The 55,636-nt window shown below is 72.6% G+C and carries 54 protein-coding genes (1 of these 54 cut by a window edge); 28 read left to right on the forward strand and 26 right to left on the reverse strand.

Features of this window, described 5'->3' with window-relative positions; all coding sequences use genetic code 11:
- The coding region (locus tag AB0F10_RS10550; protein WP_360622268.1) for a hypothetical protein at window positions 1-318 on the reverse strand (318 nt) is incomplete at its 3' end.
- Window positions 319-572: 254 nt separating this feature from the next.
- On the opposite strand from AB0F10_RS10550, the gene AB0F10_RS10555 reads away from it, so the two are divergent.
- The 5 genes from AB0F10_RS10555 to AB0F10_RS10575 all read left to right on the forward strand — a co-directional run bounded on the left by AB0F10_RS10555 (window position 573) and on the right by AB0F10_RS10575 (window position 4,267).
- Window positions 573-1,529 (forward strand): hydrogenase expression protein HypE, encoded by a 957-nt coding sequence (locus tag AB0F10_RS10555; protein ID WP_360622270.1) that lies wholly within the window; start codon window positions 573-575, stop codon window positions 1,527-1,529.
- A 29-nt stretch (window positions 1,530-1,558) separates the two neighbouring features.
- The gene (locus AB0F10_RS10560; protein ID WP_360622272.1) at window positions 1,559-2,068 is read left to right on the forward strand and encodes a hypothetical protein; all 510 of its coding nucleotides are present in this window, start codon (window positions 1,559-1,561) and stop codon (window positions 2,066-2,068) included.
- 246 nt (window positions 2,069-2,314) lie between these two features.
- Entirely contained in the window at window positions 2,315-2,929 is a 615-nt protein-coding gene (locus AB0F10_RS10565) for a hypothetical protein (protein ID WP_360622274.1), read from the forward strand.
- 43 nt (window positions 2,930-2,972) lie between these two features.
- On the forward strand, window positions 2,973-3,629 hold the full coding sequence (locus AB0F10_RS10570) for a DUF5947 family protein (RefSeq protein WP_360622276.1): 657 nt from the start codon (window positions 2,973-2,975) through the stop codon (window positions 3,627-3,629).
- Complete coding sequence (locus tag AB0F10_RS10575) at window positions 3,626-4,267, forward strand: DUF6084 family protein (RefSeq protein WP_360622278.1); 642 nt, start codon at window positions 3,626-3,628, stop codon at window positions 4,265-4,267. Before AB0F10_RS10570 ends, AB0F10_RS10575 begins: the two co-directional genes overlap by 4 nt.
- 66 nt (window positions 4,268-4,333) lie before the next feature.
- On the opposite strand, the gene AB0F10_RS10580 is transcribed toward AB0F10_RS10575, so the two are convergent.
- Together AB0F10_RS10580 and AB0F10_RS10585 are read right to left on the reverse strand one after the other, a co-directional pair.
- The gene (locus AB0F10_RS10580; RefSeq protein ID WP_360622280.1) at window positions 4,334-5,923 is read right to left on the reverse strand and encodes a methyl-accepting chemotaxis protein; all 1,590 of its coding nucleotides are present in this window, start codon (window positions 5,921-5,923) and stop codon (window positions 4,334-4,336) included.
- An 85-nt stretch (window positions 5,924-6,008) separates the two neighbouring features.
- Window positions 6,009-7,844: a glycoside hydrolase family 3 N-terminal domain-containing protein gene (locus AB0F10_RS10585; RefSeq protein ID WP_360622282.1), complete on the reverse strand. Its 1,836-nt coding sequence runs from the start codon at window positions 7,842-7,844 to the stop codon at window positions 6,009-6,011.
- Window positions 7,845-8,049: 205 nt separating this feature from the next.
- Between AB0F10_RS10585 and AB0F10_RS10590 the strand changes: the two genes are divergently transcribed.
- Complete coding sequence (locus AB0F10_RS10590) at window positions 8,050-9,207, forward strand: RNA ligase RtcB family protein (protein ID WP_360622284.1); 1,158 nt, start codon at window positions 8,050-8,052, stop codon at window positions 9,205-9,207.
- Window positions 9,208-9,371: 164 nt separating this feature from the next.
- On the opposite strand, the gene AB0F10_RS10595 is transcribed toward AB0F10_RS10590, so the two are convergent.
- The 3 genes from AB0F10_RS10595 to AB0F10_RS10605 all read right to left on the reverse strand — a co-directional run bounded on the left by AB0F10_RS10595 (window position 9,372) and on the right by AB0F10_RS10605 (window position 13,365).
- Window positions 9,372-10,334 (reverse strand): cellulose binding domain-containing protein, encoded by a 963-nt coding sequence (locus AB0F10_RS10595; RefSeq protein WP_360622287.1) that lies wholly within the window; start codon window positions 10,332-10,334, stop codon window positions 9,372-9,374.
- 38 nt (window positions 10,335-10,372) lie between these two features.
- Window positions 10,373-11,587 carry a cellulose binding domain-containing protein gene (locus AB0F10_RS10600; RefSeq protein ID WP_360622289.1) on the reverse strand — a complete coding sequence of 405 codons (1,215 nt, stop codon included), beginning with the start codon at window positions 11,585-11,587 and terminating at the stop codon, window positions 10,373-10,375.
- Between the two features lie 161 nt (window positions 11,588-11,748).
- Window positions 11,749-13,365 carry a CocE/NonD family hydrolase gene (locus AB0F10_RS10605; protein WP_360622291.1) on the reverse strand — a complete coding sequence of 539 codons (1,617 nt, stop codon included), beginning with the start codon at window positions 13,363-13,365 and terminating at the stop codon, window positions 11,749-11,751.
- A gap of 163 nt (window positions 13,366-13,528) precedes the next feature.
- Here AB0F10_RS10605 and AB0F10_RS10610 point away from each other — a divergent pair, with 163 nt between their 5' ends.
- Window positions 13,529-14,089, forward strand: coding sequence for a helix-turn-helix domain-containing protein (locus AB0F10_RS10610; RefSeq protein WP_360622293.1), 561 nt, complete (start codon window positions 13,529-13,531; stop codon window positions 14,087-14,089).
- 119 nt (window positions 14,090-14,208) lie between these two features.
- Window positions 14,209-15,777, forward strand: coding sequence for a pentapeptide repeat-containing protein (locus AB0F10_RS10615; protein WP_360622295.1), 1,569 nt, complete (start codon window positions 14,209-14,211; stop codon window positions 15,775-15,777).
- An 18-nt stretch (window positions 15,778-15,795) separates the two neighbouring features.
- On the opposite strand, the gene AB0F10_RS10620 is transcribed toward AB0F10_RS10615, so the two are convergent.
- Window positions 15,796-16,080, reverse strand: a complete 285-nt coding sequence (locus AB0F10_RS10620) for an antibiotic biosynthesis monooxygenase family protein (RefSeq protein ID WP_360622297.1) — start codon at window positions 16,078-16,080, stop codon at window positions 15,796-15,798.
- A 676-nt stretch (window positions 16,081-16,756) separates the two neighbouring features.
- Entirely contained in the window at window positions 16,757-17,215 is a 459-nt protein-coding gene (locus AB0F10_RS10625) for a GNAT family N-acetyltransferase (RefSeq protein WP_360622299.1), read from the reverse strand.
- Between AB0F10_RS10625 and AB0F10_RS10630 the strand changes: the two genes are divergently transcribed.
- Entirely contained in the window at window positions 17,166-18,038 is an 873-nt protein-coding gene (locus AB0F10_RS10630) for a sensor histidine kinase (protein WP_360622390.1), read from the forward strand. The two genes, AB0F10_RS10625 and AB0F10_RS10630, sit on opposite strands and share 50 nt — an antisense overlap.
- Window positions 18,039-18,110: 72 nt before the next feature.
- Here AB0F10_RS10630 and AB0F10_RS10635 read toward each other — a convergent pair whose 3' ends face one another.
- Together AB0F10_RS10635 and AB0F10_RS10640 are read right to left on the reverse strand one after the other, a co-directional pair.
- Window positions 18,111-19,349, reverse strand: coding sequence for a GAF domain-containing SpoIIE family protein phosphatase (locus AB0F10_RS10635; protein ID WP_360622301.1), 1,239 nt, complete (start codon window positions 19,347-19,349; stop codon window positions 18,111-18,113).
- A gap of 48 nt (window positions 19,350-19,397) precedes the next feature.
- Window positions 19,398-20,366, reverse strand: coding sequence for an NAD(P)/FAD-dependent oxidoreductase (locus tag AB0F10_RS10640; protein WP_360622392.1), 969 nt, complete (start codon window positions 20,364-20,366; stop codon window positions 19,398-19,400).
- Window positions 20,367-20,569: 203 nt separating this feature from the next.
- On the opposite strand from AB0F10_RS10640, the gene AB0F10_RS10645 reads away from it, so the two are divergent.
- The gene (locus tag AB0F10_RS10645; RefSeq protein ID WP_360622303.1) at window positions 20,570-21,166 is read left to right on the forward strand and encodes a hypothetical protein; all 597 of its coding nucleotides are present in this window, start codon (window positions 20,570-20,572) and stop codon (window positions 21,164-21,166) included.
- 87 nt (window positions 21,167-21,253) lie between these two features.
- Here AB0F10_RS10645 and AB0F10_RS10650 read toward each other — a convergent pair whose 3' ends face one another.
- The gene (locus tag AB0F10_RS10650) at window positions 21,254-22,048 is read right to left on the reverse strand and encodes a metallophosphoesterase (RefSeq protein ID WP_360622305.1); all 795 of its coding nucleotides are present in this window, start codon (window positions 22,046-22,048) and stop codon (window positions 21,254-21,256) included.
- 111 nt (window positions 22,049-22,159) lie between these two features.
- Between AB0F10_RS10650 and AB0F10_RS10655 the strand changes: the two genes are divergently transcribed.
- A complete protein-coding gene (locus tag AB0F10_RS10655) occupies window positions 22,160-22,816 on the forward strand; it encodes an adenylate kinase (RefSeq protein WP_360622307.1) in 657 nt (218 codons plus the stop codon).
- Window positions 22,817-22,822: 6 nt separating this feature from the next.
- On the opposite strand, the gene AB0F10_RS10660 is transcribed toward AB0F10_RS10655, so the two are convergent.
- The 3 genes from AB0F10_RS10660 to AB0F10_RS10670 are packed head-to-tail and all read right to left on the reverse strand — an operon-like array spanning window position 22,823 to window position 24,933.
- Window positions 22,823-23,497, reverse strand: coding sequence for a GntR family transcriptional regulator (locus AB0F10_RS10660; protein ID WP_360622309.1), 675 nt, complete (start codon window positions 23,495-23,497; stop codon window positions 22,823-22,825).
- A gap of 51 nt (window positions 23,498-23,548) precedes the next feature.
- Window positions 23,549-23,938, reverse strand: coding sequence for a hypothetical protein (locus tag AB0F10_RS10665; protein WP_360622310.1), 390 nt, complete (start codon window positions 23,936-23,938; stop codon window positions 23,549-23,551).
- Entirely contained in the window at window positions 23,938-24,933 is a 996-nt protein-coding gene (locus tag AB0F10_RS10670; protein ID WP_360622312.1) for an ABC transporter substrate-binding protein, read from the reverse strand. Before AB0F10_RS10670 ends, AB0F10_RS10665 begins: the two co-directional genes overlap by 1 nt.
- A gap of 140 nt (window positions 24,934-25,073) precedes the next feature.
- Between AB0F10_RS10670 and AB0F10_RS10675 the strand changes: the two genes are divergently transcribed.
- The 7 genes from AB0F10_RS10675 (at window position 25,074) to AB0F10_RS10705 (ending at window position 32,654) form a co-directional block, all read left to right on the forward strand.
- Window positions 25,074-25,787 carry a 4-carboxy-4-hydroxy-2-oxoadipate aldolase/oxaloacetate decarboxylase gene (locus AB0F10_RS10675; protein WP_360622314.1) on the forward strand — a complete coding sequence of 238 codons (714 nt, stop codon included), beginning with the start codon at window positions 25,074-25,076 and terminating at the stop codon, window positions 25,785-25,787.
- Window positions 25,784-26,857 carry a PrpF domain-containing protein gene (locus tag AB0F10_RS10680; RefSeq protein ID WP_360622316.1) on the forward strand — a complete coding sequence of 358 codons (1,074 nt, stop codon included), beginning with the start codon at window positions 25,784-25,786 and terminating at the stop codon, window positions 26,855-26,857. The genes AB0F10_RS10675 and AB0F10_RS10680 overlap by 4 nt, the downstream gene beginning before the upstream one ends.
- On the forward strand, window positions 26,854-27,831 hold the full coding sequence (locus AB0F10_RS10685) for a VOC family protein (protein WP_360622318.1): 978 nt from the start codon (window positions 26,854-26,856) through the stop codon (window positions 27,829-27,831). Before AB0F10_RS10680 ends, AB0F10_RS10685 begins: the two co-directional genes overlap by 4 nt.
- Window positions 27,828-28,613, forward strand: a complete 786-nt coding sequence (locus AB0F10_RS10690) for a DUF1932 domain-containing protein (RefSeq protein ID WP_360622320.1) — start codon at window positions 27,828-27,830, stop codon at window positions 28,611-28,613. Before AB0F10_RS10685 ends, AB0F10_RS10690 begins: the two co-directional genes overlap by 4 nt.
- Window positions 28,610-29,632, forward strand: coding sequence for an amidohydrolase family protein (locus AB0F10_RS10695; protein WP_360622322.1), 1,023 nt, complete (start codon window positions 28,610-28,612; stop codon window positions 29,630-29,632). The genes AB0F10_RS10690 and AB0F10_RS10695 overlap by 4 nt, the downstream gene beginning before the upstream one ends.
- 75 nt (window positions 29,633-29,707) lie before the next feature.
- Complete coding sequence (locus AB0F10_RS10700; protein WP_360622324.1) at window positions 29,708-31,450, forward strand: tannase/feruloyl esterase family alpha/beta hydrolase; 1,743 nt, start codon at window positions 29,708-29,710, stop codon at window positions 31,448-31,450.
- 28 nt (window positions 31,451-31,478) lie between these two features.
- On the forward strand, window positions 31,479-32,654 hold the full coding sequence (locus tag AB0F10_RS10705) for a cytochrome P450 (RefSeq protein WP_360622326.1): 1,176 nt from the start codon (window positions 31,479-31,481) through the stop codon (window positions 32,652-32,654).
- A gap of 129 nt (window positions 32,655-32,783) precedes the next feature.
- On the opposite strand, the gene AB0F10_RS10710 is transcribed toward AB0F10_RS10705, so the two are convergent.
- Window positions 32,784-33,368: a TetR/AcrR family transcriptional regulator gene (locus tag AB0F10_RS10710; protein WP_360622329.1), complete on the reverse strand. Its 585-nt coding sequence runs from the start codon at window positions 33,366-33,368 to the stop codon at window positions 32,784-32,786.
- A gap of 59 nt (window positions 33,369-33,427) precedes the next feature.
- Between AB0F10_RS10710 and AB0F10_RS10715 the strand changes: the two genes are divergently transcribed.
- The 3 genes from AB0F10_RS10715 to AB0F10_RS10725 all read left to right on the forward strand — a co-directional run bounded on the left by AB0F10_RS10715 (window position 33,428) and on the right by AB0F10_RS10725 (window position 37,709).
- Window positions 33,428-33,925 (forward strand): isoprenylcysteine carboxylmethyltransferase family protein, encoded by a 498-nt coding sequence (locus AB0F10_RS10715; protein WP_360622331.1) that lies wholly within the window; start codon window positions 33,428-33,430, stop codon window positions 33,923-33,925.
- A 68-nt stretch (window positions 33,926-33,993) separates the two neighbouring features.
- Window positions 33,994-36,396, forward strand: a complete 2,403-nt coding sequence (locus AB0F10_RS10720; RefSeq protein WP_360622333.1) for a PEP/pyruvate-binding domain-containing protein — start codon at window positions 33,994-33,996, stop codon at window positions 36,394-36,396.
- A 446-nt stretch (window positions 36,397-36,842) separates the two neighbouring features.
- Window positions 36,843-37,709 carry a universal stress protein gene (locus AB0F10_RS10725; RefSeq protein WP_360622335.1) on the forward strand — a complete coding sequence of 289 codons (867 nt, stop codon included), beginning with the start codon at window positions 36,843-36,845 and terminating at the stop codon, window positions 37,707-37,709.
- Window positions 37,710-38,130: 421 nt separating this feature from the next.
- Here the strand turns inward: AB0F10_RS10725 and AB0F10_RS10730 are convergent, their stop codons facing one another.
- The 3 genes from AB0F10_RS10730 to AB0F10_RS10740 all read right to left on the reverse strand — a co-directional run bounded on the left by AB0F10_RS10730 (window position 38,131) and on the right by AB0F10_RS10740 (window position 40,468).
- Window positions 38,131-38,478, reverse strand: coding sequence for an Lsr2 family protein (locus tag AB0F10_RS10730; protein ID WP_360622337.1), 348 nt, complete (start codon window positions 38,476-38,478; stop codon window positions 38,131-38,133).
- A 281-nt stretch (window positions 38,479-38,759) separates the two neighbouring features.
- Entirely contained in the window at window positions 38,760-39,776 is a 1,017-nt protein-coding gene (locus AB0F10_RS10735; protein ID WP_360622339.1) for an S-adenosylmethionine:tRNA ribosyltransferase-isomerase, read from the reverse strand.
- Window positions 39,773-40,468, reverse strand: coding sequence for an SDR family oxidoreductase (locus tag AB0F10_RS10740; RefSeq protein WP_360622342.1), 696 nt, complete (start codon window positions 40,466-40,468; stop codon window positions 39,773-39,775). The genes AB0F10_RS10735 and AB0F10_RS10740 overlap by 4 nt, the downstream gene beginning before the upstream one ends.
- A 142-nt stretch (window positions 40,469-40,610) precedes the next feature.
- Here AB0F10_RS10740 and AB0F10_RS10745 point away from each other — a divergent pair, with 142 nt between their 5' ends.
- From AB0F10_RS10745 to AB0F10_RS10760, 4 genes are all read left to right on the forward strand, one after another.
- The gene (locus AB0F10_RS10745) at window positions 40,611-41,735 is read left to right on the forward strand and encodes a GAF domain-containing sensor histidine kinase (protein ID WP_360622344.1); all 1,125 of its coding nucleotides are present in this window, start codon (window positions 40,611-40,613) and stop codon (window positions 41,733-41,735) included.
- On the forward strand, window positions 41,728-42,360 hold the full coding sequence (locus tag AB0F10_RS10750) for a response regulator transcription factor (protein WP_360622346.1): 633 nt from the start codon (window positions 41,728-41,730) through the stop codon (window positions 42,358-42,360). Before AB0F10_RS10745 ends, AB0F10_RS10750 begins: the two co-directional genes overlap by 8 nt.
- A gap of 150 nt (window positions 42,361-42,510) precedes the next feature.
- Complete coding sequence (locus AB0F10_RS10755) at window positions 42,511-43,671, forward strand: hypothetical protein (protein ID WP_360622348.1); 1,161 nt, start codon at window positions 42,511-42,513, stop codon at window positions 43,669-43,671.
- Window positions 43,672-43,735: 64 nt separating this feature from the next.
- Window positions 43,736-44,731 (forward strand): LacI family DNA-binding transcriptional regulator, encoded by a 996-nt coding sequence (locus tag AB0F10_RS10760; RefSeq protein ID WP_360622350.1) that lies wholly within the window; start codon window positions 43,736-43,738, stop codon window positions 44,729-44,731.
- A 4-nt stretch (window positions 44,732-44,735) separates the two neighbouring features.
- Here the strand turns inward: AB0F10_RS10760 and AB0F10_RS10765 are convergent, their stop codons facing one another.
- Genes AB0F10_RS10765 through AB0F10_RS10790 form a run of 6 tightly spaced genes read right to left on the reverse strand, consistent with a single transcriptional unit; the run spans window position 44,736 to window position 50,615 of the window.
- On the reverse strand, window positions 44,736-45,605 hold the full coding sequence (locus AB0F10_RS10765; protein WP_360622352.1) for a sugar phosphate isomerase/epimerase: 870 nt from the start codon (window positions 45,603-45,605) through the stop codon (window positions 44,736-44,738).
- A complete protein-coding gene (locus AB0F10_RS10770; RefSeq protein WP_360622354.1) occupies window positions 45,602-46,618 on the reverse strand; it encodes a Gfo/Idh/MocA family oxidoreductase in 1,017 nt (338 codons plus the stop codon). Before AB0F10_RS10770 ends, AB0F10_RS10765 begins: the two co-directional genes overlap by 4 nt.
- Window positions 46,615-47,442 (reverse strand): sugar phosphate isomerase/epimerase family protein, encoded by an 828-nt coding sequence (locus tag AB0F10_RS10775; protein WP_360622357.1) that lies wholly within the window; start codon window positions 47,440-47,442, stop codon window positions 46,615-46,617. The genes AB0F10_RS10770 and AB0F10_RS10775 overlap by 4 nt, the downstream gene beginning before the upstream one ends.
- A gap of 60 nt (window positions 47,443-47,502) precedes the next feature.
- The gene (locus tag AB0F10_RS10780; protein ID WP_360622359.1) at window positions 47,503-48,366 is read right to left on the reverse strand and encodes a carbohydrate ABC transporter permease; all 864 of its coding nucleotides are present in this window, start codon (window positions 48,364-48,366) and stop codon (window positions 47,503-47,505) included.
- Window positions 48,363-49,280 carry a sugar ABC transporter permease gene (locus tag AB0F10_RS10785; RefSeq protein WP_360622361.1) on the reverse strand — a complete coding sequence of 306 codons (918 nt, stop codon included), beginning with the start codon at window positions 49,278-49,280 and terminating at the stop codon, window positions 48,363-48,365. The genes AB0F10_RS10780 and AB0F10_RS10785 overlap by 4 nt, the downstream gene beginning before the upstream one ends.
- 6 nt (window positions 49,281-49,286) lie before the next feature.
- Entirely contained in the window at window positions 49,287-50,615 is a 1,329-nt protein-coding gene (locus AB0F10_RS10790) for an extracellular solute-binding protein (RefSeq protein ID WP_360622363.1), read from the reverse strand.
- Window positions 50,616-50,760: 145 nt separating this feature from the next.
- On the opposite strand from AB0F10_RS10790, the gene uxaC reads away from it, so the two are divergent.
- Both uxaC and AB0F10_RS10800 read left to right on the forward strand, forming a co-directional pair.
- Window positions 50,761-52,170 carry a glucuronate isomerase gene (uxaC, locus tag AB0F10_RS10795; protein WP_360622365.1) on the forward strand — a complete coding sequence of 470 codons (1,410 nt, stop codon included), beginning with the start codon at window positions 50,761-50,763 and terminating at the stop codon, window positions 52,168-52,170.
- On the forward strand, window positions 52,167-53,510 hold the full coding sequence (locus tag AB0F10_RS10800; protein ID WP_360622367.1) for a mannitol dehydrogenase family protein: 1,344 nt from the start codon (window positions 52,167-52,169) through the stop codon (window positions 53,508-53,510). The genes uxaC and AB0F10_RS10800 overlap by 4 nt, the downstream gene beginning before the upstream one ends.
- Here AB0F10_RS10800 and AB0F10_RS10805 read toward each other — a convergent pair.
- Entirely contained in the window at window positions 53,502-54,188 is a 687-nt protein-coding gene (locus AB0F10_RS10805) for a DivIVA domain-containing protein (RefSeq protein WP_360622369.1), read from the reverse strand. The two genes, AB0F10_RS10800 and AB0F10_RS10805, sit on opposite strands and share 9 nt — an antisense overlap.
- 180 nt (window positions 54,189-54,368) lie before the next feature.
- On the reverse strand, window positions 54,369-55,121 hold the full coding sequence (locus AB0F10_RS10810) for an SGNH/GDSL hydrolase family protein (RefSeq protein WP_360622371.1): 753 nt from the start codon (window positions 55,119-55,121) through the stop codon (window positions 54,369-54,371).
- Window positions 55,122-55,240: 119 nt separating this feature from the next.
- Between AB0F10_RS10810 and AB0F10_RS10815 the strand changes: the two genes are divergently transcribed.
- Window positions 55,241-55,636, forward strand: the start of a protein-coding gene (locus AB0F10_RS10815; RefSeq protein WP_360622373.1) for an MFS transporter. It continues 1,206 nt past the right edge of the window; only the first 396 of its 1,602 coding nucleotides appear in the window; it begins with the start codon at window positions 55,241-55,243; its stop codon lies off the right edge, out of view.

The raw sequence follows: 55,636 nt of genomic DNA on the forward strand, positions 1-55,636 counted from the left end.
GGCCTGGGCGGCGCCGGTGCGGTCGGCGGCCGGCGCCTGGTTCGGGGCGAAGAGCACGTCCACCTCGGCCGCCGTCGGGAAGATCCGCAGCGAGACCTGAATCGTGCCGCTCACGCCCGCCGCGTCCAGCAGCACCTCGGCGACCCGGTCGCACAGGGTGCGGATGTCCTCATCGGCCACCGAGGTCGTGGTCAGCTGCCGGCGTACGAAATCGCGGACGTCCGGAAGCGCGGACGGCCGCGCGGGAAAGTCCTGAGCGACGACCACGATCGGCAGGATCTCGATGTGTTCCACGCCTGGTTCGAGCGACGCCGGCATCGCGCCCCCTTCCGCGGTACCGATTGTCCCGACCGGGACGAGTTTACGGCCGCCGGACCCACCCGTTCGAGTGACAGCGGCGGCCGGCATCTTTTCCCGCGGCTGACGCTGCGCATAGGCTCGTCTCGATCGAGGGTCGCACCGCTGGATCCTGCCCAGGACCGGGTCGCGGACCGAGTCACCGCGCAGCCCGGAGCCGAACGCTGATCGGATGGTGACGGCTTGTGAACGTCCCGTGGGCCGATGGCGATGAAGTGCTGCACATTCTCTGGATGAACGGCGGCCTGAGCTGCGACGGCGAGTCGGTGGCGCTGACGGCCGCCACCCAGCCCAGCATCGAGGACCTGGTGCTCGGCGCTCTGCCGGGCGTGCCGCAGATCGCGCTGCACTGGCCGTACCTCGGGTTCGAGACCGGGCCGGACGGCTCCGCGGACAGCTTCATCGAATGGTTTCACCGGGCCGACCGCGGTGAGCTGGAACCGTTCATCCTGATCGTCGAGGGGTCCGTGCCCGACGAGGGCAACAAGGAGCAGGGCTACTGGAGCGGATTCGGCAACGATCCGCGGACCGGGCAGCCGATCACCAGCACCGAGTGGCTGGACCGGCTGGCGCCGAAGGCGACGGCCGTGATGGCGGTCGGGACCTGCGCGGCCTACGGCGGCATCCACGCGATGGCCGGCAACCCGACGGGCGCCATGGGTGTCCCGGATTATCTCGGCTGGACGTGGAAGTCCAAGACCGGCCTGCCGATCGTCTGCGTGCCGGGTTGCCCGACCCACCCGGACAACCTCTCGGAGACCATTCTGCAGCTGCTTTACCAGATCAGCGGGCAGGCGCCGGCGATCGCGCTCGACGAATCGCTGCGGCCACAGTGGCTGTTCGAGTCGACCGTGCACGCCGGCTGCGACCGGGCCTCCTTCTACGACCAGAGCGACTTCGCCACCGGGTACGGGTCGTCCAGCTGCCTCGTCAAGGTGGGCTGCTGGGGGCAGGTGGTGCGGTGTAACGTCGCAAAGCGAGGGTGGATAAACGGGGTCGGTGGATGCCCCAACGTCGGCGGGATCTGCATCGGGTGCACCATGCCGGGATTCCCCGACAAGTTCATGCCGTTCATGGAGGCGCCGGCGGCCGGTACCACCCCGTCAGGCGCGGGTTACGCGCCGGTCGTGCAGACGCTTCGCGGCTTCACCGTACGGATGGCGGCGACCTGACCCGGCACCGCGATCAGCTGGAGGTCACGATGACCGCACCCGACGCAGCCGAGGCGGCAGCCCAACGGGTCGACCAGCTTCTCGCCGAGCTGCGCGGCGGCCCCGACCGGCGCGCCGCCGGCCTCGCCGAGGAGCTGACCCGCTGCCTGGTGCAGCTCTACGGCGCCGGGCTGACCCGGATCACGGCGCGGCTCGGCGCGGACCAGGTCGAGGAGCTCTGCGCGGACCCGCTGGTGGAGAGCCTGCTGCTGGTGCACGATCTGCATCCGCTGGACGCGGACTCGCGGATCCGGCGTGCGCTGGCGCGGCTGCGCCTGGTCGAGGAGCCTGCGTACCTGGGCATCGACGACGCCGGGGTGGTGCGGCTGCGCCTGTCCGCCGGCGGCGGCTGCCAGTCGTCGCGGCAGGCGGTGGCGGGCCGGATCGAGGCGGCCGTGCGCTCCGCGGCCCCGGAGGTGACCGATGTGGTCATGGAGTCGCCGCCCCGGCTGCCGCCGCTGCTGCAGGTGTCGTTGCGCCCCGGGCTGGCCGTGCCGTGAGCGGCGCGCGCACCGGCGTGCCGGCGCCCGTGGGAGCGCGTCACCCGCCCGTGTCCACGCCCTCGGCGCCACGCCGGACACAAGTGTCCGAAAGGGCCTCTGGGCAGGCGTTTTACCGCCGGTTCCGGGGCGGTGCGCCGCCACATGTGTGCGGACACGCTTGGGGATGGCGGCGATGGATTTCACCGTGCAGGCTTGGTCACCGTGCGTAGGACGCACTGTAGGCGACTACACGAAGGTGGCATCGTGATCTGGCAACGAATCTCTCAGCGCCGGGCGCCGGCGGTATCGCGCGGCGACGGCAGTACGGTCACCCGGCGGATCCCGGGCAGCCGCAAGGAATGCCAGGTGCAGTCGACGCGCACGGCCACGATCGTCGTACGCGAGCCCGAGGCGCAGTGGTGGCGGGTGCAGGCCGATCTCGACGGCTGGGCCTCCGGCGAAGCGACGACGACCGTCGCGGTGCTGGAGGACCGCGACGCCGACGACGAGGCCGTGCTGGCCAGCCTGGCCCGGCTCGCCATGGCCGACGAACTGCTGGTGGTCTTCGGCGCGGCCTGCGGTGCCCACCCGGCGCAACACACCATGATCAGCGGTTTGCGCGGCAGGCTGCCCCGGCACGACGTGGTCGCGATGCACGTCCGGAACCGCGGCGCGGCGAACCACTGGCAGCCGACCCTCGATCTGTTCCTCGACGCCGGGCGGCTCCCCGTGGTCTTCACCGCGACGGCCGTCCTGCAGGAGGTCACCGCCGAGATCTCGAGCTACGTCCGCGCCGACCGGGTGCTGCGGGTGTTCGGCACCGGCGGTGGCGCCGATCTCTACCAGGTGTGGCGCCGACCCGAGCCGAGCGTCAATTGACTGCGCGGCCGGCCGGGCCCCTGAGCGCCGTGCGGGCCTCGTCATGAGCCCCGTCGATCGCACCGGAACGCCGCTGGCCGCGCTGCGGCAGATCGCCCGCAGCGGCCCCGCCCCGGCCGCCGAGGTGCGCTGCGAGATGTGCGCCGCCGGCATTCCCGCGGCGCACTCGCACGTGGTCGACCTGCAGAGCCGGGCGCTGCTGTGCGCCTGCCGCCCGTGCTACCTGTTGTTCACCGACGAGCACGCGAAGCTGCAGTACCGTGCCGTGCCGGAGCGCTACCTGTCGCTGCCGGGCCAGGCGTTCGACGAGCAGGCCTGGGACGAGCTGCAGATCCCGGTCGGGCTGGCGTTCCTGTTCCGCGACTCGGTGCGGGACCGGATGGTGGCCTCCTATCCGGGCCCGGCCGGCGCGACCGAGTCCGACCTGCCGCTGCCGGCCTGGGACCTGATCGTTTCGCGTACGCCGCAACTCGCGATGCTGCGGCCCGACGTCGAGGCCGTGCTGGTGCGCCGCCCCGCGGGCGTCCCGGACGCGCAGTGCTTCCTGGTGCCGGTCGACGCCTGCTACGAGCTTGTCGGGCGGCTCCGCCTGCTGTGGCGCGGCATCGACGGCGGACGGGAGGCACACGAGGCCATCGAGCAGTTCTTCGCCCGGGTACGCGCGTTCAGCCGGCCCGCGCCGCCGGTCGGCGCGCCATGAGCAACTACCGGTTCACCGTCCTCGACGTGTTCGCCGAGCCGTTCGCGATCACGCCGCAGCTGACCGCCCGGCTGCGCGTCGAGGAGACCACCGGCCAGCGCATCCATGCCATCGTGCTGCGCTGCCAGGTGCGCATCGAGCCCCAGCGCCGCCGCTACGGCCCCACCGAGCAGGACGGGCTGCGCGGGCTGTTCGGCGAGCGGGAGCGGTGGGCGGACACCCTGAAACCGTTCCAGTGGATGCACTGCAACGCCACCGTGCCGGGCTTCGCCGACAGCACCGAATTCGACCTGGCGCTGCCCTGCACCTACGACCTCGAGGTGATCGGCACCCGTTACCTGCACGCGCTCGGCTCCGGCGACGTCCCGCTGACGTTCCTCTACTCGGGCACGGTGTTCACCCGCAGCGGCACCGGTTTCGGCGTGGAACAGATCCCGTGGGCGTGCGAGGCGAGGCACGCGATGCCGGTCGCGATCTGGCGGCAGATGATCTCGTCCTACTACCCGAACGCCGGCTGGGTGCGCGTCGGCTCCGACGTGCTGGCCGAACTCGCCGACTACCGGGCCCGGCACGGCCTGGTGAGCTGGGACGAGACCCTGCAGAAGCTCCTGGCCGCGGAGGAGGGGCTGGCGAGCTGAGCCCTCTTCCGCGGCGCCCGACGAGGTGGCCCGGCCAAAGGCCATCGGCGGAACGGCCTGCCTGTCTCAGTAGCGGAAGCGGGAGACCAGGCTCTGCAGCTGCTTCGACATCGCCGCCAGTTCCCCGGCGGAGTGGCGGGTGTCGTCGATCGTCTCGGTGGTGCGCCGGGTGGCGTCCGAGACGCCGGTGATGGTGGCCGCGATGTTCCCGGCGCCGTCGGCCGCGTCCGAGAGCGTGCGGTTCATCTCCTGGGTGGTGGCGGTCTGTTCCTCGACGGCGGAGGCGATCGTCGTCTGGATGGCGTTGATCTGCTCGATGATCGCGGCGATCTCGCCGATCGCGGCCACCGCGCCGGAGGTGTCCGACTGGATCGTCTCGACCCGGCGGGTGATGTCCTCGGTGGCCTTGGCGGTCTCTTGGGCCAGGTCCTTGACCTCGCTCGCGACGACCGCGAAGCCCTTGCCCGCGTCGCCGGCGCGGGCGGCCTCGATGGTCGCGTTGAGCGCCAGGAGGTTGGTCTGCTCGGCGATCGAGGTGATGACCTTGACGACGGTGGCGATCTCGGTGGAGGAGTCGCCGAGCCGGGCGACGGTCGCGTTGGTGGCGGCCGCGACCTCGACCGCCTGGGCGGCGACGACCGTCGCCTCCGAGGTCGAGGTGCTGATCGCGCGGATCGACGCGCCCATCTCCTGGGAGCCGGCCGAGACGATCCGCAGGTTGTTCGAGACGACGTCGGCGGCCGACGCGACCGATCCGGCCTGCTGGGACGCCTCGGAGGCGGCCGTGCCGACCGAGGTGGAGACCGCGGTCAGGTTCTCGGCGGAGCTCTGCAGGGTGGTGGCGTTCTCGGCGAGCTGCACGATGTCCGCGCGGAGCCGGACGATGCCGTGGTCGAGCGAGGTCGCCATCCGGCCGATCTCGTCCTTGACGGTCACCTTGGACGTGCGGGTGAGGTCGCCCTCGGCCAGGCCCTCGGCGACGTGGGAGACGCCGGCGACCGCGCGGCGCACCCGGTTGGCGACCCGGGTGCCGAGATAGACGCTGATGGCCACGCCGATGATCAGCAGGGCGATCACCAGGCGGGTGGCGGAGGTCTTCTGGTCCTGGCCCTTCTGGATGTTCGCGGCGACCTCGGTGGCCACGTACTTCTCGATCTCGGCCTGGTCGGCGAGCAGCACGTTGTGCAGCTCGGTGTACCTGGCCAGGTTGGTGGCGGCCTCCGCGGGCGTGAGGTTCGCCGGGATGCCGGCCAGGAATTCGAGGAACGTGTCCCAGTCGGCCTGCATCTTCGCGACCAGCGGCTCGCCGGCGGTGCCGTCGAGGCTCGCGGTCAGCTGCTGCAGGCCCTCGGCGACGTTCTTCTTCCTGGCCTCCCTGAGCGTGGCGACCTGCTGCGCCATCATCGGGTACGCCTTCATGGCGGTGTTGGCTCCGACGTAGGCCTCCAGGTTGAGCCCGACGCCCGCCGTGGTGCTCATGACCAGCAGGCCGCGCTTCTGCGCGGCGACCGCGGTGTCGCTCATCTCGAAGAGCGCCTGCAACGACACGACGGCGATGATCAGCCCCATGACGGTCGCGGCCAGAACCGCCGAGTTGATCTTTGTCCGCAACGAGCGGTTGTCGAACGCCGCTGCGAAGCCGCCGATACGCGCCACACGATTCTCCTGACTTGACGGGACCCTCGGATGTCTCTTCGGTCACCGCCGTGTGAAGCTGAGCACACCCCCGGACGGCCGGCCGTCAGCGCGGCGCCGCCGGGTAGGTCAGGCCGAATCCGTACGGGAAGAGCGGCGCCTTGCCGTCACCGTCGTTGATGGGCTGCTGGGCGGCGGACCGCATCCACGTCACGGGCAGCTTGCCGGTCGGCGGGTAGTCGCCGAAGAGCACGTCGGCCACCCCTCCGCCCTCGCTGCCCGGCAGCCAGGCGGCGACCAGGGCGTCCCAGCCACCGACCTCGGCGGCGATGTCGAGCGGGCGGCCGGAGACCAGGACCACGATCACCGGCACGCCCGCGGCGGTCAGCCGGGACAGCGTGGCCAGGTCGGTGGCGTCGAGGCTCAGGGAGCCGGGCCGGTCGCCCTCGCCCTCGGCGTACGGTGTCTCGCCGACGACGGCGATGGCCGCGGTGTAGGAGCCGTCGATGCCGGCGCCGTCGCGGTTGTAGGTGACGGTGGCGCCGCCGCCGACCGCGTCGCGGATGCCCCGCAGGATCGACGTGCCGGGGATGGTGTCACCGCTCGCGCCCTGCCACGTCGTCGTCCAGCCGCCGCTCTGGTTGCCCAGGTCGTCGGCGCTGCGGCCGGCCACGAAGATCTTCCCGCCGGACCTGGGCAGCGGCAGGACGCCGCCCGCGTTCTTCAGCAGCACCTGCGACTGGCGTACGGCCTGCCGGGCCAGGGCGCGGTGCGCGGCGCTGCCGATGGTGGCCGCATACGCCCGGTCGGCGTACGGGTGTTCGAAGAGCCCGAGCTCGAACTTCTTGGTGAGGATGCGCCGGTTGGCGTCGTCGATCCGCGACATCGGGACCTCGCCGGCCTGCACCGCGGCCCGCAGCGTGCCGATGAAGGTCTCCCAGTTCTCCGGCACCATGATCATGTCGAGGCCGGCGTTGACGGCGGTGGCCACCTCGGCCTGGGTGAAGCCGGGCCGGCCGTCGAGCTGGTCGATCCCGTTCCAGTCCGAGACGGTGAAGCCGCCGAAGCCGAGCTCGCCCTTGAGCAGGTCGGTGATGAGGTAGCGGGAGCCGTGCAGCTTGGCGCCGTTCCAGCTGCTGAACGAGATCATCACCGAGCCGACGCCGCGCTGCACCGCGGCGGCGAACGGCGGCAGGTGCACGGCCCGCAGGTCGGCCTCGCTGACCCGGGTGTCGCCCTGGTCGGTGCCGCCGGTGGTGCCGCCGTCGCCGACGTAGTGCTTAGCCGTGGCCAGCACCGAGGCGGGGCCGTTCAACGTGGCGCCCTGCAATCCGTCGACGACGGTGGTCATCGCCGCGGCGATCTCCGGCCGCTCGCCGAACGACTCGTAGGTGCGGCCCCAGCGGTCGTTGCGGGCGACGCAGAGGCAGGGCGCGAACGTCCAGTCCTGGCCGGCCCCGGTCACCTCCTCGGCGGTGGCCCGGCCGATCTGCTGGACCAGCGCGGGGTCGCGGGTGGCGCCCAGGCCGATGTTGTGCGGGAAGATCGTCGAGCCGTACACGTTGTTGTCGCCGTGCACGGCGTCGATCCCGTACAGGATCGGGATCCGCAGTGGGGCGGCCAGCGCGCCACCCTGGAGGGTGTCGTACATGTCGGCCCAGGCGGCCGGGGTGTTCGGCGTGGGCGCGGAGCCGCCGCCGGACAGCACGGAGCCGACCCGGTACGAGGTGATCTCGGAGGGGTTGATGGAGGCGCGCTCGGCCTGGGTCATCTGGCCGATCTTGTCGTCCAGGTTCATCCGGCCGAGCAGGTCGCTCACCCGCTGGGCGACCGGCACGGCCGGGTCCAGGTATGGCAGGGCGGCCGGCTTCGGCGAGCAGGCCGTGAGGGCGGCGGCCGCGACGAGCCCGGTCAGCGCGAGGGTGCGGGCGGGAGATCTCATGCTGGTCCTGTCCGATGGCGGCCGGTGACCCATCGTCGCATGGGAGCGCTCCCATGCCAATGTCCGCCGGCGACGCGGCAAATCGGTTGCCGCGGGCGGCGGGCTCCGCGACGATGATGACCATGACGTTCTGACGGACAGCACCCAGGTTCCCCCCCGGCGCGGCACCGCGCCGTGCGTCCGTACCGTCTCAGGAGAGAACGTCTTGTCTCAGCCACACACCCGGGCCACCGTCACCGTGTTCGCCTCACCGGCGAGCTGGATCGAGTCCGACGCCGTCGCGCAGTGCGAACAGGTGGCCGCCTTCGACGGCATGATCCATGTCGCCGCCATGCCGGACCTGCACCCGGGCAAGGGCGCACCCATCGGCGCCGCCATGTCGGCCACCGTTCTGTACCCGTTTCTGGTTGGTTCCGACATCGGCTGCGGGATCGCGGTGTTCCCCATCGACCTCAAGCGCGCCGTACCCGAGAGGCTCGCCACCCGCTTCCCGGACCTCGACCGCGCGCTGGACCCCGAACGGGACGCCGACGACCCGGCCTGGGCCGTCCTGGACGGCGACATCCCGGCCGGCCACCTCGACAGCCTCGGCACGGTCGGCCGGGGCAACCACTTCGTCGAGCTGGCCCGGATCGAGACCGTGTTCGAGCCGGACCACGCGCACCGGCTCGGGCTCGAGGCCGGCGACCTGGTGCTCATCGTGCACAGCGGCTCGCGGGGGCTGGGCGAGCGGATCCTGCGGGAGCACACCGCGGTGCACGGCGCGGGCCCGGCCGCCGATCCCGCCGCCTACCTGGCCGCGCACGACGACGCCGTCCGCTGGGGGTCGATCAACCGGCGGCTGATGGCGGCCCGGGTCGCGCACGCCCTCGGCGCCGAGCCCACCGCGCCGATCGTCGACGAGTGCCACAACCTGGTCGAGCTCCGCGACGGCGCCTACCTGCACCGCAAGGGCGCCGCGCCCGGCGACGGCCGCGACGTGCTCATCGCCGGCACCCGGGGCACCCGGTCCTACCTCGTCGCGGCCCACGCCGGGCCCGCGGCGAACCACTCCGTGGCGCACGGCGCGGGCCGCAAGATGTCCCGCGCCGACGCCCTGCGCCGCGGCCGGGCCAAGCACACGGTCGACGAGTTGCGCCGCACGCCGGTCGGGTCGCTGGTGGTGTGCGGCGACCGCCAGTTGCTCTTCGAGGAGGCGCCGACGGCCTACAAGCGCATCGAGCAGGTGATCGGCGACCTGGTCGACCACGGCCTGGCCACGCCGGTGGCCACCACCGTGCCCCTGGTCACGTACAAGACGGCCGACCTCGGCCCGGCGGCCCGCGACCGCCGGGACCACCGCCGCAAGCGGGGCCGGTCCTAGGGCGCACTCGGCAGACAACCGGGAGCCGCTCAGCGGCCGCGGCCCGGCACCGATCGACCTGGAGTGCGACCGTGGTGAATCTGCTGGGGCTCCGCCGGCCTGATCGACGCCGCGATCATCGGCACCGCGGTCGCCCTGGCCGCCGCCGGCTGAGGCGGAGTCCGTCAGCTCACCACGTGGCCCAGCTCCGCCGCGGCCGAGTACCGGTCGACGGCGTTGATGCTGCGGACCCCGAACGTGTGCGCGCCCGTCGGGGGAGCCGGCACGACGATCGCGGTGTTGCCGACCTGGCCGACCGTCACGCCGTCCAGCGTGACCTCGTACCCGGCGATCGGCGGCGCGACGAACGGCGACGACGCGGCCGGGGCCGTCCACGAGAGCCGCAGCAGGCCGGCGGCCGGCGTGTCCACCCGCAGTCCGCTCGGCGCCGCGGGGACCTCGTCGCCGCGCCAGATCTGCCCGAGCGACCGGTACGAGTACGGCGAGGGGTTGCCCGCCGCGTCCACCGCGCGCACGGCGAAGATGTAGACCCGGGGCGGCAGCGTCCCGCCGGTCGAGTACACGTACCGGGTGTCGGTGACCTTGGCGCGCAGTTGGTCGCTCTCGTAGACCTCGTAGCTGACCGCGCCGTGGTCGTCCGTCGACGGCGCCCAGGTGAGCGCGAGGCCCGCGCTCGTGTCGAAGACGAGCGGCCCGGGGCGGGTTGGCGCGGTGTAGTCCGCCGGCACCCCGGAGCAGTCGAAGCCGTTCAGCGTGCAGCCGGCCGGGGTGCCCTGCCCGTCCGCCACCCAGCCGAAGGTCGCCGACGACCCCGGCGCGAGCCTGCCGTTCCAGGACTCGTTGCGCACGGTGTAGTGATCGCCGGCCCGGGTGAACACGCCGCTGTAGGAGCTGGTGACGCGGGTACCGGCGGCGAGGTCGAACTCAACGCGCCAGCCGTCGAGCGTCGCCGCGGTGTCGTTGCGGACGGTGATGTTGCCGACGTATCCGGCCGGCCACTGCGCGACCCGGGTGAACACGGCGACGGCCGAGGCGGCCGAGACGGAGGAGGCGGCGACGGGTGCCGCGGGGGCGAGGACGGCGGCGCTCAGGGTGACCGCCACGGCGATACGGGCCGAGGGCTTCATATCGACAACCGTATATTGCTGCCGCCTCCGTGTCCGGCTCAGTATCCGTAGCGGGACTTCAGGTGGCGCCACCAGTCGCGCAGCATCCACCTGTCGAACTCGGTGATCTGCGTGGCGCTGCCCGCCTTCATCAGGAAGCCGCCGACGTCCGGGCTCCAGTCGTAGAAGTCGTCCAGGCCGAAGGTGTGGCCGACCTCGTGCAGGAAGATATGGATGTCGTCCTGATTCACCGCGCCGAGGAAGTATTCGCTGCCGACCCGCTGCCCCCAGTCGCCGCCCGCGCCGCCGCCGAAGCCCGCGGTCAGCCACAGTGACTGGTCGTAGTGGTGTGCCGCGCCGCCCGGGCAGTTCGGGTAGCTGCCGGACTGGTTGAAGAAGCGGCCGCACGGCGCGGAGCACTGCGGCGCGTCCTCGCGGATGTCGTTGACGTAGATGTCGACCGAGTCGTCCGTCCACTCGAGCTGGGCGCGCTCGCGGACCGCCCATCCGACGATGTTGACCGCGACGTCGGAGTAGGGCCAGCCGTTGTGCCCGGCCATCACGTCCATCCACTTCTTGAACTGGCGTCTGAGGGCCGCGTGGATGGCGTCGCGCTGCGCGGTGGTCACCCTGGCCGACGAGTCCCACCGTACGCAGTAATTCACGTAACCGCGGTTGGCCATGATCTGGTCCCAGCCGTAGTTGCGGAAGCCGTACAGGTCGGAGTAGGTGCTCTCCTCGTGCTGCCACACCTGGTTGAGCGCGGTGACGAGATTGGCCGGCGGGTTCCAGCCGCCGGCAGGCGGCGCGGTGGTGGGCGCGGTGGTCGGCGGCGTGGTGGCCGTCGGGCCGCCGGTCGGCACGGACGCGCCCGTGCAGGTGGTGCCGTTGAGGGCGAAGGACGCCGGCGGGGTGTGCGTGCCGGAGACGCTCGCCTGGAAGCCGAAGCTCGTCGCCGCCCCGGTCGCCAGCGACCCGTTGTAGGACGCGTTGGCGGCGGTGACCTGGGTGCTCGACTGGCTGACCGTCGCGTTCCAGCCCTGGGTCACGCGCTCGTCGGCCCGGAAGGCGAAGGCGAGCCGCCAGGCCGTCACCGGGTCGCCGAGGTTGGTGACCTGGACGTTCGTGGTGAAGCCGCCGCCCCACTGGCTGGCGACGGTGTAGTCGACCCGGCACCCGGTCGCCGCCGCGGCGGCCACCGTGACCGTCGCGCCGACCGCCGTGCAGGTGGTCAACAGGACCAGCAGCAGGCGCCCGCCCGTACTCCGCCTCATCGAAGCTCCCTCTATCGTGCGCGCAAGCGGCACAAATGCCGTCATGAAGTGCGCAGACTTTGTTTGAGTCGGCGCCATTATAGGCATAGATAGATGGGCATGGATAAAGAGGCGGCGCCGGCCCCAAGGTTCGGGGCCGGCGCCGCTTGTCGCAGGCTCGCCTACCTGAGCGGGACGTCCAGGTACGACCCGGCGGCGATCGTGACGGAGCCGCCGTCCGCGTTCTCGTCGTAGTAGAGCGGGTCGACCGTGTCGACGACCAGCGTGAGGGAGTGCCCGGCCGGCACGTCGTACGCGGTCGCCGACAGGTCGACGTCGAGGGCCCGGCTGCCGCCGCTGGTCGTCAGCCAGCTGGCGGGCGCGTGGGTGATCAGCTTGGCCGTGCCGATCACGTTGAGGTCGTAGAGGTACGCGACGACGGTGCCCTTCGCGGCCGTGCCGGTCAGCTCCAGGTGCAGCTTCGGTATGCCCCGGATGCGCCGCGGAGCGGAGGGCCGCTCCGACGCCCACACCCCGGCGCGGTACCGGTCGACGGTGGGCAGCCAGATCGACGGCTGCTCACCGGTCAGCGCGGCGACGCCGTTGGTGAGCAGGACGATGCCGCCGTCGGCGGTGGTGTTGCGGTCCGTCGGGATGCTCTTGTTCCAGCCGGTCTCGGCCGCGCCGCCGAGCAGGCCGGTGCCGTCCAGCCCGCGGATGTGGCCGAGCGGGTACCGGCTGGTCGTGGCGGCGAGGTCCGGCCAGTCCGGGTAGCTCTCGGCGGCGGCGTTGTAGGGCTTGACCAGCACCGCCGGCTCCCCGTCGATCCCGGTGTCGATCCCGGCCAGGTGCTGGTCGAACCACCGGTAGACGCTGTTCCAGACGTCGTTGTCCAGGCCGAGAACGCCGGTGAGCTCGGCGATCGCGTGGTCGCCGGGGCGCAGCTCGAGGCGCTTCGGGCCGGCCAGCCGGTCGTAGAAGTCCACCAGCTGATTCGGCGGGAAGATCGAGTCGCCCCACCCGTTCGCGATCAGGACGGCGGGCCGGCTGGCGTTGAGCGCGTCGAGGTACGTCTCCGCGGAGCGTACCCGCGACCACGCGATGACCTGGTCTGCGCTGCGGTTGGCGGCGAAGTCGTCGAGCTTGCCGCTGAGCTCCGGGCCCGGCTTGCCCAGCAGGTCGGCGGCGATCTTGAGCAGCCCGGCCGACTGCCGGTGCCGGGTCGAGTCCGCGTAGAGCGAGTAGGCCAGGTCGGTCCAGCCGCTCATCACCGCGACCGTCCGGATCCGCCGGTCGAACGCCGCGCCGAGCAGGCTGAGCCCGCCGCCGTACGAGATGCCCGCCGTGCCGATGCGTGCCGGATCCGCGGGCGTGTTCGCGATCGTCCAGTCGATCACCTTGGACATGTCGGCCATGTCCTTCGGCCCGGCCGTGTCGATCTCACCGCCGGAGAGCCACCACCCGCGCGGGGTGTAGGAGACGACGACGTAGCCCCGCCCGGCGAGGATCCTCGCCTGGGCGACGTACTCGAGGTCGTTGAGGCCCCAGCTGGCGGGGAAGACGATGGCCGGGTACCGCCCGGCGGCGGACGGGGCGACGACGTTGGCCTTGAGGGTCACCCCGCCGGAGCCGGGCAGGTCGACGAACCGGACCGGGGTCGTCGCCACGGCCGAGACCGCGGCCCGTGCCGCGGCGGGCGGCGCAGCGAAGGCGATCGCCGGGTTCGCGATGCCGGCCAGGACTGCGGCGGTGATCAGGGAGAGCAGGTGGATCAGCGGGGCCGATCGGCGTGGGGCCATGCGCACTCCTGGGTACAGGACGGCCGCTGTGTTGGCCTGAGTTGACAACGGCTGTGCAGCGGTTTGTGGCCGGAGCGTAGGAACCGGTACCGAGAGATTGAAGACGGTGACATTCTCGTTACCGGCCGGTAACGTATGGCGGTAGCCCGGAAGGAGCCTGACATTGCTGTACGGAGCCCAGACGGCGCGCCGCCGAGACGCTCAGCGAAACCGGGCTGCCATCATCACGGCAGCGAGCGAGGTGCTGAGCGGCCCCGAGCCCACCGCGCTGATGCCCGAGGTCGCCCGGCGCGCCGGCGTCGGGCAGGCGACCCTGTACCGGCACTTCCCGGACCGGCACGCGCTGACGGTCGCCGTCATCGGCCATCACCTGCAGGAGCTGGAGACCGCCGCCGCGGCCAGCACCGAACGGCCGGCGCTGTTCCGGCCGCTGCTGCGCCACGTGCTGCACTCGCTGATCGCGATGCGCCCGCTGGTGCTGCTCGCGCAGCGCATCGACCCCGGCGCCCGCCGCCGTTACATCCGGCGGGCCATCGCGGCCCTCTCACCCCCGCTGCGAAAGGCCCAGGAGAGCGGGTACGTCCGCCACGACCTGGTGCCCGACGACCTGATCCTGCTGTTCACCATGGTGCGGGGCGCCGCCGAGGCCACCGGCGACGTGGTGACCGGCCTGGTCGCGGGCGACCGCTCGATCGACCTGGTGCTCGACGGCGTCTTCCTCTGACGCCGGGGCGTCCCCTGTACAGGACCTGACTGACGTTCACCGGCCGCGGTGGTAGACCGTGAGCGGGTGGCGCCGACCGGGTTGTCTGGAGGACCGATGGAGAACACTCGGCTGGCGTCGTGCGCTGGCCGGTGAGGCTTCGCACCGGCCGGGCCCGGCCGGTCAGGGGCATCCTGCTCACGCTCGGCGCGGTGGCCCTGGGCGCGGCGTTTCTCCTGCTCGAGATTCGGCTGCTGTGGAAACCGCCGGCGTCGCTGCTTCCGGAATCGCCGGGCGACACCGCGGCGGCCACCGGTCAGTTCCGGTCGGCGGTGATCCAGCTCGGCGTCGCGCTGGGCGCGGTCGTCGCGCTGCTGTACACGGCGCGTGGCTATCGTCTGGCCCGCCGGGGGCAGATGACCGAACGCTTCACCAAGGCGTTGGAGCGACTCGGCTCCCCCGAGCAGTACATCCGAATCGGCGCGATACACGCGCTCGACCACGTCATGCGTGATTCGGTCGAGCATCACTCGGACGTGGTGGAGTTGCTTACCGCGTTCATTCGAGACCGGGCCCCGGCGTATCCACCGGAGCATGTTCCCGGGCTGTGGGAGGCCGCGGAGAGCCGGTGGGTGCATCCGCCGACCGGGACCGGCGCCCGGCCGAATCGGAACCGGTCGCCTGCGCGCGTGACAGGTGACCTGCAGGCCGCCTTGACGTCGCTCGCGAATCGTCCCCGGCGGCCCTACAGCGAGCGCGTGAGGGTCAGGCTCGGCGGTCTCGACCTCAGCGGGGCCGACCTGTCCCACGCGAGTCTGATCAACGCTGACCTTTCCGGTGCCGATCTGTCCCAGGCGAGGCTGCCCGGGGCCGACCTGTCGGGCGCCGTTCTGGCCGGCACCCGGCTGATCTCCGCGGACATGACCCAGGCAATTCTGGTCGGGACCGACTTCTCGGGTGGTGACCTCTCCCGGGCCATCCTGACGGAGGCCCGGCTGACCCGGGCCGACCTCGGCAGGGCCGACCTGCGCGGGGCATCCATGCGGGCGTCGACGTTGTTCGCAGCGGATTTGCGAGGGGCCGACCTGTCGGACGCGACGCTCGACGCCGCCAAGCTGACCGGTGCCGATCTCAGCGGCGCCATCGTGCGAAACGCTTCGGTGCGGGTGACGAACCTCGTGGGCGCGACGATGGACGGCGCCGACTTCGGCGGCACTCTGCTGGACGATGCCATCCTTCAACGCGGCGCGTCCGAGCCCGACGGTCTGCACGCATTCGGGCGCCGCCTCCGGACCGCATTGAACTGGCTCAATCTCACTTCGCTCGCCGGCGTTGGTGTTGCGGGAATCGGCCGTTCCCGGCTCGTCCACGCGGGCGGAATTCTGGTCGCGGGAAACTATCGTCTCGGCTACCCCAGGCAGGCCGTCTTCACCGTCGGCGGAGTCGTCATCACCCGGATGCCGGCCTCCTGGCTGCTCGACGAGGCGCGCTCCGAACTGCTCCAGCACGAGGTACGCCACACCACCCAGTACGCGATCCTCGGGCCGTTCTTCTGGCCCCTGTATCTGTTCGCGGCGCTGTGGTCGTACGTTCTGACCGGCAGCATGAGCTCGAGGAACCTCTTCGAGCGCTGGGCGGGGCTCGCGGCCGGGGGCTACGTCTCCGAAATTCCGCTGCGCCCCTGGCTGGCGCGCCTGCGCAGCCGCTGAACCGGCCTGTCTTGAGCGTCAGGGTTCCTCGACGCCGGAGATCCTGTACTTGTGCACGTCGGCGGACTGCACCGGCGGAAGCTCCGGGGGCGGACCGTCGCCGTTGCGAAACCGGAGCAGATGATCGTCGGACTCCCACCGCTCGTAGACGTTGATCCGTGTCGGGTCGAGCGGATCGGCCGCCTGCGTGAAGTCCAGGCAACCCGGCGCCAGGCGGGCCAGGCGGGCCGCCTCCACAACCCCGGCCAGGTACGGGTCGCGATCCGAGGGCTTCACGTGAAGCGCTCCGGCAACGATGATCAAAATAGCCCCCTTTTAGGACGTCTCCGCTGAAGCCAGCGATCTGACGATGCCACATCACCGCCCATACCGCTCCCTGCCGGGCAGGGTCCTGGGTGTACCGGTCTGCCGCCGCTCCGCCCGCACACGCTGGACTCGCCGGCCGGTCGCCGCTGCCGCGGGCGGACGTTCCGCTTCCGATCGGAGAGCGATTTCGACCTGCCCCAGGGCCGGCGGTGTCCGAGCTGTCGTCCTGGCCACGTTGACAAGGATCAGTCCTCCGGATCGCTGTCGTAGATGTCGAAAGCCAGTGGTATTCCGAGATCTGCGAGGCGGGAGAGGATTCGCGGCCCGAGCCAACCGTGTTGGCTGTCGATTTCGCGGTGTCTTCGAGCGGGCTCGCCAACTCCCACGTCGTATGCCCACGCCGAGCGGAAGCGGGATCCCGCCGGGAGACCGGCCCGCCGCGCTCGGACACGGCTGTCGGCTGCCGGCCGAGCAGCCGGCTGATCTCTTCGCCGGCAAGGGTTTCGCTCCGCACGATGAGCGTCACGCGGCTGCGGGGGGCCATGGACACCATGATCTCAAACGCGCGCCCACTCACGCCGGCCTCCGCGTCCGGCCGCCGATCGTGCCGGCAAACACGCCGGCTCGCCCGGCCGTCACTCCGGCGGGCGCACGACTTCCCCGAGCCGGGACTTCACTGTCGTTGTCGGCTCAGCGGCTTCCGCAGAATGTAGTTGAAGCCGAACTCGGTCTCGCTGGTGCGCACATCGGCGTATCCGAGCCGCAGGTAGAACTCGTGCGCCGTGATGCTGGCGCCGGTTTCCATGTGGTCGTAGCCCTCGTCCGCGGCGAGGCCCTCGATGTGGTGCATCAGCTGCCGTCCCACCCCACGGCCGATCATCGTCGGCTCGACGAACATGGTGAACACCTTGTTGCCGTCGCGGGACACCGTGCCGACAACGGCCTGTTCCTCCGCGGCGACGAACATCTGCCGCTCCCGGGCGAGCTGCTCGATTCGCCGGTCGGAGAAGTGCGCGCACATCCGCGCAATGATTTCCGCTGGATAGTCGCGACTGTTGACCTCGCGCAGGCATCGCACGATGATGCCGCTCACGGCCGGGCCGTCACGGGGCTGGAAGGTGCGAATCTCCACCGTTCCTCAATTCGGTCGGGTCTGCTGGGTGCAGCGGAAGTGCCCAGGGGCGCCCCGGCATCCACATGGCCCAGGGTTACGAGTCCCGTCGAGAAAAGCTAGTTATTGGCGAGCAGATTTTCTTCGGCGCGTTCGGGTGGTTGGCGCCGCGCCGTTCGCGGCGGCTCATCCCGGACGTCGTGTGTGGATCATCGGCGGGCCGATCTGGCCCGGACGCAGCGAGTGCGAGTATCCGGCCTGTGCCGCGCACGAGGCGCTGATCAATGCCGTCTTCGCCGATCGGGATGCCGCCATTCTGTGCCCCTATGACGTCGCGGGGCTCGACGGGACGGCGGTTCGCGATGCCTGGCGAACCCATCCGGTCATGGTCGACGACGGCGCCCGGCGGTCCAGCGAGGACTACATCGACCCGCTGGTGACCGCGGCCGGCTTCAACCTGCCGTTGCCGCCCGGCGCCGCGTCCATGGAGTACGACAGCGAATTGCGCCTTGCGGCGGTACGCCGGTTCCTGCGCGGGCACGCCCGCGGAGTCCTCGACGCCGACCGCGCCGACGATCTGGTGCTGGCGGCCGACGAGCTGACCGCCAACACGATCGAGCACTCCGCCGGCGGCGGCCGGATCACCATCTGGACCGAGCCGGGCCGGCTCGCCTGCCAGATCGACGACGGCGGACACCTGCGCGATCCGCTCGCGGGGCGCATCGTGCCGCTGCCGCGGACCGCGGGCGGCCGGGGTCTCATCCTGGCCAACCAGCTTTGCGATCTCGTGCGGATCCACACCACCAGCGACGGGACCAGCATCCGCCTGCATATGGCGTGCTGACCCGGCTCGCGCGGTGAGTGCGTGGCCGCTGACCGGGGGTGGTCAGTGAGGTTGCCGGACAGGGCTAGGCGGTCAGAGTGCCGCGTTGCCGTCCGTGGGTGCCGCCAGGCGGCGGACGGCCAGCAGGGCGATGTCGTCGGTGGGTTGTTCGGTGCCGATGTGCGCCATGATGGTGGTGCAGACCGTTTCGGCGTCGTCCGGGCGGGCCGCGGCGGCCAGGCGCTCGATGCCCACGTCGATTATCTCTCCGCGGTGTTCGACCAGGCCGTCGGTGTAGCAGACCAGGACCGCGCCGGGCGGAAAGTCGATGACCGTGGTGGTGCGGGCCATCGACGGCCGGCCGATGCCCAGGGGCGGGCCGACGGGGATCTCCGGCAGGACCGCCGGGCATCCGGGTGCGACCAGGATCGGCGGCAGGTGCCCGGCCAGCGACAGGTGAATGGTGGACCGGTCCGGGGAGATCATGCCGTAGAGCGCGGTGGTCAGGTTTCCGGTCTCGAAGTGGTGGACCTTGCGGTCCAGCAGCGTCAGCGCGGCGGCCGGGTCGTCGCAGACCAGGGCGTAGGCGCGCAGCGCGCTGCGGACGCGGCCCATCACCACGGCGGAGCCCAGGCCGTGGCCGGACACGTCGCCGATGACCACGCCGAGCCAGCCCGAGGGCAGCGCGAAGACGTCGTACCAGTCTCCGCCGATGCCGAAATCGTGTCCGGGCACGTAGCGGGCCGCCAGGTCGACGCCGGGTATGCCGGGCAGCTTCGTCGGCAGCAGGCTGCGCTGCAGGGCCAGGGCGGCCGCCTGGTCGAGCTTGATGGAGCGGATCTGCCCGGCGATGCTGGCCCGGTCGGCGACGAGCCGCAGCAGGTGGATGTCGTCGGGGGTGAACACGCGATGGGTGAGGCTGCCGATGTGCAGGACGCCGACCACGTCGTCGCCGGCGAGCATGGGCACGCCCAGCAGTGACCGGATGCCCTTGTCCACCAGTATCGGGTTGACGACGTCGTCGGGGGTGAGGTCGGAGATGGCGAGTGGCTGTCTGGTCTGGGCGATCCGGCCGGCGAAGCCGCGGCCGATCGATACCCGGAAGCCCTGCCGGACCTCCTCCTCGAGGCCCTTCGCCGCGGTCGCGACGAGTTGCCGGGCGTGCACATCGACCAGGAGAATGGCGGCGGTGTCGACGTCGAGCAGGTCCCGGACGCGGTCGAGCAGCTCGTCGAGCAGGTCCGCGACGGCCAGTCTTGACAGGGCCGTGTCGGTGATGGCCTCGAGCCGGCGCAGCCGCTCGTCGTCTCTGATTCCCTCGACCTCCGGCACGTCAGCAGCCTAATACCTAAGTGGTTTGCGCCAGCGCGACCGGGCCGGTCAGGAGCCCTCGGAGGAGTGGCCGGGGAACAGGTGCGCCGCCGGGTCGACGGCGACGGCGGCGTTGTTGACGGCGGTGGCCGCCTCGCCGAAGCCGGTCGCGATCAGCCGCACCTTGCCGGGGTATTCGGCGATGTCGCCGGCGGCGAAGACCCGCGGGAGGTTGGTGGCCATGGTGCTGCCGACCACGATGTGACGGCGGTCGAGTTCCAGGCCCCAGCCCGCCAGGGGGCCGAGGTCGGCGGTGAAGCCGAGGGCGGCGACCACGGTGTCCGCCGGCACCCGCTGCGTCGACCCCTGGTTGTCGGCGATCTCGGCGGCGGTCACCCGGCCGTCGCCGTGCAGGGCGGTGACCTGGGCATTGACCAGGATGCGTACGGAGAGTGCCTGGACGCGGTCGACCGTCGTCTGGTGTGCCCGGAACCGGTCGCGGCGGTGCACGACGGTGACCGACCTCGCCACCGGGTGCAGGGCGAGCGCCCAGTCGAAGGCCGAGTCACCGCCGCCGACGATGACCACGTGGTGGTCGGCGAGGTCGTCCAGGCGCGGCACGAAGTAGACGACGCCGGCGCCCACGTAGCCGTCGGCGGCCGGTAGCGGCCGGGGGGTGAATCCGCCCAGCCCGCCGGTGATGATGACGGCGCCGGCGACGACCTGGTTGCCGTCCGCCAGCCGCAGCAGGGGGGAGGGGCCGCGGTAGGAGAGGTCCTCGGCGCGCACGCCGAGCAGGTAGTGCGGCGCGAACGGCGCGGCCTGGGCGACGAGGTTGGCGACCAGGTCGCGTCCCTTGATCGTCGGGAAACCCGCGACGTCGAGGATGTCCTTCTCGGGATAGAGGGCGGTGATCTGCCCGCCCGGCTCGGGCAGCGTGTCGATGACGGCGACCGTCAGGCCCCGGAAGCCGGCGTAGTAGGCCGCGAAGAGGCCCGAGGGTCCCGCGCCGATGATGGCGACGTCCACCTCGAGCATGCCGCCGTCGCCGCCCTTCCGTCGCACGGAACCACGAATCGCATCTGGTTGACGGTAGGCCGATGGTACCCCCGGGGCAACGGACGACGCGGCGTGAACGCCGCGTCGCGGGCCGCGAAAATTTCTCGGCGTACCGGCGAACAAAGTGCGGTGGCGGCGTGACTAACACAGTGAAATGCCCACCACAGCGGAGGAGAACCGCCATGTACCGTCCGTCGTTTCACCGTCTCGTCACCGCCGGCGTGCTCGCCCTCGCCGTGCTGGCCACGGCGGTACCCGCGTCCGCCTCGAATGACACCGCCGGCGGGACCCTGAGCGGGCGGGGCAAGGCCGCGTCGCCCGCCGCCGTGGTCCCGGCCGGGTCCGTCCTGAGTGTCCGGGGCGCCGGCCCGTACCGGATCGGCGCCCGCCAGCAGGCCCTGGCCGCGGCCGGGCTGCTCGACTGGGTCGCGCCGGATCCCGGGTGCGACGTCGCGCACGCGGGCGCGACCGGGGCCTGGGCCGGCGTGATCATTCTGGCGTTCCGCAACGGACGGCTGGTGGAGGTCGGCACCGCCACCGTGCCGCCCCGCTCGCCGGCCGGAGCCTCGGTCGGCATGAGCTGGACCGAACTCGAGGACATCTACGGCCGCCGCGGCCGGCTGATCCACAACGCCGACGGCGAGCAGGCCTACCTGGTGCGCGCCGGCTCCGGGGTGGAGCTGTACACCGGGCACCCGATCCGCCAGGGCGTCGGCTACTACCAGGCGGGACCGGCCGACTTCGTCCTGCGCAACTTCCGGAGCGGAACCGCCTGCTGACCAGCGCCGGATGCGCCCGGACCGGAGGTCCGGGCGCATCCGGTCAGGGCGCGCCCGGCGGTGATCGACGGCTCGGATGAAAATTGTTCATTGGTGCCAGCCGTCCGCGGTCCGCCGCCATTCGGTTTCCGAGCGGGTCTCGAAGCGGCCGTCGCGCCAGTGCCGGACCCGCAGGCACAGGCGCTCGCCGGAGAGTTCGAGGACCGTGTATGACTGGCTCTCGCCGGCTCGTACCCGGCGGGAGCAGGCCGTCCCGCTCATCAGGCCGATCATGTGCCGCCCGAGGCCCGGCCGGGTGAGTGACAGGTCGGCCTGCGCCGCCACGTGGTCGTGACCGCAGACGACGACGTCGACGCCGGCCAGGGCCGCCGCCCGCAGCGCCCGCCCCGCGCCGTGCAGCAGCGTCAGCCCGGGGCGCTGCACCGACCGAAACACCGGATGGTGCACCATCAGCACCCGCAGCCGGGCCGGTCCGGTGAACGCGGTGCCGATCCGGGCCACCTGCCCGGCGTCGACCCGCCCGTTCTTCCACAGATAGGGCCGCGCGGTGCTCAGGCCGAGCACCTGCAGGCCGTCGGCGTGCAGCACCGGCTGCGGCTGCGCGTGCACGAACTCCCGGTATCCGGCGAGGGGGCGCACCGCCCGGGTCAGCACCCGGTCCAGCGGCAGGTCGTGGTTGCCCGGCACGCTGGTCCACGGCCGGCCGATCGACTCCAGCAGCGATTTCGCCGCGCGGAACTGCCCCGTCCGCGCCCGCATCGTCAGGTCGCCGCTCACCAGCACCCGGTCGACGTCCTGGCTCGCCAGGTCCGCGCGCAGCCCGGCCACGACGTCGGGGTCCTCGGCGCCGAAATGCAGATCGGTGACATGGACCAGGCGCATGCTGGGAGCCTATATCCATCCGGTACGGGCTACCGGATCTTTCCGGCCGGGGGCCCGCGATGCCGTAGCCTGGTCGTCTGTCGCGTCGCAGCGGCCTGGAGGGACGGCGTGATGCGGGTGTTGATGGTCGCGCCACCGGGCGCAGGCAAGGGCACGCAGGGCGCGGTGATCGCCGCGCATTTCGACATCGCGCACATCGCCACCGGCGACCTGCTCCGGGATCACGTGGCCAGGCGGACCGAGCTCGGGCTCGCGGTGCGCCATCATCTGGACAACGGCGATCTGGTGCCCGACGAGATCGTGCTGGACATGGTCCGCGACGCGATGGTCACTGCCAAGGAGCGCGGCGGCGGTTACGTGCTGGACGGCATGCCCCGCAACCTCGCGCAGGCCCGGTCGCTGTACCGCGCGGCGCAGACCCTCGGCATGACGGCGAACGTCGCGCTGCATCTCAAGGCCGACGACGACGAGCTCATGCGCCGGCTGCTGGCCCGCGCGGCCCTGGAGCACCGCACCGACGACACCGAACCGGTGATCCGCCGCCGGCTCGCGCTGTATCAGGAGGCGACCTTTCCGATCGTCGGCTGGTACGCCGAGCGCGGCATTCTGGTCTCGGTCGACGCGATGCAGCCGGTCGAGCGCGTCGCCCGGCAGATCCTCACCGCGCTGGAGACGATGCGCCCGCTGCTGGAGTACGTGCCGGACCATGCCCGCCGCCCGATCGACCTGACCAGCCTGGGCGCCGCGTTCGGAGTCGACGTTCCCTAGGGCGCCCTAGGCGTCGATGCCGAGCCCCGCGTGGTAGTGCGAGGGCAGCGCGGCGGACGTCGCCGCGAAGCTGGTGAGCGCGTCGATGACGCTCGTCAGGTGCGCGCGCATGACCCGCTCGGCCGCCTCGGGATCGCGCCCGCAGACCGCCTCGACGATGGCCAGGTGCTCCGGAAGCGACACCGACGGGCGGCCGGGCACCAGGGAGAGCCGGAACTGGTGGCGCACCATCTGCCCGTTGAGCTGGTCGATGATCCTCGTGGCGGAGGAGTGCTGCGCGATGGCGCGGATCCTGGCGTGCAACTGCGCGTTCAGCTCGGAGTAGCGCAGCATGTCCGTGTTCTGCACGGCCGAGGTCATCTGCTCGCCGAGAGCGCGAAGCTCGGCGATCTCGTCGTCGGTGATCCGCTGCGCCGCGCGGGCCGCCACGAGGCCCTCGACGGCGCGCCGGATCTCGGTGATCTCGATCGCCTCGTCGAGGGAGATCTCGCGGACCCGGGCGCCGCGGTTGGGCTGCAGCTCCACCAGCCCCTCGTTGGCCAGCCGGGTGAGGGCGTTGCGGAGCACGAACCTGCTGGTGGCGTACCGTTCGACCAGCTCGGTCTCGATGAGCCGCTGCCGCGGTGCGTACTCCCCGCGCAGGATGGCCGCCCGGAGCTCGATCAACACGTCAGCCGGCATTGCGGATGTACTCCTCGTCGGTGTAGCTGTGGTCGCCTCGGTCATCGCAGGTTACGCGGTGTCCGGGCGGCGACCCTTCTTCGCCAGTTGTATCAGCCCGTACACGTGGCTCCGGAGCTCGGCGAACCGCGGCGCCGACCGGGTCGACAGCTGGTCGCGCTCGTCCGGCAGGTCGATGCGGACATCCTCCAGGACGACCGTCGGCCGGTCGGACAGCACCAGCACCCGCTCGCCGAGGTAGATCGCCTCGTCGATGTCGTGGGTGACGAACAGGACGGTGACGCCGAGCCGGCGCCACAAGCTGCGGACCAGGTCCTCGAGGTCGGCCCGGGTCTGCGCGTCCACGGCGGCGAACGGCTCGTCCATCAGCAGGACGCTCGGCTCGTAGGCCACCGCCGGCACGCGCAGCGCCGGCCGGGTCAGCGCCGGGGCGGAGGTCATCAGGGCAGCAGCTTGTCGAGGTCCGGCTGCTCGGTGATCAGCCCGTCCTGCTTGGCCAGATCGGCGAGCAGTTGCACCGAGTCGCGGTCGACGGTGGCCGGCCACCTCGGCAGGATCAGGTCCTGCTGCACCTTGGGATCGATCTTCGTGTACGTGGTCAGCGCGGCCCGGGCCTCGTCGGGGTGTGCCGTCGCGTACGCCATCGACTTGGCCATCGCCGCGGTGAAGCCGGAGACCGCCTTGGGGTTCTGCGCGGCGTAGCTCTGCGAGGTGAAGTACATCGCCACGGTGAGGTCGGGATCGGTGCCGGCGTAGTTGGAGACCACCTGCCGGTCGCCCTGGCCGGTCGCGATGGTCAGGAAGGGCTCGACCACCTGCCCGGCGTCGACGTCGCCCTTGGCGATCGCGGGGACGATGTCGGGGAACGCCAATTCGACGTACTTGATGGTGGAGGGGTCGGCACCGGCGTCCCGGACGACCTTGTTGATCGTCGTGGTGTTGATGTTCTTGAGGGTGTTGACGGCGACGCGCTTGCCGGCGAGGTCGGCGGCGGTCCTGATCGGGCTGTCGGCCTTGACGATGACGGCGCCGAAGTCCTTGCCCGGGGTCCCGGTGGAGGCGACGCCGGACGAGACCGCCTTCAGCGGCAGGCCCTTGGACTCGGCCAGCAGCAGCGACGTGGTGTTGCTGAAGCCGAACTGGTACTGGCCGCTGACGACGCCGGGGACGATGGCCGCGCCGCCCTGCGCCGTCTCGAGGGTAACCTCGAGGCCCTCCGCGGCGAAGAAGCCCTGCTTGAGGCCGAGGTAGATGGGTGCGACGTCGACGATCGGGATGACGCCGACCTTGACTTCGGTCGTTCCTGAGGCCGACGTCGATCCGTCGCCCGATCCGTCGGAGCAGGCGCCGGCGAGCAGGGCCGCCGAGACGGCGAGCAGCAGGGCGGGAAGGTGGCGCGGGCGGACGGCGCCGGCGGAACGCTGGGGTCGCGACATGGGGTCCTCCAGGGGACGCTCGAGAGGCCGAGAGAGCGGACGTTACAGATATTGTCAACAATTGTGAAGGCAATCCTGAGCAAGATTGTTGACAAGGTTGTTGACGCTGATACGGTTCCGCCAACCGCGATGGAGGATCGATGACATTCGTGGCATCCCACTACGTCGTGCGGTCGGTCGACCGCGCCGACCCGGAGACCATCGCCGCCCTGCGCGACGCGGGCGTCGCCACCGGACACGAGGCGGCGGGCCGGATCGGCCTGCTCGGACCCGCGATACAGGCGCGCCGGTCCGGCGCCGTGATCGCGGGCTCCGCGATCACCGTGTCCTGCCCGCCCGGGGACAACCTCATGATCCACGCGGCCGTCGAGGTGTGCCGGCCGGGCGACGTCCTGGTCGTGACCACGACCTCGCCCTCCACCGACGGGATGTTCGGCGACCTGCTCGCGACCTCGCTGATGGCGCACGGCGTCGCCGGGCTCGTGATCGACGCTGGGGTCCGCGACCTGGCGGCGCTGCGCGAGATGGGCTTCGGGGTCTGGTCGCGTGCCGTGCACGCGCAGGGCACGGTCAAGGCCGGCCCGGGGTCGGTGAACATTCCGGTCGTCGCCGCCGGCCAGATCGTCCGGCCCGGCGACATCATCGTCGCCGACGACGACGGGGTCCTCGCCCTGCCGGTGGCCCTGGGCCCCGGCACGGCCGCCGCCGCCGCGAAGCGCCTGCAGGGCGAGGCCGCGAAGCGCGCCCGGCTGGCCGGCGGCACGCTCGGCCTCGACATGTACGGCCTGCGGCCCCTGCTCGCGGAGCTCGGCGTGCAGTATGTGGACCGCCTGCCGCAGGACGGTGCGCGGTGAGCCACGACGTCGACGGGATCCGCTGCATGCAGTTGCGCGGCGGCAGCTCGAAGGGCGCCTACTTCCTCGCCGGGGACCTGCCCGCGGACCCGGGCGAGCGCGACGACCTGCTGCTGCGCGTCATGGGCTCCCCGGACGAGCGGGAGATCGACGGGATCGGCGGCGGGCACCCGCTGACCAGCAAGGTGGCGGTGATCCGGCCGTCCGGCGCCGCGGACGCCGACGTCGACTACCTGTTCCTGCAGGTGGTGCCCGGCCGGCCGATCGTCACCGACGCGCAGACCTGCGGGAACCTCCTCGCCGGGGTCGGGCCGTTCGCGATCGAGCGGGGGCTGGTCGCGGCCCGCGACGACACCACCGACGTCCGCATCCGGATCATGAACCCCACGGTGAGCCGCGTCGAGGCGCGCGTGCAGACGCCCGGCGGCCGGGTGCGCTACGACGGTGACACCGTCATGGCGGGCACGCCGTTCCCCGCCGCGGGAATCCGCCTCGAGTTCCCCGGGGACGACGCGGGCGTCTTTCCCACCGGGCGGCTCGTCGACACGTTCGCCGGCGTCGAGGTCACCTGCGTGAACGCCGGCATGCCGGTGGTGCTGGTGCGCGCCGCCGACCTGGGCGTCGACGGCGCCGAGCCGCCGGCCGTGCTCGAGGGCGACCGCCGGCTGCGGTCGGCGGTCGAGGCCATCCGGCTCGAGGCGGGACCGGCGATGGGCCACGGCGACGTCCGGGACACCACCGTTCCGAAGATCACCATCGTGTCGCCGCCCCGGCAGGGCGGCACCGTGGCCACCAGGACCTTCATCCCGCACCGGGTGCACGCCGCGATCGGCGTGCTCGGCGGCGTCTCCGTCGCGGCCGGGGTGCTGGCGCCCGGCACCGTCGCGAGCTCGCCCGTGCCGGCCGGCGGACTGGTCCGCATCGAGCACCCGACCGGCGTCTTCGATGTCCACCTGGACCTCGGCGGCGGCGGCGCGGCGACGACGCTGCGCCGGAGCACCGTCGTGCGCACCGCCCGCAAGCTGGCCGACGGCCTGGTCTGGCCGCGCAGTGGAAAGGCAATCGGATGAGCCACCCGCACGATCCCGACCGGCGCCGGGACATCGCCCACGTCGGACCGATCGAGCTGTACACGCCCGTGCTGGAGGAGTCCCGGGACTTCTTCGTGAACGTGCTGGCGCTGCGCGAGGTGCACCGCGACGACACCTCGGTCTACCTGCACACCTGGGACGACTACCAGTCCTGGACGATCCGGCTGGTGCGGCGCGACGCCGCGGGCATCGGCCGCACGTACCTGCGCGCCGCCGGCCCGGAGGCCCGCGACCGGCTCGCCGGGCAGATCGAGGGGACCGGTCCGGGCCCGCACCGGGTCGTCGACGACGTGCGCGGCCTCGGCGAGGTCTTCCTCTTCGCCGATCCCGACGGCCACGAGTTCGGCCTGTACTGGGACGTCGAGTGGTATCGGCCCGACGCGAGCGACACCCCGGCGCTGAAGAACCAGGCGGCGGCCTACCCCGGCCGGGGCGCGAATCTGCGGCGGCTGGACCACGTCAACTACCTGACCGCCGACGTGCCGGCCACCTCGGCGTTCCTGAGCGACGTGCTCGGCGCGCGGTGCACCGAGCAGATCGTGAAGGACGACGGCGGACCGCAGGCCGTCTGGTACTCGGTCGGCAACAAGACCTACGACCTGGTCTACACCGAGGACTGGACCGGCACCCGCGGGCGCCTGCACCACGTCGCCTTCGCCACCGACACCCGCGAGGAGATCCTGCGCGCCGCGGACGTCTGCCTCGACGCCGGCGTGCACATCGAGACCGGCCCGCACAAACACGCCATTCAACAGACCTTCTTCCTGTACGTGTGGGAGCCGGGCGGCAACCGCATCGAGATCTGCAACGCCGGTGCCCGGCTCATCCTGGCGCCGGACTGGAAGACGATCAGCTGGACCCGCGAGGAGCGGGCCAAGGGCCAGGCGTGGGGGCTCAGGACCATCGACACCTTCCACACCCACGGCACCCCCGTGGTGCCGCCCGCCTCATGACGGCGCACGGGGTTCGCATCGCGCTGCTGGGCCTGGGCGAGGCCGGGCGGGAGATCGGCCGCGACCTCGTCGTCGCCGGCGCGGACGTGCGCGGCTTCGATCCGCGGCTCGACCCGCCGGCCGGGGTCGAGCGCCGGGCGGACGACGCGGACGCCGTCCGCGACGCGGACCTGGTGCTGAGCGTCAACAGCGCGCACGACGCCGTGCCGGCGCTGGAGAGCTCGCTGCCCGCGCTCGCCGCCGGCAGCATCTGGGCCGACCTGAACACGGCGGCGCCGGCGGTGAAGGCCGACCTGGTGCGGCGGCTCGCCGGCCGGGACGTCGCGGTCGTGGACGTCGCGCTCATGGCCCCGGTGCCCGGGCGGGGCCTGCGCACGCCGATGCTCGTCGCCGGCGAGGCCGCCGGCCGGTACGCCGAGATCCTCGGGGCCCTCGGCGCCGAGGTCACCGTCCAGCCGGGCCCGGCCGGGGAGGCGATCTCCCGCAAGCTGCTGCGCAGCGTGTTCTACAAGGGTGTCGCCGCCGCGGTGGTGGAGGCGCTGACCGCGGCCGAGGCGGCCGGCTGCGAGCCGTGGCTGCGCGAGAACATCGGCGCCGAGCTGGCGGGCTTCGACGAGCGCACCATCGACCGGCTCGTCGACGGCACCCGCCGGCACGCCCGGCGCCGCGCCGACGAGATGACCGCGGCGAGCGAGCAGCTTGTCGCGCTGGGCGTGCCCCCGCGCGTCGCCGCCGCCGCCCGTGACCTGCTGATCGAGCTGCGAGACCAGGAGTCACCATGATCATTGACTGTCACGGTCACTACACGACCGCGCCGGCCGCGCACACCGCGTGGCGGGAGGCCCAGCAGGCGGCGTTCCGGGCGGGGGAGCGGCCCCCGCCGTACCCGGCCATCTCCGACGACGAGATCCGTGCGTCGGTCGAGGACAGCCAGCTGCGGCTCATGGCCGAGCGCGGCATCGACCTCACCGTCTTCTCGCCGCGCGCCTCCGCGATGGGACACCACTTCGGCGACGAGGCGGTCAGCGCCGCCTGGGCGCGGGCCTGCAACGACCTCATCGCCCGGGTGGCAGGGCTGTACCCCGACAGGTTCATCGGCGTCTGCCAGCTGCCGCAGTCGCCCGGCGTGCCGATCGCCAACTCGGTCGCCGAGCTGCGGCGCTGCGTGAATGAGCTGGGGTTCGTGGGTTGCAATCTCAACCCCGATCCCAGCGGCGGGCACTGGACGTCGCCGCCGCTGACCGACCCCGCCTGGTTTCCGTTGTACGAGGCGATGGTGGAGCTGGACGTGCCGGCCATGGTGCACGTGTCCGCGGTGACCAATCCCAGCTTCCACGCCACCGGCTCGCACTACCTCAACGCCGACACCACGGCGTTCATGCAGCTGCTGGAGTCCGACCTGTTCGAGACCTTTCCCGGCCTGCGACTGATCATCCCGCACGGCGGGGGAGCGGTGCCCTACCACTGGGGACGCTTCCGGGGCCTCGCCGACATGCTCGGCCGGCGGTCGCCCGCCGAGGCGGTGATGGGCAACGTCCTCTTCGACACCTGCGTCTACCACCAGCCCGGCATCGACCTGCTCTTCGACGTCATCGACGTCGGCAACCTGCTCTTCGGCTCCGAGATGGTCGGCGCCGTACGCGGCATCGATCCGCTGACCGGGCACCACTTCGACGACACCCGGCGCTACGTCGACGCGCTGCTGCTCGCCCCCGGCGACCGCGTGAAGGTCTACGAACGCAACGCCCGGCGGGTCTATCCGCGGCTGGACGCCGCGCTGAGCAGGCGCGGCATCTGCTAACCATATTGCTTGCGAGATTGTTGACATTCGGCGTAACGTCCGCCGTGCCTTGCCCCCGACGATGAGGCGGACCCCATGCGACAGTCCTCCACAGCAGACAGACGCCTCCGGCCGTACGGGCGGATCGGCGTCGCGGCGCTGGCGGTGACGCTCGTCGCCACCCTGACCGCGAGCGCCGCGGCCGGCGGCACGCCGGCGCGCACCACCGCGGACGGCCTCGCCGGCCTGCCCGCCGTCGCGCCGGTCATGGCGTGCGCCGACGTGATGGGGCTCGACCTCGGCGGCGTCACCGACGCGCCGGTCACCATCCGCTCGGCGGCCGTCGTGACCACCGGGGCGCCGGCGCCGTACTGCGAGGTCCGGGGCACCATCGCGCCGGCGGACACGATCGTCCTGCGCCTGCCCGTCAACGGCTGGACCCAGCGCTACGTGCAGACCGGCTGCGGCGGGCTCTGCGGCAGCGCGAACATCAATGTCCCGCAGGCGGCGGCCTGCCCCCCGATCGCGGACGGCACGGTGGCCGCCGCCACCACCGACATGGGCCACCAGGGCCGCAACGACGGCTCGTGGGCCGCCGGAAACCCGCAGGCGCATATCGACTTCGGCTACCGGGGCGTGCACGTGACGGCCGAGACCGCCAAGGCGATCATCGCGGCGTTCTACGGCCGGGCGCCGGCCTACTCCTACTTCACCGGCTGCTCGGACGGCGGCCGCGAGGCCCTCATGGAGGCCCAGCGCTACCCGCACGACTTCGACGGCATCGCCGCCGGCGCGCCCGCGAACAACATGGCCGTGCAGAACACCTTCCACCACGCGTGGAACGTCCTGACCAACCGGGACTCCAACGGCGACTACATCCTGCTGGCCGACCGGCTGCCGCTGATCCACGCGGCGGTGCTCGCCGCCTGCGACAACCTGGACGGCCTGGTCGACGGCCTGATCGACGACCCGCGACTCTGCCACTTCGACCCGGCCCGCCTGCTTTGCCGCCCGGGCCGGGACCCGGCCACGTGCCTGACGGCGGCGCAGGCCGCCGTCGTGCGGCGGTTGCACGACGGCGCCGTGGACGCGCGGGGCCGCCGGCTGGAGCCGGCCATCTCCCACGAATGGGGATCCGAGCTCGAGTGGACCCTGTTCGTGCCGTCGGCGCAGGGCCAGACCGTCGGCAGCGAGAACTTCGCGCTGTCCTACCTGCGCTACCTGGCCGACCCGAACGACCCGGACCCGGACTACCGGCTCTCCGACCTGGCGCTCACCGTCGCCTCGTTCTGGTCGACCGTGCTGCCGTCGTCGACCTACCTGTCCGCAATGGACCCCGACCTGGGCGCCTTCCGGCGCGCCGGTGGGAAGCTGCTGCTCTGGCACGGCTGGAACGACCAGCACATCTCACCCCAGACGACGCTGATCTACTACGACGCGATGCGCGCCACCATGGGCGCCGCGAACGTCGACCGCTTCGCGCGGCTCTACCTGTTCCCGGGCATGGCGCACTGCGGCGGCGGGGACGGGCCGAACACCTTCGACGTGCTCACCCCGGTGATGGCCTGGGTGGAGAGCGGCCGGCGGCCCGCGCGGATCGTCGCCGGCAGGGTCGCGGGCGGCGCGGTCACCCGCATCCGGCCGGTGTACCCCTATCCGGCGGTCGCCCGCTACGACGGCACGGGCAGCATCGACGACGCGGCGAACTTCGCCGGTTACACCCCGCGCCGGCCGGTCCGCAACGATGCCGACTGGGTCGGCCGGCGGCTGTACTCGCACGGATACCAGACCTGGCCGCGGGCCGTTGGCGGCAAGCTCGTCCTGCGTACCCGGCCCTGACCGCGCCGGGGTCGCTAACGTGTGCGGGGTGGAGCTCGACTTCTCGGACGCCGATTTTCTGCGGGACCCGTACCCGGCGCTCGGCCGGCTGCGCGAGCACGCGCCGGTGAGCTGGCACGCCCCGACGGGCAGGTGGCTGGCGGCCGGCCACGCCGCGGCGAACGCCGTGCTGCGCGACCGGCGGCTGGGCCGGTTCTGGCACGACCGGGAACCGGCCGCGGTCTACGAGCCGTTCAACCTGCTGCACCGCAACCAGATGATGGAGAACGAGCCGCCCGTGCACACCCGGCTCCGCTCGCTGGTCGCCAAGGCCTTCGCCCGCGGGCACGTGGAGCGGCTGCGCCCGGCCGTGGACGCGGAGGCCGCCGCGCTGCTGGCCGCCGCCGGGCCGGAGTTCGACCTCCTCGCCGAGTTCGCCGAGCCCCTCGCCGTCACGGTCATCGCCGAGCTGCTCGGCGTGCCCGGACCGGACCGGCACCGGCTGCGCCCCTGGTCGGCGGCGCTGGTGCGGATGTACGAGGTGTCGCCCTCCGCGGAGGCGGAGGCCGCCGCGCTGACCGCCTGCCGCGAGTTCGCCGCGTACCTGGGCGACCTGGCCGCCCGCCGCCGCGCGGAACCGCGCGATGACCTCGTCTCCCACCTGGTCGCGGTCCGCGACGGCACCGACCGCCTCTCCGGCGACGAACTCGTCGCCTCGGCGATCCTGCTGCTCAACGCCGGCCACGAGGCGTCGGTCAACGCGCTCGGCGGCGGCGTGGTGGCGCTGCTGCGGCACCCCGGCCAGCTGGCCCGGCTTCGCGCGGACCGCACGTTGATACCCACCGCGGGCGAGGAGATGATCCGCTTCGACCCGCCGCTGCACATGTTCGTCCGTACCGCGGCGGCCGACGTGCCGCTGCCCGGCGCGACCGTCCCGGCCGGTGCGGAGGTGGCCGCCCTGCTCGGCGCGGCCAACCGGGACCCGGCCGTCTTCGCCGAACCGGACACCTTCGACGTCGGCCGCGACCCCAACCCGCACCTGGGCTTCGGCGCCGGCCTGCACTTCTGCCTCGGCGCGCCGCTGGCCCGCATCGAGCTGCAGGCCGGGCTCGCCGCCCTGCTCGACCACGCGCCCGGCCTGGCCCTGACGGCCGAGCCGGTCCGCCGCCCGACGTTCGTCCTGCGTGCCTACACCGCGATACCGGTGACGACCCGCCCGGCCTGATCCGCGCCGCACCCGGGTTGCCTCGCGGACTGGGGGCCCTGCGGATCGCCGACTGCCCGGCCATCCAGGGGTACTTCTTCAGCAGGGCCGTCCCCGCCGACGACTTCCACGAGCTGATCAGACACCAGGTCAGCCTGAAGGCGGCCGGACCGGACCCTCGGCGAGCAGGGTGGCGAGGATGTCGTCGGCGTAGGCGGTGCGGGCCGGGCCGGGCTTCGGCAGCAGGCCGGGTGCGCTGCGCATCAGCTGGAGCTGCCCGAGATAGGCGCTGTAGGCCAGGAGCGCCCGGCGCCGGGCCCGGGCCGGGGGGAAGCCCAGCTCCCGGAAGAGCGCGGTGAGGTAGGCCAGCCGCTGCTCGGTCACGTCGGCGAGGGCCGCCGCGACCAGCGGGTGGCCGGCGTCCGCGAGCAGCGCCAGGTCCGCATCGGTACGCGCCTCCGGCGCGAACACCTGGGTGAACAGCTGCCGGAGCCGCTGGGTGGCGGGCGCGCCGCCGGCCTCCAGGCCCTCGATGATCGACGTGGTGCCGGCCTGCCGCCACAGCCGCAGCGCGGCCTCCACCAGCTCGTCCCGGCCGCCGAAGTGCCAGTAGAAGCTGCCCTTGGTGGTGCCGAGCCGAACCGCCAGGGGCTCCACCGCCACCGCGGCGAGGCCCCCGGCGCTCAACGCGTCCAGCGCGGCGGACGCCCAATCTTCGCGGCTGAGTCTCGACACGCTCCATACGCTACCGTATGGTCAAACCATACGGCACCGTATGGAGCGGGGTGGGTGAGGTGGATCGACGGGTCGCCACCGGGGGCAGTGCGCTGTTCTTCGCGCTCGCGCCGGGCACGGTCGCGGGCCTGGTGCCCTGGGCCCTGACCGGCTGGCACACCGGCCGGGCCCTGCCCTGGGCCGTGCGCGGATTCGGTGTGCTGCTGATCCTCGCCGGGCTCCTGGTGATCGTGCCGGCGTTCGTCCGGTTCGTCGTCGAGGGCGCGGGCACCCCGGCGCCGGTGGCGCAGACCGACCGTCTGGTGGTCGGCGGCGTCTACCGCTTCGTCCGCAACCCGATGTACCTAGCGGTCCTACTGGTCATCGTCGGCCAGGCGCTGCTGCTCGGGCGCGCCGTGCTGCTGGTCTACGCCCTGGTGGCGGCCGCCGCCATGGCCGGCTTCGTGAAGGGTTACGAGGAGCCGCACCTCGCCCGCGCCTACGGAGCCGAATACGAGGCCTACCGCCGCGCGGTGCCCGGCTGGTGGCCCCGGTTCCGGCGTCCGCAGGCCCGCTGATCGCGGTCCGGCGCGGGATCGGCTACGGTGGGATCCGTTGCAGTCGTATTGTAAAGACTGGGGTCCCGATGCATCTGATCGAGCTGTCCGAGAAAATCGCCGGCCTGACGGCCCTGGTCGGCGGCAAGGCGGCCGGCCTGGGCGAGCTGATCCGGCAGGGCGAACGGGTGCCGCCGGGCTTCTGCGTCACCACCGAGGCGCACCGCCTCGCCACCCTGCCCGAGGCCGAGATCGTCGCCGCGTACGCGAGGCTCGGCGGGGGCCCGGTGGCGGTGCGGTCCAGCGCGACCGCCGAGGACCTGCCGGACGCGAGCTTCGCCGGGCAGCACGACACCGTCCTCGGCGTGACCGGCGACGCCGAGTTGCTCACCGCCGTCGCGAACTGCTGGGAGTCGCTGCACAGCGCCCGTGCGATCGCCTACCGCGACGCACACGGCATCGATCACGACGCGGTGCGGATGGCGGTCATCGTGCAGCGGATGATTCCCGCCGAGACGGCGGGCGTGTTGTTCACCGCGAACCCGCTCACCGGCAGCCGCGCCGAGATGATGGTCGACGCCGCGCCGGGCCTCGGCACCGTGGTGGAGGCCGGCGCCGGGGTGGACCACTATGTCCTTCCCGCGGGGGAGACCGCCGGCGGGTGCCTGGCGCCGGAGCGGCTCGCGGAGCTGAGGACGCTGGGGGAGCGGCTGCAGCAGCGCGCCGGCAGCCCGCAGGACGTGGAGTGGGCGATCGACCGCAGCGGCACCATCTGGCTGCTGCAGTCGCGGCCGATCACCACCCTCTTCCCGCTGCCGCCCGAGAGCGCCGGGCCGCAACCCCGCGTCTACTTCGAGTTCGGCCACGTGCAGGGCATGCTCCAGCCGGTCACCCCGATGGGCATGTCCACCCTGAAGGCGCAGGTGGCGGCGATGCTCGCGGCGCTCGGCGTACGGGCGGAGATCGTCGACATCGGCGGGCGCCTCTACGGCGATCTCACCGACCTGGCGCGCCGCCCGGCCGGCCGCAAGCGGCTGGTCAAGCTCATGGCCGTCGACTTCGGTCCCCGGGCACAGGCGGCCATGGAGCACGTCCTGGCCGACCCCCGGTTCGCCCCGGGCGGCGACGGCGCGGCCGGCGGGCGGGGCGCGGCCACGCCGTCGCTTCGTACGGCCGTGCGCGCGGTCACCGGGATCGTCGGCGCCCTGGCCCGGCCGGAGGCGGCGCGGGCCCGGGTGTCCGAGGCGATCGAGCGGCTGCGGCTCGGGTCGGCCGCGCCCGGCGACCTGAGCGGCGCCGCCGACCGGCTGCGGTTCGTCCGGGAGCGGGACGCCGCGGAGGGCCCCGACGACATCACCTGGCCGATCGTGGCCGGCATGATCGCCGCCGCGCTGCCGGAGCACCTGCTCCGGGGCGTCGCCACCCCGGACGAGATCCACCGGGTCATGGGCGGGATGCCGCACAACGTCACCATCGAGATGGACCTGGCATTGTGGCTGCTCGCCACGCGCGCCGCGGAGCACCGCGACCTGCTGCTCGGCACGCCGTCGCAGGAGCTCTCCGCCCGCTACCGGGCCGGGACGCTGCCGGACGTCGGCCTGGCCGCGTTCCTCGACGCCTACGGGCATCGCGGCGTCGCCGAGGTCGACCTCGGGGTGCCGCGCTGGGACGAGGATCCGGCGCCCGTCCTCGCGATGATCGCGAACTGCCTGCGGGTGACGGACCCCGAGCAGGCGCCGGACCGGCGCTTCGAACGGGCGGCCGAGGCGGCCGAGGCCGCGCTCGCCGACATCGTCGTGCGGGCCCGTCGCCGCCGGCCGGTGCGCGGGCGGATCGCCGGATTCCTGCTGCGCCGGGCCCGATCGCTGGCGGGCCTGCGCGAGGCGGGCAAGTTCGCGGGCCTCTATCCGCTGCGCGAGATGCGCCGGCAGTTGCTGCTCGTCGGCGCCGAACTGGCCGCCGCCGGTCGGGTGGAGCGGCCGGACGACATCATGTTCGTGACCCTCGACGAGGCGCACGCCGCCGTGCACGAGGACGCCGACCTGCGGGACGTCGTCGCCGGGCGCCGGGCGGTGCACCGGCGGGAGCTGCGCCGCCGGTCGGTGCCGGTGGCGCTGCTGTCGGACGGCACCGACGTCGAGGCCGTGCTGCCGGCGCCGCCGGATTCCGGCGGGGTGCTGCGCGGGGTCGGCGCGTCGGCGGGCCGGGTGACCGGACCGGCCCGGGTCGTCCACGACCCGGCGACCGCCCGCATCGAGCCGGGCGACATCCTGGTCGCGGCGACCACGGATCCGGGCTGGACCCCGCTGTTCCTCACCGCCGGTGCGCTCGTGACGGAGACCGGCGCGGTAATGGCGCACGGCCCGACGGTCGCCCGGGAATACGGCATTCCCGCGGTGATCTGCGTACCCGGCGCCACTCAGAAGATCACCACCGGTCAGCTGATCACGGTGGACGGCGCGGCCGGCACCGTCACCCCGGCCGCCGATTGAGCGCGGCCGCCGATTAGCCCGGCCACGGATTGAGCCCGGTCGCGGGTCGGGTGGGATCCGGGGTGGGCGGCGGGTTCCCGCGGATCCGGCGTCCTCAATGGGCGGTCGGGATCCGGCGGCACAACGGAGGTCGCGGGTCCGGAGCCGGTCCGCAGCCGGCCCTTCCGGCCGCCTGTCCGGCCGGCCGCCCGCCGAGGCTATTCGCTGGCGCGCACCAGCAACGCTGCGATAGCATTAGCACCCTTTTGTTATAAGATCACATGTTTTGATGGCGCGGCCCGCGAGGGGTGCGCCGTCTTTTCAACCGCCTCTGTTTTCCGGACATTCGGCACCCGGAGGGAGATCGACCAGGTACGGACACCGGCCTTGTCCGCGTTCGGTACGACTGGGCCGAAAGTAGGGGCACGGACCTTTACCGGCCGGCCTGCCCGACTCGAGGAGGTCTCGTGAACGCTCGGCCGCATGCCCTGTGCGCGATCGTCGGCTTTGACGGATCTCCGGAGGCGAGCGCCGTGATCGACGTCGGCGCGGAGTTGTTCCCGCGGGCCCACGCGTGGATGACATACATGTGGAGCCCGCCGTTCGCCAGCGAGACCCTGCGCCGGCGGCTGTGGGCCGGCACCGGGGGAGTGGACGACTTCGTCGACGCCATCGAGCGCGAGGGCGAACGGGAGGCCGCGCGCATCGCCCGCGTCGGCGTCACGCTCGCCAAGGCCGTCGGGTGGGACGCCGAGCCGCTGGTCCGGCGCATCTACGGCGGCGAGGGGCTGGAGTTCGCGCAGCTGGCCGAGAAATACGATCCGGACCTGGTGCTGCTCGGTTCCCGCGGCCTGGGCGGCACGAGCGCGGCGCTGGGAAGCGTGTCGGACGTGGCCGCGCACTACACCCCGCGGCCGGTGCTGGTCGCCCCGCACCCGATGCTCCTCGACGAATACGAGGCCCTCGCCGCCGGCCCGGTGCTGGTCGGCTGGGACGGATCCGAGGGCGCGGAGGCCGCGTTCACCACCGCCGTGCGCCTGTTTCCGGGCCGGGACGTGCTGGCGGTGCGGGTGGAGCAGGCCGGTGTCGCGGAGCAGGGCGCCCGCGAGGTCGTCACCGTTCCGGCGAGTCACCGGCACGGGCGCTCGGCGCACGCCGTCGCCGAGGCGCTGGCCGGCGCGGCCCGGGCGCGCGGTGCCGCGCTGCTGGTCGTCGGTTCGCAGGGCCGTTCAATGGTCCGGGAGATGCTGCTCGGCAGCGTGACGATGGGAACGCTGCATCTCGCGCACCGGCCCGTCATGATCGTGCCGCGGCGCGATCCCACGTCCACTTAGCAGCCGTTGGGCCGGCCGTCGGAAAATGAACTCCCGGCGATCGTGAACCGGTTCAGAGTTCCGGTGAGGTGCGGGCCCGGGGAAATTCCGCCGGGCGGTCGCCCGTCACCAATCGACGGCGGCCACGGGAAACGATCTGGCGGGCGGTGGCGGCCGGGTCGTCAATCGGCTGCTCGGGCCCGATCGGCACCTCGGCGATGCGGCGAATGCCGATGGCATTTCTGTGCCCGGTCCGGCCGGGGCGTTCACATTGATTGGTGCAGGCGGGCGCCACGGCAAGGCGGCGTCGCGGGCCGGCACACCGGCCGACGCGGGAACGGGCGGCGCGCGGGTGATGCGGGCAGAGACGGAGCCGGCCCAGGGAGAGCCGTTGCGAATTCCGCGGAGCTGAATCGCAACGGCGCCTGCAGCCGTTGACCCGTCAGCGCTTGCTGTGGAACGCCTCGACGATCGAGCTCGGGATGCGGCCGCGCTCGGAAACCTCGTAGCCGTTCTTGAGGGCCCACTCGCGGATCGCCTGGTTCTGCTCGCGGTTGGTGCGGGCCGGAACGGCGGCCGCGCCGCGCGAGGCGATGCGCGCGCCGGCGCCGCTGCGGCCGACCCGGGAGGCGACCGCGAGGTAGGGGTCCAGCGCCTTACGCAGCTTCCCCGTGTTCTTCTCGGAAAGGTCGATGGTGTAACTCACGCCATCGAGGCCGAATTCGATGGTGCGGTCCGCTTCGCTGCCGTCGATGTCATCGGTCAGCAGGGTGACGATCGTCTTTGCCATGGTGTGGTCGCTCCCGAAAGGCTGCGCGGTGAGGCATCAGGTGAATGCCTGTATTCGTACTACCATAGCGGCTCTGTTGAACGACCCGTCAGGCGCGGTGGAATGCACGAAGAAACCAGACTCCCGATCTCGCGATATCGCACATCCGTCACGGAGGCATTGCATTAGGTGGCGTCCCGGCGGCATCGGCCTTAACCGCCCGCCGGGGCCGGTGGGCGGTTAAGTCGGGGTGCTGAGATGAGCGAATCGCCCCCATGCCTCCGGAATTCCCGATCAAAGGGTCACGGCAGCAGGAGGTTGACGTCGCCGAACTCGTGCCACAGGTACCCGGCGTCGAGCGCCGCCGCGTATCCGCGCTCCAGCAGCGGCGTCCCCGCGACCGCCGCGAGCAGGTCGAGGTGCGAGGCCCGCGGCTCGTGGAAGCCGGTCAGCAGCCCGTCGACCACCCGCAGGCCGCGTTCCGGGGTGATCACCAGGTCGGTCCACCCGTGCGCCGGCCCGGCCGCCGCGCTCTCCAGCGCGCGCACCGCCGTCGTGCCGACCGCGATGACGCGGCCGCCGTCGGCCCTGGCCCGCGCGACCGCCCGCGCGGTCTGCGGCGGGACCGAGAACCGCTCCGGGTACGGCCGCTCGTGCGCCTCGGGCGAGGCCACCCCGGTGTGCAGCAGCACCGGAACGACGCTGACGCCCGCGACGACGAGCCGGGTCACGGTGGCGTGGGTGAACGGCCGCCCGGCACTCGGCATCTCGGCGCTGCCGGGGTGCACGCCGAACACGGTCTGGTAGCAGGACAGCGGCCAGTGGCGCCGCACGTAGGCGTACCGGATCGGGCGGCCGCGCGCCGACAGGAGATCGGGCACGGACGCTGCGCCGGCGGTGTCGACGTCGGCCCGCCACAGCCGCCCGGCCGAGTACCGCTCGCGCAGTGTCACCGCGCCGCCGCCGGGCAGCGGATACCGCCGGCCCTCGGCGCCGCCCGGATAGGGCGCGGTGGCCTTGCCGCTGCGGCGGCGCAGCTCGACCAGCCACGACCCGTCGTCGGTCTCGGTCGAGAAGTGGACGGTCAGCGGGCCGCAGGCGACCGGCACCGCCGCCGGCAGGGTGGCGGAGGTGTTGACGATCAGGACGTCGCCGGGGCGCAGCAGTGCCGGCAGCTCGGCGAAGCGGTGATGCCGCACGGTGCCGGCGGCCCGCTCACCGACCAGCATGCGTACCCCGTCGCGGGCCAGGCCCCGCGCCTCCGGCGGCTCATGTGCCTCCAGGGCGGCGGGCAGCGCGAAGTCGAGCAGCGCCGTCACCGGCCGGCCCCGGTGAGCAGGTCGGCGAGCCGGACGCGCCCCGACGGCGGCGCGTCGCCGAGCAGCCGCCGGAACGCGGGCAATACCGTCTCGGGCGGCGGCCGGTCGCTGATGTCCGCGCCGGGGAACGCCTCCTGGTGCATCCGGGTACGCAGGTCGCCGGGGTCCACCCACCACACCCGCAGCTCCGGCTCCTCGGCGGCGAGCACCCGGGAGGCCTGCTCGATCGCCGCCTTCGCCGAGCCGTACCCGCCCCAGCCCGGGTAGGCCTCGACGGCGGCGTCGGAGGTGACGGTGACGATCGCGCCCCGGCGGGCCCGGAGGCCGGGCAGCGCGAGCTGGATCAGCCCGAGCGGCGCGACCACGTTCACCTCGTACACGTCGCGCAGGACGTCGAGCGGGTAGCCGGCCAGCGGCGGCTGCGGGCTGGGCCCCAGGATGCCGGCGTTGTTGACCAGCAGGTCGATCCCGCCGAGCCGGCCGGCCGCGGCGACCAGGGCGTCGCGGTGCGCGGCGTCGGTGACGTCGCCGGGCACGGCGACGACCCGGCCCGGGTCGAACTCCGCCAGCGCGGCGGCCAGCTCGCCGGCCCCGCGGGCGTCGACGACGAGCCGCCAGCCGTCCTGGGCCAGTCCGGCGGTGAGCGCGAGTCCGAGCCCGCGGGACGCGCCGGTGATGATCGCGACAGGCATCGCTGATCTCCCTTCCACGCCGTCGACGCTATGGCGGACCCGCCCGGTCGCCATCGGGCCGGGGACCGCCGCCTCCTCCGCCGTTGGACCTAGGTCCCACGACCGATCCGGGTCCGGTGTGTCCCGTGGGTACGGTTCAGGAGTGACCGGTTGCGGCCGCGCCGAGCTGCGCGAGGTGAGTGAGGCGGTGCTTGCCGTCACCGCCCGCCTGTCGGTGCACGAGGTACTGCAGACGATCGTCGCGTCCGCCCGGCGCCTGCTCGGCGCCCGGTACGCGGCGCTGGGCCTGCCCGGCCCCGACGACACGTTCGGCGAGTTCCTCACCGACGGCATCAGCGACGAGCAGTCGCGCGCGATCGGGCCGCTGCCGCGCCAGCACGGTCTGCTCGGCGCGATGCTGCACGACCGGAATCCGGTCCGGCTGGCCGACGTGCGCTCGCACCCGCGGTTCGGCTGGTGGCCCGCCGCGCATCCGGTGCTCACGGACTTCCTCGGCATGCCGATCCTGCACGGCGACGAGATCCTCGGCACCCTGTTCCTGGCCAACAAGCGGACGCCGGGCGGCTTCACCGCGGCCGACGAGGAGCTGCTGCGGCTGCTCGCCGCCCACGCCGCGATCGCCCTGGTCAACGCCCGGCTGTACGAGCGCAGCCGGGAGCTGTCCATCGTGGCCGAACGCAACCGCATCGCCCGCGAGCTGCACGACGCGGTGACCCAGAAGCTGTTCAGCCTCCGCCTGACCGCCGACGCCGCGGCGGTGCTGGTGACCCGGGACGCCGGCCGGGCGGCGGCCGAACTGGACACGGTGCGCCGCCTCGCCGCCGAGGCGACCGAGGAGCTGCGGGCGATCGTGGTCGGCTTGCGCCCGGTCGACCTGGCCGGCGACGGCCTGGACACGGCGCTGCGCAAGCAGGCGGACCTGCTCGACCGGGTGCACCTGCCCGCGGTGCGGTTCGCCGGCGGCCCGGTGCCGCGGCTGCCGGCGGTGCGTGAGGAGGCGGCGTACCGGATCGCCCAGGAGGCCCTGCACAACGCGCTGCGCCACGCCGAGCCGGGCCGGGTCACGATCGCGGTGCGGACCGACGACGGTTCGCTCGTGCTGGAGGTCACCGACGACGGGCGGGGATTCGACCCGCTGACGCCGACCGGCCGGTTCGGCCTGGCCTCGATGCGCGAGCGTGCCCGCGCCGCGGGTGGCCGGCTCGAGGTGCTCTCCCGCCCGGGCACGGGCACCACCGTGCGCCTGGTGGTTCCGGCCGATGACTGAGCCGATCCGGGTGCTGGTGGTCGACGACCATCCGGTCGTCCGGCAGGGCCTGCGGACGTTCCTGGATCTGCAGGACGGCCTGGCCGTGGTCGGCGAGGCGGCCGACGGCGCGCTCGCGGTGGCCGCCGCGCGGGAACTCCGCCCCGACGTGGTGCTGCTGGACCTGCGGATGCCGGGCGCCGACGGCGTCGCGGCGCTGCGCGGCTTGCGGTCGTCGGGCAACGCCGCCAAGGTTCTGATCATCACGAGCTTCACCGAGCCGGCCGCCGTGCTGCCCGCCCTGCGGGCGGGTGCCGCCGGGTGCGTGTACAAGGACATCGATCCGCCGGCGCTCGCCGCCGCGATCCGGGCGGTGCACGCGGGCCACGTGCTGCTGCAGCCGGACGTCGCCCGGCTGCTCGCCGACGGCGAGGCCCGGCGGGCCGAGGCGCACCTGACCGGCCGGGAGCGCGAGGTGCTGGCCGCGATCGCGCGGGGCCGCGCGAACCGGGAGATCGCCCGGGAGCTCGGCCTGTCGGAGAAGACGGTCAAGACCCACGTCAGCGCGATCCTCGCCAAGCTCGGCGTCCAGGACCGCACCCAGGCCGCGCTGCACGCCGTCCGCGCCGGAATCGTCGACGCGTGATCCGGCCGTCCCGGCGTTGTGATCGTTAACAATGGCCGTTAACATCGGCAACACATAGACGGACATCGTTGCGTTGCGGCCGGGTCCGGTGGCAGCGGGACGCGAGGGACGCCACCCTCACGTCCGTCCACCGACCCCGACGGAGCACCGATGAACTCCACCGTCCACAGATCCCCGCGCCGGGCGGCGCTGCTGGCCGCCGCCACCATGGCCGTGGCCGCCGCCGGCGTCGCCGTCGGCGGCACCCAGGCGTCCGCCGCCGACTGCGGCGCCCTGTCGTACCAGGCGGAGGCGACGCTCAGCGGCAGCACGTGGACCGCCCGCCGCGGCGGCACGGCGGTGTACACCGGCACCGACATGCGCGCGGCCGTCCAGGCGGCCGTCAGCAGCCTCCCGGCCCGCACCTCGAAGCAGAACGTGGTGGTCCGCGGCTCCGGGTCGGTCAGCGCCAACTCCCGGATCTCGCTGCCCAGCTACACCCTGCTGGACGTCTGCGGCACCATCAACGTCACCGGCTCGGGCTCGGGCGACCAGGCGCCGGTCTACTCCCGCGGCACCCACGACGTCGAGATCGCCCACCTCAACGTCACCGGCGCGCCGCTGTACGGCATCTTCCTGCGCAGCGTGTCCAACGTGGTCCTCGGCCAGATCGACATGCGGCTCTCCGCCGGCCTCGGCGTCCGCATCGACAACTACGGCGACACGAGCGTGCCGGCGAGGAACATCCGCCTCGACAGCGCGTACGTCTCCGGGGCGAGCTCGCACGCGGTGGAGACCTACGGCGTCGACGGCATCACCATCGGCACCGTCACGGCCCGCAACGTCGGCGAGTCCGGCCTGCTGCTCAACCAGACGATCAACGCGACCGTCGGCACCGTCGACGCGGAGAACGCCGGCACCGGCACCGGCTACGCGGCGTTCCGGATGGCCAATCGCAACGGCCGGGTCGGCAGCGGCTATCCGACGAACATCCGGGTGGGCACCGTGAAGGCGCGCGGGGGTGGCCGCGGCGTCTTCTGCGTCTCGGAGAGCGGCGGGGCGACGATCGACAACGTGGACATCGCCGACACCGGCAACAATTCGGTGCTGGTGGAGAACTGTCACAACGTGGTCATCGCCGGTAGCTCCGGAACCATCAGCGGCGGGGGCGAGGTGCGCATCTCCTCGCGTACCGAATTCGCGCCGTCGTCGGACATCCGGTTCCAGAACCTGCGGGTCAGCAATACCGGCATCCGGTGGAGCCCGTGCACCGGCACGAACAACACCATCAGCAACGTCACCCGGACCAATTCGACGCTGACCTGGTGCTGACCGGAACCGATCGCGTGGTGGCGGCAGCCACCGCCACCACGCCGCAGCACGTACCATGCGGGAGATGGATCGACGAACGACGATCTACGACGTCGCCCGCGAGGCTGGGGTGGCGGCCTCCACCGTGTCGCGGGCCTACGCGCGGCCGGGGCGGGTCAACGCCGAGACGGCGCAGCGCATCTTCCGGGCCGCGGAGCTGCTCGGCTACCGTTCCGGCCGGCCCGAGGGCCGGCGTCGCGGCGACCGGAGCGCGCGGGAGTCCATCGCCCTGGTCATCGCGGACGTCACCAACCCGTTCTACGGCGACATCATCAAGGGCGGCTACGAGGCCGCGCGCGAGGCCGGCTACCAGCTCATCCTGTCGCACACCAACGAGTCGCCGGAGGTCGAGCGGCAGACCATCGAGCGCGAGCTCGAGCAGGTCGACGGGATCGTCATCGCCAGCTCCCGGATGACCGACTCGGCGCTGCGGATGATGGTCAAGCAGAAGCCGCTGGTGCTGCTCAACCGGATCATTCCCGAGGCGAGCTGCGTGGTGAACGACAACCAGCGCGGGATCCGGCGTGCCGCGGAGCACCTCGGCGCGCTCGGCCACGAACGGATCTTCTACGTGGCGGGACCGGAGGCCAGCTGGTCGGACGGGATCCGCTGGCGGGCCCTGCGCGAGGCCGCCGCCGAGCTGGACCTGGAGGCGCGGCGCATCGGCCCGAACGAGCCGACCGTCCTGGCCGGCCTGAGCGCGGCGCGCCGGGTGGCCCGGGCCGACGCGACCGCGGTGCTGGCCTACAACGACCCGCTCGCCATCGGCGTGATGAAGGGCCTGCGCAAACTCGGCCTCGCCGTGCCCGAGCAGGTCAGCGTCGTGGGATTCGACAACATCATCTTCGACGAGCTGGTCGAGCCGGCGCTGACCACCATCGCGTCGCCGCTGTACCGGATGGGCTTCACCGGGGTGCGCAACTGCATCGCGATGGCACAGGGCGCCCGGACCAGCGGCGCGCCGCTGGTCCTCCCGGTCCGCCTGGTGCTGCGGCAGTCGACCGCCGCGTGCCGCCGGTAGCCGCTCACCCCGGCGCGGGCAGGGCGGCCCGGGCCCATTCGAGGGAGACGCGGTGCGACTCGCGCTTCGAGTGCCCGCGGCTCGGCTCGTCCACCTCGATCATGAAGTCGCCGTCGTAGCCGTCCGGCATCGCCGCCAGCACCGCGACGAGGTCGACCACGCCGCGGCCGGGCTCCGCCCACAGCCGCCCGGTGCGCTGCACCTGCTGGTAGGTCAGGCCCCTGCGGCTGTCCGGGTCCAGGAAGTCGGCGAAGCAGTCCTTGAGGTGGATGCCGCCGAGCCGGTCGGCGTAGCGGCGGATGAACGGCGCGGGTTCGATGCCGGCCCACCGCAGGTGCCCGGTGTCCGGCCCGAACCCGATGAGGTCCGGGCCCAGGTCGTCGAGCAGCCGGACGATCTCGTGCTCGGTCTCGAAGACCCCGCCGACGTGCGAGTGGTGCAGCGGCCGCAGCCCCTCGGCCAGCAGGGCCCGGCACACCGCCGCGCAGGCGTCGATCGCGCGGTCCAGCCGGCCCGCGTCGAAGCCGGCGCCGACCGCCGGCTCGGCCATCCGGGCCGGCAGCGACATCGAGGAGACCATCGTACGGTCGAGCCCGAGCGCCACCTGCGTAGCGGCGAACCGCCGGGCCCGTTCCACCTCCCGGGCCACGTCGACGGTCTCGTCGAACGGGGAGTTGAAGAGGCCGATCGACGGCGCGAGGCCGTAACCGCCGATCCACTCGGCGTACGCGGCCGGGGTCATGTCGTCCGGCACGTCGGCCTTGACGGCGTCGAACCCGACGTCCCGCAGGTCGCGGAACGCCTCGTCGAACACCTCCCGGCTCTTGCCGGCCCGGATCCAGTAGGGGATCGGGTTGGCGGCGATGCGGTTCATCGCAGCACCACCGGCCGCCCGGTGCGGGCGGACTCGTAGGCGCCGGTGATGACCGCGACCGACTGCCGGTTGGTCTCCAGGCCGACCCGCAGCCGCTCGGTGCCGTCGAGGGCGCCGAGGAAGTTCAGGTACTGCAGCCGGTGCGCGTCCGACAGCTGCCCGGGCTCGCTGCCCGCGGCCGGGACGGCCGGTCCGGGCGCGGTGGCGGCGTCGCGCAGGAAGACCAGCCGGTCGTCGTCGATCACCGCGGACCCGCGGTCGCCGTGCACCTGGACGCGCGCGCTGAGCCCCGGATACGCCGCGGTGGTGGCGTGCAGCACGCCCAGCGCGCCGCCCTCGAACCGCACCACGCCGACCGCCACGTCCTCCACCTCGATCCGCTCGTGCGCCAGCGTGCCGGTGTAGGCGAACACCTCCACGGGCCGGCCCAGCGCGGCGACCAGCAGGTCGACGGTGTGCACGCCCTGGTTCATCAGCGCGCCGCCGCCGTCGAGCTCCCAGGTGCCGCGCCACTGCCCGGAGTCGTAGTAGCTCTGCGCCCGCCACCAGTCGATCGAGGCGATGCCGGAGGTGATCCGCCCCAGTTCGCCGCGCTCGACGGCCGCGAGCACGGCCTCGGTCGACGGGTCGAAGCGGTGCTGGGAGACGACGGTGACAAGCGTGCCGGCCTTCTGCTGCGCCTCGATGATCTCGTCGATGCGGGCCACCGTGATCTCGGCGGGCTTCTCGACGATGACGTGCTTGCCGGCCTCGAGCGCCTCGATGGCCATCTCGCCGTGCTGCCCGGTGGGGCTGCACACCACGACGACGTCGACGTCCACGCCGGCCAGCGCGCCCGCCAGCGAGCCGAACGCCCGGGCGCCGTGCGCGGCGGCGAGCCCCTCGGCGCGTCCGATCTCGACGTCGGCGACCGCGACCAGCGCGATGCGGTCCGCCAGCTCGGCCATGACCCGGCCGTGGAGCACGCCGATGACCCCGGCGCCCACCAGCAGGGCCTTCCGGACACCCGTCATGAGTACTCGATCCCCTCGGTCTTGAGCAGGTCCGTGAAGGACTGCCACGCGGTGCGGAACAGCTCGGGCCCGGAGAATCCGCCGGTGGCCGTCGCGGCGCTCAGGTGCGGTTCGAGCGAGAAGAACCCGTCGAATCCGTCGTGGTGCAGCGCCCGGAGGGTGCGGGCGATCTCGCCGTCACCCGCGCCGGCGGGCACCACGACGCCGGTCGCGGCCAGCGCGTCCTTGATCTGCACGTACGCCACGTGCGGGCGCAGCAGCGCGTACCCGTCGGTGTAGGGCCGGACGCCCACCTGCACGAAGTTGGCCGGGTCCCAGGCGAGCCGCAGGTGCGGCGAGTCGACGGAACGGACCACGTCCAGGCAGCGGCCGGGCACGTCACCGTAGATCTCCTTCTCGTTCTCGTGCAGCAGGACCAGATCCGCGTCCTCCGCCACCCGGGCCAGCGCCCGCAGCCGGCCGATCACCTCCTCCCGGTGCGCGCCCGGGTCTGCGCCCGGGCGCAGGAAGAAGGAGAAGATCCGGACGTACGGCGCCGCGAACAGGTGCGCGACGTCCGCGGCGTGGAGCATGCGATCGAGGTGGGGTGCGAACTCCTCGTCGATGAAGATCTTGCCGATCGGCGAGCCGATGCTGGACACCTCCAGGTCGTGCGCCGCGAGGGTCCGTTTCATGTCGCCCAGCCGGCCGGGATCGAGGTCGAGGATGTTGACGCCCCAGGCGCTGCGCAGCTCCACGTATCTCAGGCCCAGGCCCGCTGCCGTCCGGCACTGCTCGGTGAAGTCCGGGGAGATCTCGTCGATGAATCCGGAGAGGGTCCACATCGGCGGGCGTCCTTTCGTGCGTCGGTGGTTCCGGTGTGCCGGGCCCGGCGGCCCGGCCCGCTACTTGACGCCGCCGGCCGTCAGGCCGCCGACCAGGTAGCGCTGGAAGATCAGGTACAGCGTCACGACCGGCGCCGCGGTGACCAGCGCGGCCGCCATGACCTGGGAGTAGACCGGGAACGCGCCGCCCTCCTGGGTCGCGCTGAACGAGGACAGCGCCACCGCGGCGGTCTGCGTCTCCGGCCGGGTCAGCACGGACGCGAACAGCACGTCGTTCCAGCCGAGCAGGAACGCGAAGATGCCCGACACCACGACCGCCGGCAGGCTCAGCGGCAGGACGATGCGCAACAGCACGACCGCCGTCCCCGCGCCGTCGGTGCGGGCCGCCTCCTCCAGCTCACGCGGCAGGCCGCGCAGGTAGGTGACCATCACCCAGGTCGAGAACGGCAGCGCGAAGGTCAGGTACGCGAGGAACAGGCCCCAGCGGCTGCCGACCATGGCGATGCCGAGATAGTTGCCCGCGGAGGAGAACAGCACGAACACCGGCAGCAGCATCAGCGTGCCCGGGATGCTCTGCAACCCGACCAGGCCGCGCAGGATGGTGAGCCGCCCGGTGAACGCGTAGCGCACCAGCACGTACGCGGTGACGGTGCCGAGCAGCGCCGAGGCGACCGCGGTGCAGGCGCAGACGACGAGGCTGTTGACCAGCCCGGTGGCCAGGTCCGCGGTGGTCCAGATCTCGCGGTAGCTCTTCAGGGAGAACGTGCTGGGCCAGAACTGGCCCTCGGCGACGCCGATGTCGGTGTTCAGCGACGCGAGCAGGATGTAGGCGGTCGGGATCAGCACCATCGCGCACAGCACGACGGTGACGGCCACGAGCAGCGGCCTGGGCAGCAGCCGATGTGCCTCGCCGGCGGCGGTCATCCGCGGTCTCCGTCCTCGTGCACGTCCAGCCGCAGCGCCCGCAGATAGGCGAACAGGGGCACGGCGATGAGCAGCAGCGACACGATCGCCATCGCCGCGCTGAGCCCGAACCGCAGGCTCTGGAAGCTGGTGACGTAGACGATCATCGGCATGACGTTGACGCTGTCCGGGGCGGGCGCACCGAACAGCACGAACGGCAGGGTGAAGTTGTTGATGTGGCTGAGGGTGGCCAGCAGGCACGCCAGCAGCACCGGGCCGCGCAGGTACGGCAGGATCACGTGCCGCAGCTTGGGCCACCAGTCGGCGCCGTCGATCGCGGACGCCTCGTGGACCTCGCCGTCGACGCCCTGCAGCCCGGCCAGCGCCATCAGGTAGATGAACGGCCAGGCCGCCCAGATCTCCACCAGGATCAGCGTCCAGTAGGACGCCGGCCCGGACAGCCACAGTCCGCCGTCGGCGCCGACGCGCGCGAGCAGGGTGTTGACGATGCCGTCGGGCTGCAGCATGGTCCGCCAGACCGTGGCGACCACGAAGGAGGGGAGCACGTACGGGATCAGGAACACCGCCCGGACCAGGCCCCGGCCCCGGTAGCGGTTCTGGGTGGCGACCGCGGCGGCCACGCCGAACGGGACCGTCGCGATCGTGGCGATGACGGCGAAGGACACGCTGATCCACATCGAGTGCGGCAGCCCGGACTGGAACGCCTCGACGTAGTTCTGCACGCCGATGAACGGCGCCTGCAGCCAGCGGCGCAGCGTGTACTGGTCGAGGTCGATCAGGGAGAGGTAGACGGCCAGCAGCAGCGGGATGACGATGATCACCGTCATGAGCGCACCGCCGGGAGCGAGCAGCCAGAGCGGGCGCTGCCGTTCGGTGACGCCCCGGCGGCGCTTCTCCCGGCGGTCGTCGGTCACGGCCGGCTACTTCGCCCGGTCCAGCGCCGACTGGGCCGCCTTCTGCGCCGCGGCCAGCCGGCTGTCGAGCTGCGCGTCGCTGAGCGATCCGCCGGACAGGTCGGGGATCGACTGCACCACCACGTTGGTCAGCGCCAACTGGATGTCGGCCCAGGCGCCGGTGAACGGGGTGGCCACCGACTTCTGTGCCGCCTCGGCCACGGGGAGCAGCCTCTGGTCGGACTCCAGCGTCTTGAGCGCCGCGGCGTTGGCGGGCAGGTTGCCGAGCTTGCGGTAGTAGTCCAGCTGGGCGTCCTGGTCGGTGATCAGCTTGACGAGTTGGAAGGCCAGGTCCTTGTTCTTGGAGTAGTCGGCGACGAGCAGGTTGTCGCCGGACAGGATGCTGGCGGCCTCCACCCCGTTCGCCGGCCGGGCGGTGGCGCCGGGCGGCACGGTCGGCAGCAGCGCGAAGGACCACTTGCCCTTGACCGCGCCCTCGTCCAGGGCCTTCGCGCCGGTGGCCGAGGTCAGCGCGACGTAGCCGGTCCGGCCCTTGGCGAACGCCGCGATCGCCTGCGGGTTGGACCACCCGGCCGCCGCCGGGTCGACCACCCTGTCGGTGGTCAGCCAGCCGAAGTACGTCTGGTAGGCCTTCTTGACGGCCGGGTCCTGCAGGCGGGCGGTCTTGCCCTCCACCAGCGGGTTGCCGGCCTGCATCGACATGCCCCAGACGAACTTCCACGGGTCGAAGTTGTCCTTGTAGGCCACCGCGAGCCCGTACTGGTCGCCCTTGGTGAGCTGCTTGGCCTGCCGGGCCAGCTCGTCCCAGGTGGTCGCCGGCTTGGCGATCCCGGCGGCCTTCAGCAGCTCGGTGTTGTAGGCCATGACGAACGGCCGGCTGACCCACGGTATGCCGATCTGGTTCGTGTCGTCCGGCCCGGAGATGCCGAGGGTGGCCGGGACGAACTTGTCCTTGCCGCCGATCTTCGTCCACTCGTCGTCGCCCAGCTTCACGAACGCGCCGGTCGAGTACGCGGTGGGTGTCAGGGTGGTGCCGACCGCGTACACGTCCGGGCCGGTGCCCGACACCACCGACGTCTGGATCTTCGTCAGCTCCTCGTTCGCGCTGGCGAACGTCTCGAAGCGCACGGCCGTGCCGGTCTGCGCCTGGAACTTGTCGCTGATCGCCTTCTGCCAGGCCTGAAACTCCTGTGGATACTGCGTGTTGGCGCCGATCAGCACGTTGAGCGTCTTGCCGCCGTCGCCCGCGTCGTCGCCGCCGCAGGCGGCGAGGGCTGCCGTAAGCGCGGCCGCACTGGCCAGCGCCACCACCACACGCGTTCTTCTCAGACCCATCGTCGTTCTCCCTGCATCGAAGAGTTACGTGATGGCTACGCCCGAGCGTCACCGCGGGTAAAGAAATTGCCAGTTGTTGCTGCGCGGCCCGGGCAACAGGTGGCAACCGCTTGCCCGGCCCGGCCGGCGCCGCCAGGCTTCGGCCATGGCCACCCTGACCGTGCACCCCGACCGGCTGCTGCCCGCCGAGCCCGGGGTGCGGGACATCGCCCGCCGCCTGTACGCCGCGGTCCGGGAGCTGCCGATCGTCTCGCCGCACGGCCACGTCGACCCGCGGATCCTTGTGGACGACGCGCCGTTCGCGGACCCGGCGAGCCTGTTCATCCAGCCGGACCACTACGTGACGCGGCTGCTGCACGCGGGCGGCGTGCCGCTCGACCGGCTCGGCGTCGGCGCGGGCCCGATGCCCGAGCGGCGGGCCCGGGAGGCCTGGCGGCTGCTGTGCGGCAACTGGCACCTGCTGCGCGGCACCCCCGTGCGGTACTGGTTCGACAGCGAACTGGCCGAGACGTTCGGGGTGCGCGAGCGGCCGGGCGCGGAGAACGCCGACGCGATCTACGACCGGATCGCCGCCCAGCTCGCCGGGCCGGCGCACCGGCCGCGCGCGCTGCTGCGCCGCTTCGGGATCGAGGTGCTGGCGACCACCGACGATCCGGCCGACGACCTCGAGGCGCACGCCCGGCTCGCCCGCGACCCGGAGATCACCACCCGGGTCATACCGACGTTCCGGCCGGACCGCTACCTCGAGCCGGCCCGGCCGGACTGGGCCGACGCGGTCGGGCGGCTCGGCGCGGCGGCGGACACCGAGGTCGGCGACTACGGCGGATACCTGGCGGCGCTGGAGCGGCGCCGCCGGTACTTCGCCGGGCACGGCGCGGTGTCGGCGGACCACGGCCACGCCGACGCGGTGGCGGAGCCGCTGGAGCGCTCCGCGGCCGAGCGGATCTACCGGTGGGCGCTGGCCGGCAAGGCCTCCGAGGCCGACGCCACCGCGTTCCGGCGCCACATGATCATGGAGATGGCGCGGATGTCCTGCGACGACGGGCTGGTCATGACGCTGCACCCGGGGGTGCGCCGCAACCACCACCCGGGCACGTTCGCCCGCTACGGCGCCGACGTCGGCGCCGACATCCCCGTCGCCACCGAGTACACCGACGCGCTGCGCCCGCTGCTGAGCCGCTTCGGCACCCATCCGAATCTGCACCTGGTGCTGTTCACCGTGGACCCCGACGCGTTCGCCCGCGAGATCGCACCCCTCGCCGGCTTCTACCCGTCGGTGTACGCCGGTGCGCCCTGGTGGTTCCTCGACAGCCCGGCCCTCATCCGCCGCTACCAGGAGTCCGTGGCCGAGATCGCCGGGCTCGCCCGGATGTCCGGGTTCATCGACGACACCCGGGCGTTCTGCTCGATACCGGCCCGACACGACATGTCCCGGCGCCTCGACGCCGGGTTCCTCGCCGGCCTGGTCGCCGCGCACCGGCTCGACGAGGACGAGGCCCTGGACGCCGTCACGACCCTGGTCGCGGAGCAGCCGCGCCGGGTGTTCAAGCTGTGACGCCGCGGCGCGGCGACCGGCCGCCGGTGCGCCTCGTGCACCTGGGGCTCGGCGGCTTCTTCCGCGCGCACCAGGCCTGGTACACGGGGGCGGCGCCGGACGCCGGATCCTGGGGCATCGCCGCGTTCACCGGGCGGTCCCGCGCGCTCGCCGAACGGCTGACCCGCCAGGACGGGCTGTACACGCTGGTGGTCCGCGGGCCGGAACGCGACGACATGTCCGTACAGCGGGCGGTTTCGGAGGCGCTGCCCGGCACCGACGTGCCGGCCTGGTGCGAGCGCCTGGCCCGCCCTGAGGTCGCCGTGGTGACGCTGACCGTCACGGAGGCGGCGTACCGGCGGTCCCGCGACGGCGGCCTGGACGCGGACGACCCGCAGGTGCGCGCTGACCTCGCCGCGCTGCGCGAGGGCGCCGGGGTGAGCACCGTGCCGGGCCGGCTCGTGGCGGGCCTGGCCGCCCGGCGGGCCGCCGGCGCGGGGCCCCTCGCCGTGGTCTCCTGCGACAACCTGCCCGGCAACGGCTCGGTCGCCGCCCGGGTCGTCACCGAACTCGCCGAGGACGCCGATCCGTCGCTGGCGGCCTGGATCCGCGAGCGGGTCTCCTTCGTGAACACCATGGTCGACCGCATCACCCCCGGCACCACCGGGGCGGACGTGCGCGAGGTCGCCGAGCGGACGGGCTGGCGCGACGCGGTGCCGGTGATCACCGAGCCGTTCACCGAATGGGTGCTCGGCGGCGCGTTCCCGGCCGGGCGGCCCGCGTGGGAGGCCGCCGGTGCCCGCTTCACCGACGACGTCCACCCGTACGAGACGCGCAAGCTGCTGCTGCTCAACGGCGGGCACAGCCTGCTCGCGTACGCGGGCAGCGCGCGCGGCCACCGGCAGGTCGCCGAGGCGGTCGCCGACCCGGTGTGCCGCCGATGGCTGGGCCAGTGGTGGGACGAGGCGGCGCGCTACGTGCCGCTGCCCGCCGCCGAGATCGCGGCCTACACCGCGGCGCTGCGGCGGCGGTTCGCCAACCCGCGGATCCGGCACACGCTGGCGCAGATCGCCGCGCACGGCTCACAGAAGGTGCCCGTCCGCGTCCTGCCGGTGCTGCGCGGCGAGCGCCGCGCGGGCCGGATGCCCGCCGGGGCGGTGCGGGTGCTGGCGGCCTGGATCGGCCACCTGCGCGGAATCGGCGCACCGGTGAACGACGCCGGCGCCGGCCCGTACCGGGCGCGAGCGGGATCGGCGCGTGACGTGCTCGCCCTGCTCGCGCCGGACCTGGCCGGCGACACGGATCTGATCAGTGCGATCGACGAGGCGTCGCACCGCGGAGACCGTCCGGCCTCAGGATGACGGTGACACGCTGTCGAGATCCTGAAGCTGCTGGGCCAGGTGGTTGTTGAGCGCCGCCTGGTAGCTCTCCGCGAGCTGGCCGAGGCGTTCGATCTCGTCCAGCAGGGCGGCCCGCTTGGCACCCAGGCTGTTCATCGCCTCGGTGTGGTTGCGGCGCGCGTCGCCCTCGATGGTGCCGGCCTTGAGCTGCGCGTCGGCGGTGATCTGCAGCGACTTGTCCTGCGCGTCGGCGAGCAGCGCCTCCGATTCCTGACGGGCGTCGCGCATGTGGTCGTCGGCGGTGCGCTGCGCCATCATCAGCACCCGGGCGTTGCGGTCCTCACCATCGGGGGAGAGCGAGGGCGCGGCCGGGGCGGAGTTGCGCGCCTGCTCGAGCCTGGCCTGCGCGCTGCGGGCGTTCTGCTCGGCCCGGGCGCGGGCCTCCTGCATGCGCTCGAGCTGCGCGCTGATCTCGGAGAACTCGGCGTTGAGCGCCATGGCCGACGCGGCCGGGCCGGCGCCGTTCGAGCCGCCGCGCTGGACCTGGCCGTGCAGGGCGTTGTTCTCCTCCAGCAGGCGGGTCAACTCCTGCTCGAGCTCGTCCAGGAACGCGTCGACTTCTTCCTCGTCGTAACCGCGCTTGCCTATGGGCGGCTTCTTGAAGGCCATGTTGTGGATGTCGGCCGGCGTTAACGGCATCGTGCTCCTCGAATCAGCGGGCGTGCAGGCATGCGGCCGGAATCCTACGCAACATCGCAGTGCGGCGGGCACTGGTCCGCCACAGGTGAGCCGTTACCGACATCACTTCTGCCGGTCCGGCGGGTCGCCGCGACGATGCTGGGCGACCCATGCCCGGCCTGCGGGGGTCGCCCGGGGCGGTCAGGACGTCCCGATGGGCGTCCAGTCGAGGTACTTGCCGGTCCGGTTGTCGCCCGACGAGCGCCCCCGCACGCGCCGGCCCAGCCACGGCAGGACGTGCTCGCGGTAGTAGCGGGCCTCCGCGAACACCCGCCGGCCGTCGCCCGGACCCGGGTCGACCACGTGCGCGGTGCGGGCATGACCCAGCGCGGTGAGCACCAGGCCCGCCACGCGCTGGTGACCGGCGGCGTTGAGGTGCAGCCGGTCCGCCGACCAGTATGCGGCACCGCGGATCTCGGCGTCGTGGAACACGTCCACAAGCTGGACGCCGTAGCGGGCGGCTAGCTCGGCGGTCGCGGCGGTGAGGATCTCGCCGCGGCGGCGCACGACGCCCCCGAACGGCAGCCGGGCCGACGGGTCCGCGCCGCTGAGCACCACCATCCGCACGCCCGCGTCGACGCACCGCCGGATCGCCCGTTCGAGCAGCCCGACGAGGCGGGTCATGTCGGTGCCGGGCCGCATCATGTCGTTGCCGCCGCCGTTGAACGTGATGAGCGAGGGCGCGGGCGACAGCGACAGCGCCGCCTCGAGCTGCCCGTTCACGATCGGATCGAGCAGGCGGCCGCGGATCGCCAGGTTGGCGTAGCGCACCGGCCCGGTCTCCTCGGCGGCCAGACCGGCGGCGACCAGGTCGGCCCAGCCGCGCACCGAGCCGTCCGCGAGCTCGTCGCCCATCCCCTCGGTGAAGCTGTCACCGACCGCCACGTACCGCATCGCGACACCTTCCTCATGCTCATCAGAAGCCCTCAAGTTACCCGGAGGTAGTCCGATGGGTGCCGCTCATTCACTGCGGATGAGGTACGGATCACCCCCGACGGCAATGATCGTTTTCCATGACCGAGGCAACGAACACCGCCGGTTCCGAGGCCATGTCAGGACATGGGCGGCGGCTGGCGATCCTGCTGGCCATGGCGATGTTCGTGCTGGTCGTCGACACCTCGCTGATGAACGTGTCGATCTCCTCCGTGGTGCGGGACCTGGACACGACCGTGAGCGGGGTGCAGTCGGCGATCGCGCTCGAGGCGCTGGTCTCCGCCGCGTTCATCCTGATCGGCGGCAAGGTCGGCGACCTCATCGGCCGCAAGCGGGCGTACGTGCTGGGCCTGCTCGGATATGCCACCGGGGCCATGGCGATGGCGCTCGCGCAGAACCTGCTGACGATCATCATCTTCTGGGCGGTGCTCGGCGGCATCGGCGCCTCGCTGCTGCTGCCCGCCATGCAGTCGCTC

Source organism: Actinoplanes sp. NPDC026623, assembly GCF_040638275.1.
In the GTDB taxonomy this organism is placed as follows: Bacteria; Actinomycetota; Actinomycetes; order Mycobacteriales; family Micromonosporaceae; genus Actinoplanes.

What these genes read in the sequence shown, in the direction of transcription:
- AB0F10_RS10560 (WP_360622272.1), top strand. Translation starts at nt 1,559, where the DNA reads ATGACCGCACCCGACGCAGCCGAGGCGGCAGCCCAACGGGTCGACCAG.
- AB0F10_RS10570 (WP_360622276.1), top strand. Translation starts at nt 2,973, where the DNA reads ATGAGCCCCGTCGATCGCACCGGAACGCCGCTGGCCGCGCTGCGGCAG.
- AB0F10_RS10575 (WP_360622278.1), top strand. Translation starts at nt 3,626, where the DNA reads ATGAGCAACTACCGGTTCACCGTCCTCGACGTGTTCGCCGAGCCGTTC.
- AB0F10_RS10585 (WP_360622282.1), bottom strand. Translation starts at nt 7,844, where the DNA reads ATGAGATCTCCCGCCCGCACCCTCGCGCTGACCGGGCTCGTCGCGGCC.
- AB0F10_RS10595 (WP_360622287.1), bottom strand. Translation starts at nt 10,334, where the DNA reads ATGAAGCCCTCGGCCCGTATCGCCGTGGCGGTCACCCTGAGCGCCGCC.
- AB0F10_RS10600 (WP_360622289.1), bottom strand. Translation starts at nt 11,587, where the DNA reads ATGAGGCGGAGTACGGGCGGGCGCCTGCTGCTGGTCCTGTTGACCACC.
- AB0F10_RS10605 (WP_360622291.1), bottom strand. Translation starts at nt 13,365, where the DNA reads ATGGCCCCACGCCGATCGGCCCCGCTGATCCACCTGCTCTCCCTGATC.
- AB0F10_RS10630 (WP_360622390.1), top strand. Translation starts at nt 17,166, where the DNA reads ATGCCGCTCACGGCCGGGCCGTCACGGGGCTGGAAGGTGCGAATCTCC.
- AB0F10_RS10640 (WP_360622392.1), bottom strand. Translation starts at nt 20,366, where the DNA reads ATGCTCGAGGTGGACGTCGCCATCATCGGCGCGGGACCCTCGGGCCTC.
- AB0F10_RS10645 (WP_360622303.1), top strand. Translation starts at nt 20,570, where the DNA reads ATGTACCGTCCGTCGTTTCACCGTCTCGTCACCGCCGGCGTGCTCGCC.
- AB0F10_RS10650 (WP_360622305.1), bottom strand. Translation starts at nt 22,048, where the DNA reads ATGCGCCTGGTCCATGTCACCGATCTGCATTTCGGCGCCGAGGACCCC.
- AB0F10_RS10655 (WP_360622307.1), top strand. Translation starts at nt 22,160, where the DNA reads ATGCGGGTGTTGATGGTCGCGCCACCGGGCGCAGGCAAGGGCACGCAG.
- AB0F10_RS10660 (WP_360622309.1), bottom strand. Translation starts at nt 23,497, where the DNA reads ATGCCGGCTGACGTGTTGATCGAGCTCCGGGCGGCCATCCTGCGCGGG.
- AB0F10_RS10665 (WP_360622310.1), bottom strand. Translation starts at nt 23,938, where the DNA reads ATGACCTCCGCCCCGGCGCTGACCCGGCCGGCGCTGCGCGTGCCGGCG.
- AB0F10_RS10670 (WP_360622312.1), bottom strand. Translation starts at nt 24,933, where the DNA reads ATGTCGCGACCCCAGCGTTCCGCCGGCGCCGTCCGCCCGCGCCACCTT.
- AB0F10_RS10675 (WP_360622314.1), top strand. Translation starts at nt 25,074, where the DNA reads ATGACATTCGTGGCATCCCACTACGTCGTGCGGTCGGTCGACCGCGCC.
- AB0F10_RS10685 (WP_360622318.1), top strand. Translation starts at nt 26,854, where the DNA reads ATGAGCCACCCGCACGATCCCGACCGGCGCCGGGACATCGCCCACGTC.
- AB0F10_RS10690 (WP_360622320.1), top strand. Translation starts at nt 27,828, where the DNA reads ATGACGGCGCACGGGGTTCGCATCGCGCTGCTGGGCCTGGGCGAGGCC.
- AB0F10_RS10695 (WP_360622322.1), top strand. Translation starts at nt 28,610, where the DNA reads ATGATCATTGACTGTCACGGTCACTACACGACCGCGCCGGCCGCGCAC.
- AB0F10_RS10700 (WP_360622324.1), top strand. Translation starts at nt 29,708, where the DNA reads ATGCGACAGTCCTCCACAGCAGACAGACGCCTCCGGCCGTACGGGCGG.
- AB0F10_RS10720 (WP_360622333.1), top strand. Translation starts at nt 33,994, where the DNA reads ATGCATCTGATCGAGCTGTCCGAGAAAATCGCCGGCCTGACGGCCCTG.
- AB0F10_RS10730 (WP_360622337.1), bottom strand. Translation starts at nt 38,478, where the DNA reads ATGGCAAAGACGATCGTCACCCTGCTGACCGATGACATCGACGGCAGC.
- AB0F10_RS10740 (WP_360622342.1), bottom strand. Translation starts at nt 40,468, where the DNA reads ATGCCTGTCGCGATCATCACCGGCGCGTCCCGCGGGCTCGGACTCGCG.
- AB0F10_RS10750 (WP_360622346.1), top strand. Translation starts at nt 41,728, where the DNA reads ATGACTGAGCCGATCCGGGTGCTGGTGGTCGACGACCATCCGGTCGTC.
- AB0F10_RS10755 (WP_360622348.1), top strand. Translation starts at nt 42,511, where the DNA reads ATGAACTCCACCGTCCACAGATCCCCGCGCCGGGCGGCGCTGCTGGCC.
- AB0F10_RS10760 (WP_360622350.1), top strand. Translation starts at nt 43,736, where the DNA reads ATGGATCGACGAACGACGATCTACGACGTCGCCCGCGAGGCTGGGGTG.
- AB0F10_RS10765 (WP_360622352.1), bottom strand. Translation starts at nt 45,605, where the DNA reads ATGAACCGCATCGCCGCCAACCCGATCCCCTACTGGATCCGGGCCGGC.
- AB0F10_RS10770 (WP_360622354.1), bottom strand. Translation starts at nt 46,618, where the DNA reads ATGACGGGTGTCCGGAAGGCCCTGCTGGTGGGCGCCGGGGTCATCGGC.
- AB0F10_RS10775 (WP_360622357.1), bottom strand. Translation starts at nt 47,442, where the DNA reads ATGTGGACCCTCTCCGGATTCATCGACGAGATCTCCCCGGACTTCACC.
- AB0F10_RS10780 (WP_360622359.1), bottom strand. Translation starts at nt 48,366, where the DNA reads ATGACCGCCGCCGGCGAGGCACATCGGCTGCTGCCCAGGCCGCTGCTC.
- AB0F10_RS10790 (WP_360622363.1), bottom strand. Translation starts at nt 50,615, where the DNA reads ATGGGTCTGAGAAGAACGCGTGTGGTGGTGGCGCTGGCCAGTGCGGCC.
- uxaC (WP_360622365.1), top strand. Translation starts at nt 50,761, where the DNA reads ATGGCCACCCTGACCGTGCACCCCGACCGGCTGCTGCCCGCCGAGCCC.
- AB0F10_RS10805 (WP_360622369.1), bottom strand. Translation starts at nt 54,188, where the DNA reads ATGCCGTTAACGCCGGCCGACATCCACAACATGGCCTTCAAGAAGCCG.
- AB0F10_RS10810 (WP_360622371.1), bottom strand. Translation starts at nt 55,121, where the DNA reads ATGCGGTACGTGGCGGTCGGTGACAGCTTCACCGAGGGGATGGGCGAC.